Source organism: Leptolyngbya subtilissima AS-A7, from assembly GCF_039962255.1.
In the GTDB taxonomy this organism is placed as follows: Bacteria; Cyanobacteriota; Cyanobacteriia; order Phormidesmidales; family Phormidesmidaceae; genus Nodosilinea.
Genome location: NZ_JAMPKY010000015.1, coordinates 1 through 57,671, shown reverse-complemented (window position 1 = coordinate 57,671; position 57,671 = coordinate 1). Strand labels below are relative to the sequence as shown.

Genomic DNA, 57,671 nt, shown 5'->3' with positions numbered 1-57,671 from the left:
GATCGCAAATTCTGCTCTAGTGCCCGCCGCTGCTGGGCGATCGCTCCCTCATCTAGCCCACTGCGCTCGCTGTTTAACCGCTGGGCAGTCTGGTCTTGGATCTGAAGCTGAGTCAATTTCTCCTGGGCCAGCCGCAGCTGGGTCTCTATCTCAGACTGATCGAGCACCGCTAGAATATCGCCTGCCTTTACCCAGTCCCCCGGCTTCACCTCGATCGAGCGCAAGGGGCCAGCACCGGGCGATTGGGCCGTCACCACATCGCTGGGATAAACCAGCACCCCCTGCCCAGTGACAGTTAAGGGAATTTGACCCAGCACACTCCAGGCGGCCCCGGCACTGACCAACAGGCCAAGGGCTGTCAGCGCTAGCCAGCGCTTGGGGCTAACCACTTGCACCAGCTGATCGAGCTGTTCGGGAGAGGCGCTGCGCTCTAGCGCCTGAGGGCGAAATAGGTTGCTATGCTTTGCCGGTACCATGGTCAAACTCCGGGAGAAAGGCAGAAGAACGAAAAGTGAAGAACGAAGCAAGCGTAGGGTGAACACTGCCCACCAGCCCAAATCGTTCCTTGAGCAGTGGCGGGAGTGTTCATGGTTTTGGGGATAGCTGTCTCGGCTGTACAGTCAGCGCAGGCCCCTAACCAGAGGCGCAAATCCAAAATCTAAAACTGAGCCTGGGTTTGCAGCCGCTGCACCAGCCATTCGAAACGGGCCTCAGCCAGGGCCACCCGTTCTAGAAGCTGGCTATCGAGATCACTGTTGGGGGCCAAAGCGCCCAGTTTTTGCAGCATGAGCTGCTGTTTGCTGGCTAGCAGCAATGCCAGCAGTCGGTAGAGACGAGCGGCAAAGGGGCGATCGTAGAGCAGTTTGGCCAGCAGCCGCCAGCGAGGGATGGTCAGCAGGGTAGACTCTCGCAAGGTGATCGCCCCTACCGCCGCCGGGGCCGAATCCAATAGCAGGGTTTCACCCACTAAATCGCCCCGTGACAGCCGGGCAAATTCGGTCTCTGCTCTATCTGGATCTGGCATGAGGGCGGTCACTACTAGGTTGGGCGGCTGCTCAGCGGCATTTAGGCCCACCGCCCCTTCTAGCAACAAATGCAGTGCATCGACCGGATAGCCGCAGCGGAATAGAGGCGTACCGGGTTTTACAGATTCGACTTGCCCAACCGCCATCATCCAGTCCAGATCGCTGTCGGCCAGTTCGGCAAACACCGTCGCCGCTTCTTTAAGCTGAAGCTGGCCGAGCAGGGCCACGCTGTAGCCCATCTGCGCCGCCCACTGGGTAAGCTGTTGCCGTAGGGTCAGAGCTACAACTCGGTAGAACGGGGCGGCGAAGTCGGCATCGTCGGCCAGCTTTTGAGTGAGAGCGGCCAGAGGAAGCGCCAGAACGGTGGCATCGGTGAGGGCAAACAGAGTGGATTGGGAGAGGTAGGTCGTTACGGCAGGTAGTGCGCCAGTTAGATCCCCAGTGGATAATCGCAGGATTTCTTTAGGGACAGCTTTGCTACCCTCATCAGCTGATTGGGCCTCTAGCACCACCGATAGCTGACCGCTCACCACAATCCACAGATGGTTAAGAGGCTGGTTGGATGTGTGGAGGCGATCGCCTGCCTGGAGCGATCGCAGTGTACCGGCCTGTACCAGCCAATCCACATGTTGCTGGTTAAATTCTCGAAGGAGGGGCGTCGTCATGGCGAGATCCTCTTGTTAATACTTAAAGCGGCTACCGACCAAACAGCCGCGATAGCCCGGCAAACACAGCAAAAATTTGGTCTACCGACTCAAAGCCCAACCCAGCAAACTGAAAGGCTCCTGAGGATGTATTAGAGGTTTGAGCCAGCGTAGACCCTGGGCAACCACAGCCGCCCGACTGACCCAAAAGGCTTTCACTTTGATCGAATATGGAACCCGAAATAAAAATATCTAACCCGCCAGATACTTCGTCTAATTCTGTTAGTGACAGCTCAACGGGGGCGAGATCTAAATCATGCTCTTCCATGGCTTGCGAAATCCTGTCTCTAGATCAATAACTGGGTCAATCTTGGCCCACTCAAACTTAGGAAACATGCAGAGACATGGTGGAGCCATATCTCTGCATGGAAGCCCTGTAGACTAGTACGCCGAGTGGTTAGAGGGTTGATGTCTAAGGGGCACTCGTCGTTTGGACAGGGGCTTTTTTACAGCCCGAAGCTAATCACATCGGAATTACCAGAGGCGGTATCGAAGCCAGTGAGAGAGCTAATGCTGCCAGCACCGTTAGGGCCAGCAAAGCTCACCTGATCCATCTTGATACCCGACTGCTCGAAGAAGCTGCTCGCCCCTTTGAACAGGCTGCTGATATCGCCTAGGCCGCTGACACCCCCACTGCAATCGTCGAGTTCGCCTGCGGAAAGCTCAGTGATGGCCAGGTTAGCGGCCTCTTCAGCTTCGGCAATGATGTCGTTGGGCTTGATCATGTCAGACATGGAAGTTTCTCCTTTTGAGAAGTTGTTTTTTCCGAGTTAGGAAGGTAGGTTTATTTGCCTTCCTGTCCTTACCTATGTCTGACGAAGATGAACTTATTCACAACGTGAGCGGAGATTTTAAAGATTTTAGGTGTATCTTTAAGCCTGCTTGGCTGGCCTCGATCTACGCAATGATGGAGGCAATTCATTCATAAAATCGTAGAGGCATAGCATGCTATGCCCCTACGGGGATACAGATAAGAATTGGGGCTAAACCAACAGAATTTGAAGCGATAGTGGCAGTATCCAGCCTACGGAGTATTTGACTTAGTAATAGCCTTCTTCTGTGGGCTGTAAGGATATTGGAGTAGGGGCATTATTTTCACTAGCTTTGGGCTTTGCAGACTGCTGCAACTGTCGCGCCTGCTGGTGATAGCGCAGGGCAATTTCGTTTTGCCGTAAACCTTCGTGCAGGCTGGCGAGATCGGTTAAGATTTCGGCGGCCAATGCGCGATCGCACTTCTGGCAGAGCATCAAGGCAGCTTCAAAATGGGCGATCGCCAAATCAGCATGACCTGCACTTTCGGCCAATCGGGCAATGCGCCTGCGAATCATGATTTCGTAGCTGTTCCCTTCGAGCAAGCTCTGGTGCTGGCGATAGCCATCGAGGGCCGCCTCGTAGCAGGAGAGCGCGCACCAGTGCTCGCCTCGTACGGCATAGACTCGCCCCATGCAGCCCAGGGTAATGGCTTCACCCAGTTCGTCGCCCAGTTCGTGGCGCAGGGCGAGGGCTTTCTCTAAGGTTCTAAGCGCCAGGCGATAGCGGCGACGATAGTAATAGCCCATGCCTAGGGTGTGAAGGGCAGCAGCATAGCCTGCATTGTCTGCTGTAGTGTGCAGATTCTGCACGGCTTGGGCAGCGTAGTCGTAGGCCCAGCGGTACTGCTGGCGTTGGGCAAACACCACGCTGAGGTGGGTGAGGGTGTGGCCTAGGGAAACGGCATCTTCGGCGTGGCTAAAGGCGTTGAGCGATCGCAGATAGGCCCCGGCGGCGCTATCCCATTCGCCCAGTTGACAGTAGAGGTGGCCCAAGGCACTCTGGGTTTTGCCGGTTTCGAGCAGGGCAGGCACAGACCGCAGCCAGGAGAGGTGATAGCGCTGTTCGATAGTCTGTACCACCGGAAAAGTCTGCATCAAAATTACCGGGCGGTTCTGGGTCAGGTAAGCGATCGCAAAGCGGGGACTAGGCATAGGAGTGGGGTTGAACTCGTCTACCTTCTCTTATGTCTGGAGCGGCCAAACCTATGCAGTGGCGGCTAGTTGGCGATTCCGGTACGGATGCTCGTTCTGAGCCACGCAAATCACTCCGCCGAGCGATCATTTTTCTACTACCTGAATCAGGGTAGACAGGGCCGCGAGCTGGGTGGTGTCTACCCCGCGTACATCGTCGCGCAGTCTGTTGGAGCTTCGGGTGCTGCGATCGATGTCGCCCAGTAGGGTTTCTACCACATTGACAGGGTCATCGTTTTGTAAACCGATGGGGTTGCCGCTACGGGTGTTGTTGGCGACGGCAATTTGCTGAAGACCGCGCAGGGCATCACGCAAGGGGCTAGTGCTCACCAAGGTCAAAATTTCAGCATAACCAGAGCTGCTTAGGCACAGGTGAAAGGCTTCGCTGGGGTTGCTACAGTAGCTGCGGTTCGGGTCGCGCCCCGCCTCCTGACGGGGAACCTCTAGCTGCTGACCCGGTTCTAACAGCGATTCACTTTCAGGAGCATCCCAATCGGTAGGGTGCAGCACTGACATACTCCCCGAGCTGCCGATGGCTAGCACGGCTATGTAGAGGCTGCGAAATTCAGCATTGGTCACCGTCACCACAATTTCACTGCCCGATCGCAGCGTTTGACTAAAGCCATCTAGCCGTTGAGCCACCTCGTTGTCTTCGCTACCTCGACGGCTGGCGCTGCGACTGATGGCAACAGAGCTATTCACCGGCTGTACAGCTACATCGACATTGAGGTTAGAGGTGTCGCTGTTGAGCACCGATCGCAGCACCTGCCCAGCCAACAGCAACTTGAGCGTGGGGTTGAGCCGCTGAATGGCGACGGCCATGGGCTCATTAGGTTCACCAAAGCTAGCACGAATGGCCACTAACCCTGGAGTGAACAGGCCAATGCTGCCTAGCTGGCCTATATTCTGTACGGCTTCGGTGGTGGCGATCGCAAGCCCCTGCTCAGTCATACGCCCCAGCAAGTAGCGGGGGCTTTGGCTGCCATCCACTGCAACGGGCTGAATGCGGTTAAAAGCTGCCAGTTGCGATCGCGCCGTCTCCAGGTCTGCCCCCAAAGAATCATCTAGGCCCACTCGTAAGGTCAGATCGGTCGGCACTCCCCGCACCCGCTCCCGCAGCAGTTGCCCCGCTGCGATCTGGCCGCGAGCGCTGCCTGTCAGGTTGCCGTAGCCCTCTAGCCCTACCCGCCGGGTTTGCTCAACTTGGCCAATCTCATTGCCATTGCCATCCACGACCGAGAAAATAGCCCCGCTCTCAAAAGCCGCCAAACTTTGGGACGACACGCCCCCCAGCCAGAACTTGACCTCGCCACTGGCCTCAGTGCCCACAACCACGGCCTCTGCTGCCGGGCTCTGAGGAGAGCTAAAAAAGAGCGGTTCTTGACCAAAGTTGCGCCCTGGCTCCACCTCGTAGATGGGCGACTGCACAATGCGAGCGCTGTTGGCTACATCTCGCGTACTGCGGGCTAGGTCGACAAATACGCGATCGAGCGGCGGGCTGCCGGGCTGTTGCCATAGGTAGCGGGTCAGGGCATAGGTAAACGCCCCGGCGTGAAACTGCCCCTCGCCCTCGCCAAAGGAGGCATCTGCCGCCAGTTGGTTCGCCTGAGCCGACCCCAGCGCCACCCCTTTGGCAATGCCCCGGCTGCGTTGAGTTTTCAGCTTCACAGGCGACCAGCCCAGCCGCGTCAGCCAGCGCTCCTGCTCGGCCAGTTCCATGGGGCTGGGTTCCGCCTCGCCCAGGGCCACCCTCGACTCGACGGCCCTCAGGATCAGATCGCCTCGGGTGCCGCCGCCGGAGTGGCAGCTGTCGAGCATGACGGTCACCTGGTCAGTTTTGAGGTTGGCCATCAGCAAAAACAGGGTTTTGCCCATGATGTCGTTGACCTGATTGCCCCGCAGGTTTAACCGAGCATCGTAGGGCAGCAGGCTGCCGTTGTAACCTTCTAGCGCTGTGGGGATTGGGTCGGGGTCACGCACCAGTGAACCATGGCCCGAAAAGTGAAACACCACCACGTCCCCCAGTTGAGTCTGGTCGATCAGGTGCGACTCAAAGGCGTCTAGCAGGTTCTGGCGAGTGGCGACCTGGTTTTCTAGGGTGAGAATATTGGCTGGATCAAAGCCAAAGCGATGTACCAGCAGCTCTTTCTGCATCCGCACGTCAGTTAGGCAACCGCGTAGGGGGGTGACCCCGTCAGGGTATTGGTTAACGCCCACTAGCAGGGCCAGTTTGCGGCGGGTAGGTTGGGCTAGGGCGCGGGCGTAGCGATCGCCCTGATGCCAAACATCTACTTGGCTGAGGCCTACGGCGGCCAGAGCAGACCCGGCAACCTGCAAAAACCGACGCCGCTTAAAACTTGACATAGGGCATGGTCCTGAAAAGTTAAAACAACACAGATGGGCCGAACATGGCTGCCATAAACGGTTCTATTTGCTTCGATTAGAAAACGGAGTTATCGGCCTGATTTTCTATTAAACAATTGAGCCGATTGAGCAAAGTCGACAAATCTGAAAATTTCTTCGACTGCGTTAAAAGACTACATAATTAACCTTTTATAAAATGCTTTTTGCCTAACCGAATCTAGGATATTATTGACGGACTCTTCTCCTTGAGAGCCGCTTACTTGTTGATAAATCAGTAATCCTTGCTGATAGCAGCTCGTTGCCTGTTCATACTGACTCAATTCTTCATAGGCTTTACCCTGCCCAACCCATGCGTAGGCTATTTCACATTGGGGTATAAGAGCATTTAAGTCGCGGGCCTGCTGATAGTGCGACGCCGCTCTAGAGTAATCGCCGGTAACTAGAAAGATATCACCTAGATTTAACAATGCAAACGCAGCCTCCACAGGCAAGTGATCATTCGCAAAGGAAAAGGCCTGTTCGTACCATTCAATCGCCTGGCCGTATTCACAGCGATCGCGGTAGAGATTGGCTAGGTTAAAAAATGTCAATGTGATTTGCTGTTGCTGCCCAAAGAGCAGCCGATAAATGGATAATGCCTGTTGAAAACATTCATAGGCTAATTGAGGTTGATCAAGTGCTCCATGGGCTCGCCCCAAATTGTTCAGAATATTAGCTTCACTCTCGCGACGGGAAGCAAATTCACGAGCATCAGAATCGATAAACTGTCGGATAGCCTGTAACGCTTGCTCAAAGCAGTCAAGTGCTTTCTGAAATTCCTTCAATTTCCGATAGGTGACCCCTAAGTCATTAAGTGACGCGGCTTCGTTTTTGACATCCTTGAGCGTTAGAGCCAGCGATAAGGCTTTTTCTAGTGTTTCAATTTCCTGTGTAGTCTGACCTTCGTTTCGAAATAGCAAAATTGCTTGCCAATAGGATTTAGTAGCTGATTGAAGATCATGAGTTTGAACCTGGCTATCGCCTGTTCGCAGATATGTAACAGCTAGGGAAACCAGGGCATTATGTTGCTTCTGATTCATAAGATTACCAGCTTAATAGTGGCTAAAAATTATCTTCATCTAAGGCTTCGGTTTCAGCATTGCCGCCTTCTACCGGATGCAACGTGACTTCGAGGGCAGTCCAGTATTCGGTGTTGCCTTCGCGCTTGACTGCAAACTCTGTGGGGTTGCTAAAGGCAGATAGGGCCATATCGCGGCGAAATTGTTGCTGGTCAGCATCCCAGTCGATGCCGGTGGCGAAGCGCAAATCGCAGGTGCAGGTACCCACATCGTTTAGGGTGATGTCTTCATTAGCTCGCACGTATACAAACCGCAGGGTTTGGCCAGAATTGGCATCCACCAGCTTAAAAACCGCATCGAGAGCATTGCCGTTTTTAACGGTGAGCTGGCCGTAGCCGCTGCCTATGGGGGGCGTAATTTGGGTGCCCGTGGGTAGCGAGATCGGCAGCCGCAGACTGGGCAAAGACGCTGTCTCCGCCAGGGAGGTGGATAGGGGCGTAAACGCTGTGCTCGGAGGGCTGGAGGTTAACGACGACAGTACTGCAGCCAAACCACACAGCCCGGCCAGGGCCATCATCTGTAGCCGTCGAGTGGTGGGGCGAAGCGCGGTGGATGTAGAAGTCATGGGAGAAGTCCTCTGCGGTGTGGGGAAAAGAGGCCCTAGGGTCTCTCTGCAAGGTTCTATGGCTGAGACTTGGGAACTTATTCACCAGAACTGTAGATTTACTGCCTTGCCAAACGGGTACGCAAAGCTGACGTTGTCTTTGCAGAAAACTGAATAAGTTCACTTCAGCTAGCCATATATGCTGTTGTCGTCCCCGGTAGAGGGTTGCTCATGCGTCGTTCCGCAATGTGGTTTTGGTTAATTGCTGCTACTGCACTGGTTGCGGTGCAAAGGCCAGGTCTATCGGCAGAGGTGCAGCATTCACTTCCGGTTGAGGCTGAGGTTACTGTCGCTCAGCAGGATCGCAAAGCCGAGGCCGATGCGTTGCTCCAGCAGGGCATTCAGCAGCATGGGCAGAGCCAGTTTCGAGATGCGTTGCAGTCGTGGGAAGCGGCACTAGTCATCTATCAAGCAATCGAAGACCAGCAAGGGCAAGCCAAAGTACTAGGTAATTTAGGTAATGCCTACATCTCATTGAGCGACTATCGAAGGGCGATCACTTACTACGAGCAAGCCCTGCTGATCTTCCAAGCCATCGAAAATCGGCAGGGGCAAGCTAATGCGTTGAACAACCTGGGTATTGCCTACAAGTCATTGAGCGACTATCGAAGGGCGATCGCTTACTATGAGCAAGCCCTGCCGATCTTCCAAGCCATCGAAGACCGGCAGGGACAAGCCAATGTGCTTATGGGTTTGGGTGTTGCCTACAGATCATCAAGCGACTACCAAAAGGCGATTGCCTACTACGAGCGGGCCCTACCGCTATATCAAGCAATCGAAAACCGGCAGGGACAAGCCCGTACGCTAATGAATTGGGGTAATGCTTACTGGTCACTGAGTGACCACCAAGGGGCGATCGCCTACTACGAGCAAGCCTTGCCACTGTACCAAGCAATCGACGATCGCTCTGGTCAGAGCAACTTATTACGAAACTTTGGAGCATTGCTAGCCGCACAAAAGCAGCCCGAACTGGCGATCGCATTCTACAAAGCCTCCGTCAACCTCCGCGAAAGCATTCGGGCAGATCTTCAAGAGCTACCAGAAGACCTTCAAGCGTCGTACACCGAGTCCATTTCAGGAAGCTACCGAGAACTGGTGCGTCTGCTACTAGAGCAAGATCGCGTGCTGGAGGCCCAGCGGGTTTTGGAACTGTTGCGCGTGCAAGAAATTGACGAATACCTGCGCGCTCTGCGGGGCAACGCCCAAACCGCCCAGGGGCTTGACCTATGGGATGCAGAACAGCAGCTCTTGTCTATTTATATGGAGATGGTAGAAGCTGGGCAGGGCTTCGATGCCTTTCTCAATCGTCTTGAGGTGCAGAAGTTCACCCAGCAGCTTCAGCGCAACGCGCGCGGGCAAAACCTCAACCCCGAAACCCTGGCCCGCCTGCAAACCAACCTTCAGCAGCTCAACAATGCCGCGCTGCTATATCCGTTGATTCTGGAAGACCGCCTAGAGCTGGTGCTCGTCACCCCCGACGGGCTAGAGCGCCGGACCGTGCCCGTCGATCGCGTGCAGCTCAACCAGCTAATTGCCACCTTTCGCACCGACATTACCGGTCGCAGGCCCGAGGTAGAGCAGTCGGCGCAGCAGCTCTACGACCTGCTAATTCGCCCGCTAGAGCCCTATCTCACCGATACCCAAACTATTCTCTACGCCGCCGATGGACAGTTGCGCTACATTCCTTTGGCGGCGCTGCACGACGGCGAGCAGTGGCTAGTGCAGCGCTTTGGCGTGAATCTGATTACGGCGGCCTCGTTGACCGACTGGGGGCGATCGCAGACCACCGATCTTTCCGTGCTGGCCGGGGCCTTTTCTGAAGGCTACTACGAGGTCAACGTGGGCGACGAACTTATAACCTACAACGGCTTGCAGTACGCGGGCCTAGAAGTCGAGCGCATCGCCACCGATATTCCCACCACCAAAGCCTATTTCAACCAAGACTTTAGCCGCGCCGCCGTGGAGCCCGAGCTGGCAGAGCACTCGATTGTTCACTTCGCCACCCATGCCGAGTTTGTCACTGGGGCACCCCACGAGTCGTTTATTTTTTTGGCAACGGCGATCGCATTACCCTGCCCGACATCGCCCAGTGGTCGCTACCGGGGGTAGATCTGGTGGTGCTGAGCGCCTGCCAAACGGCCGTCAGCGGCGAACTGGGGCAGGGGGAAGAAATTCTCGGCTTTGGCTACCAGATTCAGCGCACGGAGGCGCGGGCGGCGATCGCCTCACTGTGGTCTGTCAATGACGGCAGCACCCAGGTATTGATGAATGCTCTGTACGCTGCTCTGCAAGCTGACTATAGCCCCACCGCAGCCCTGGGCCTGGCCCAGCAGGCCTTAATTGAGGGCGACTCATCAGTCTTGGGCGTTGATATTCGCGCCGAGATTGACCTGGTGACCGGCTCCTCAGCATCACCTCATTTAGAGAGCATCACGCTTAGCCACCCCTACTACTGGGCTCCATTTATTTTGATTGGGAACGGACTGTAGACAGAAACCTTGCTCACCAGTTAACCCTGCCATTGGCTAACCGCTCCAATTTGTACTAGACCTTTACAGCCTCAAAACAATGGGAGGTTTTAACCATGTCATCCCTAGCTGAAGCGATCGCCTGCATATCCCTCTATGGGATTCTGAACTGTCTTTTGTATAGATTGTCGTTGCCAATTTCCACCGTAACAGCCATTGAAGGACTTGCCCTTGCCGGAGGGTTCGCGGTTGCAGTAATTGGCAGACAAAGAATTGATATTGTCAATGCACATGGCGGCTTAACAACATCTGCTGGCTCAATAATTCTTATCGTCATAGCTGGGCCATTGGGTGCAGGTGTTTTTGCCTACCTATCCGATTTTGGGGTCGTAACAGTCTTGATCTCGGTGTTAGGCATTGCAGTTCTAAGCTGGTTTGCAGGCATTATCTCAATTCAGTGGGGAGATATTGCAATGATCATTGTGCCGATAGCCGCTTTGCCTGCACTGGTTGTCTTTGGTGTAGTTTACATTTCCACCGGTGACCCGGCACTAGCCATGGTGAGTGCAGTCCTAATTGGTGCCATGACGGCTGGGTTATTTTGTTGGTGGCTCTGTAGCAACGAGATTTGGTCTTTGCCTATTCCTAGAAAGCTTGCCCGACATATGGCTTGGGGAGGAGCCGGAGCCTGGGCCATATTTGGAGCCTGGATGCTTACGTTTGCCCAGTTATCACCTAATGGATTGCATAGTCGGCGGCTAGTAATTGTGGCGATGGTTTTGTCGCAAGCGACCGTGCTGGCGTTGTCAAACCTGCTGTCGAACAAATTCCGCCAGACAACACCTTCAGAAAATTTAGCGCTATTTATGCTGGTTGGTTCAATCCTTGGTGGCGGACTGGGCTATCTACTCCAGACGATTTAAGCTGATTGGCCTTGAATTCAGAAAAGCGAATAGGGTGCTAGATACCAGATGTAGCTATGGATAACTTCTACCCCACAGCCCCCTATTGAAGTGAGCAATATGCCCGATTTTTTAATTTTCTCAGCCCACTTCAACTATTTGGAGACTTAGATTATGCGATGCCCCCGCCCTAATCACTGGCTGCTGGCCCTGTGTACTCAGGTGCTGAAATACTTTTTACTGAGCGTGGCTGGCTGCACCGTGGCCTATATCGCTGCGATCGCCCTCAACTGGGGGTTGCTGGCCGAAGCTGCCGCATTCCTTTTGGCCTATTTGCTGCGGCAGGGATTTCTGCTGGTCATCTGTTTAGTCGCCATTACCATCATCAGCGAGTCGATCCAGGGGTAATCGGTTTTTACTCATTCATTTGTCCCCCCATTCGCCCCATACATTACAGCCGCAGACCAGCCCACCACCCCCCCGTTGAATAAGCTCCCTTGGCTCAGATATCCGTAAAGATAGCGCGTCGAATCTCCCATGATGCAGTGCAACACTAGTCGCGACTCAGCCTCTAAGACTATGGATAAAGTTTCTCGCTATTGGCACCTCATGCGCCTGTATAGTGCAGGTCACAGCCAAGCTGAACGGCTGCCCCACATACATAACTGGCTTTTGCAAACCTATGGGGCGCTGCTTAGCCAAGCAGAGGACGGTCTGCCAGAGTTACAGAAGGCGTTGCTTCAGCTTTGGTGGTCAGAGGCTAATCAAGCCGACCAAGCCCTGTTGAGCTTGCGCTGCTTCGTTAGCCACCACATTCGAGACGCCTGTGCGCATTTAGCGCGGCAATTTGGTGAGGCCTATGGTTTTACCACCGCCGATCTGCTGGTTAAGGTCTTAGACGACCATGGTCAGCCCCTGCCGTTGCGCCCCCCAGAGCCGCTCCCACCGGGCGATTCCTCCAGCGCTAGCAAGCCGCCCTACCGCCCCTTCACTGCCAAAATTTTAGACAGCTATGCCCCAGACCTGGTGGCTGAAGGACAGCCTAAAGACCCCTCCGATACTGCCTCTGAAAACACACTGGAAAAAAAGAAAAAAAAGGCTGCCTTGAGCACATGGTGCAGCCGACTCACCTGCAACCACCCAGGCCTCAATCAGCTGTTGATCAGCAAGGGGCTCTACCGCGTCAGCGATTGGGCCATTTTGAACGACACCAGCCCGGCCCAGATGCAGCGCATTTTGCGCACCTACCACCTGTGCAGCGAGTACGAAGTGGCGACGGCGACGACGCTGCTAGAGCAGTACCAGGCGGTATATCGGCGCGATCGCCTAAATGAGCGCGAGGAAGAAAACGAAAAAGAAGACAAGAAAGAAGGCGAAAATAAGAGATCTCGCCGCTGCCAGCCCCCCACCCCCGAGCAGCTAGCCAAAATCAACCCCAAAGTATCGGACGAAGCTCTGCTGACCCAGCTCAGCCAGTTGGCCAACCAGCTGCGCCAGTACCGCATTCACATCCGCGGTGGCACCCCGGCAGTAGGCCCGTCTGAGCCTATCGACTGGGAGCAGGTACCTGCGGCAAACCCGGTCCCCGACGAGCAGGATGAGTTTTTGCAGGGCTACCGTCAGGTGCTCGCAACCGAGCTGAAGAATGCGATCGCCCAGGTCATTCGCACCAACGTTGACCGCCTTAGCCAAAAGGACCCAACCAAAGCCAGAGCCTACATTCAGGGGCTACATCTGTTTCACTGCAAGGGCATGGCCATGGGCAAGCTGGCCACCCACCTGGGCCTCAACAGCCAGGTGCAGGTGAATCGCTTGCTGGAGCTCAAACGCCTGCGCGCCGATGTGCGTCACCGGCTGATCGCCCAGATTTATCCGCAGGTGCGCCGCCAAGCCCTCGATTATATTTCTGCCGATCGGCTACATGCTATTGACCAGACTCTAGAGCAGCTACTAGCTGAAGATGTCGGCCAAATTATCGAAGCTGCCGCTGCCGAAAGCCAAAGCCCCAAACGCGGTATTCCCAAGAGCCTATTTGCCCGCCAGCTCTGCCGCACCATCCATCAATTTATGCCCAATTCGGAGTAAGACCATGCGTTTCCCTACCTTCCGTTCACCCACCACCCTAAACCCTATGAGCGATGCCCTTGACTCAATCAATTTTGAGTTTGACCCGCTGCGGTCAACTACCGTTACCCTACCGAGCGAGGCTGTGACTTGGGCAGTACAGATCGCGCAGCAGGTGCCCGATTCTAACCAACGATGGTCTACCTTCTTGCGGGCTATGGCGCTGCGAGGGCTCCAGCAGTGGTTGGAGTCTGGGGCTGTCGAGCTCGCTCTAAATTACGACCGTTACCAGCCACCTGACCTAGAGATTGCGGGCCGGGTGGGCAACTATCGCCTGTGTCTAGTGGCCCAGGGCAGCCTTAGCGAGGAGATAATCACGATTCCCACCGCCACCTTGGACGATATCAGCGAATTTGCCCACCTCTATATCCTGGCGGAGGTACAGGAAGAGGTGGATCAGGTGACCATTTTGGCTGGACTGCGGCGCGATCGCCTGCTCGCCCAACGCCAAACCCTCGGCCTTACCCCTCAGACCGACGGCACCTACCGCATCCCCATCCACTGCTTCGACACCACTCCAGAAGAGCTGCTGCTCTATCTCACCTGTCTTAACCCGGCCCAGATCAGTGGACCACAAGTCAGCGGCACAGAGATTGCTACCGCCCCCCTTGGCACCGTGCCCCAAACCAGCCCTCAGCCCACACAAACCCGTGACTCGATCAATGTCGGTCGCTGGCTACTTAACCAACTCGACGCCGTATCCGACAGCCTGGCCTGGACACTGATGCCGCCGCTGGCCCCTGCTACCGCATTGCGATCCATGAGAACTCCTGTGGAGCAACTCGAAGATATTCTGCGGGACTTGCGGCCCACAGGCGTTACTATTCCGCCTAATGCGCGTGGTGCCTACACCGACCTGAAAACCATGGGGCTGCCCTTCCGTCTCTATGCCTTGACCTGGACGTTAGTTGAGCCTCATCCCCCAGAATGGACGCTGTTTTTGTTCTTAGGCCCTGCCCCCGGCGAGCAGCTGTCCCCTGGTACCCGTTTGATTGTGCGTGACGCCACCGCCGTGCTGGCCGAGCAAACCCTGGCTCAGGGCAATGAAAGCGGCTTTCTCTACGCCCAGGCGATCGGCACCTGGGATGAGGCGTTTACCGCCACCGTTGAGCTGCCTAACGGCAACACTCTCAACTGGCCTCCGTTTGTGTTTCAACCGGAAGGTTAAAGTTTCACCTTGCAGGTGGAGAGTTTGTCAGATTCACGCCTACTTCATTAATCAAGTCACAAAGAGTCAAACTTTGGTGGGCAGTGCCCACCCCACGCCTCTACCCTCTTCCCTCTCCCCTCCCATGTCCTACCGTCTCACCGTGCATAAAATCGACCAGAGCTGCTTGTTCGAGCTGGCCTGGGGACAGGGGCAGCGGCTGACTGCCAGTCTGGCGTTTCCGGCTCAGCTCTTGGATCTGTACGAGAGCTGGCGGCGGGCCTATCTGGGCTACTACAAACAGTCGCTGCGGGGGCGACCTGGGGCCGTGGGTCAGGTCGCCGTTCTGGATGTCGATTGGCACAGCCAGCTAGTGCAGGCCGAGGCGCGGTTGCTGTCGGAGTTTCACACCTGGCTCAAGCACGGCGACCTATTTGACCTGCGGGAAGAGTTGCGGCGGGCGGCCCAGAGTAAGGGCAAAGGCCAGGCGCTGTTTTTGACCTGCACGCCGCTGGAGCTGGCTCGACTACCCTGGGAAACCTGGGAGTTTGGCCCTCAGATGCAAATTGTGCGATCGCCCGCCACCATTCGCTCTGCTACGGGCGATCGCAATGAGTTTCGCCGAGGCAAAGCCCGAGTGCTGGCTATTTTAGGAGATGAAACCGGGCTGAATTTTGCCGCAGAACGCAGCGCCCTCAATGCCCAAAAGCCTTTGATGGACATTCACTACGTGGGTTGGCAGCCGGGCGAAAATGCCGTCGACCTAAAGCAGCGCATCTGCCAAACCATTGCCGACTCCCAGGGCTGGGACGTGCTGTTTTTCGCCGGACACAGTAACGAGGAGGCGCTGCTGGATGGGCAAGTTTTCATTGCTCCCAACACCGCCATTTCGATTAAGGAGCTTAGCCCTTATCTACAACAGGCCGAGCAGCGGGGGCTGCAATGTGCCTTATTCAACTCGTGTAGCGGCTTGGATATTGCCCAGGGGCTAGTCAATCTTGGCCTCAACCAAGTAGTGATTATGCGTGAGCCCATTCACAATGAGGTGGCCCAGGCGTTTCTGGTGCAGCTGGTGCAGCGCTTGGCCCGCTACGAAAATGTGCAGGGAGCGGTGAAAGGAACCTGTGAGTTTCTCAAGCTGACCAAGCACCTCACTTACCCCTCGGCCTACCTGTTGCCCTCGCTGTTTTATCATCCCCAGGCGGTGCCCTACCAGCTTCAGCCGGCGGGGTGGCGAGCGATTCGGCGACGATGGCGACCTACGCAACGGGAGGCGATCGCCCTCGGAGCGTTAGCCTTGCTTAGCTTGCTGCCCCTACCTCAGCAGTGGCTGCTTGATCAGCGGGTGGCCATGCAAGCTAGATATCGAGACATCACCGGCCAGGTGACCGATGGTGCTACCCCGCCCGTAGTGCTGGTGCAGGTAGATCAGGCTACCTTTGTGCAGCAAGGCATCAGCGACTTTAAGCCCATCGATCGCGCTCTGCTGGCTAATATCATTACCCGCTTAAACGAACTCAATGCCCCAGTCATAGGCATCGACTACCTGCTCGACCTGGCCCAGGCCGATTACGATGCCACCCTCAACCAGGCACTGGGGGCAGCTATGGCCAACCAGGTTTGGCCCGTTTTTATCACAACCCAAAACCCTGGCGGTGATTGGGCTGAGCTGTACTTCCAGGTGGCTGACCCCTACCGGGTGCTGCACGGCGATGCTTGGGTGCCCCAGTGGCACATTCTGCCGTTGCGAGCTTCGCCTGACTATCGCGCCCCCTTTAGCTACCAGCTAGCTTTGGCCCACCGGTTGAGTCAGCAATGGTCGGAGACCCGCACTGAAGGGCGATCGCGCCCCAACCTTCCCCAGCCCGGACTCCCTGGCCCCCCGCTCGAGGCTCAGGTGCAAGCCTACCTGAGAGAGCACAACGATGTCACCCCATCCTCCTGGGTCAAACTGCACCCCATTACGCACATGTCCTATCGGTTTAGGCAGCGCTGGTTGCAACCCCTGCTTGATTTTTCGATTCCCCCTGAGCAGGTCTACAGGTCAGTTTCCGCCGCCGCGCTGCTGGCCGACCCAGAGGGTGAGGTGACACAACTCGATGGTGTTCGCCTAGAGGAATCCGTGGTGATTGTGGCGGCGGGGGGCTACTACGCTGCCGGGGTTGCCGCCGACGGCGATGACAACCTGCCGATGCCCCCGGCCCTTGGCTATTGGTTTGGGCAGCAGGGCGACAATCGCATCGACCTGACCGGCGGCGAAGCCCATGCCTACATGACCCACCACTTTTTGACTGACCGGCTGGTGGTGCCCATCCCCGACCTGTGGCTGATTTTGGTCGCAACCCTGGGGGGCAAGGCCCTGGTTCTGTATCTCAGCGATCGCCCTAAACTAGGGCGGGCCAGGCTAGGAACTGCTCTAGGAACAGCCACGGTAGGCTATGGCTGGCTGAGTCTACAGCTGTACATTGGTGGGGCGGTGCTGTTGCCCTGGCTGCTGCCGTCGCTGATGGTTTGGAGTTACGCACTACCGCATTTTAAGGAGGCTAACCATGAGCAACAATAACTGGATATTGGCCGGGTTAATGACGGCGGCAATGGCGAGCAACCTGGGTCTGCCGATTGCGATCGCCCAGCCTGCCCCCGAGCCATCCCTGGCGTTTGAGCAGGTGCTTGACTTCTTTCGCGGCGAGGTTCGAGACCGCCGCCGGGGCCAGATCAGCGGTTCTAGGCCGGTGAGGGGTGGCGAACCTCCCTGTCTAATTAACCCTGGCGATAGCGAAACTCTCTGGCACCAGGAGCCGTTGTTTTTGCTGCGAGGAGACATATCTCAAATTGAGGTACAGCCCCCAGGTGATTCCGCTGCACAGCTCTGGGATGCCGAGCCAACTGCAACCGATTCAGGCCTGTTAACCGCCGCCTACGACGGCGAACCACTGCGGCTGGGCAGCCCCTACCACCTGCTGATCTACGAAAACCAGCCGATTTTTGGGTCAGTGTTAACAGTGCAAATTCCCTTTCAGATCATGGCCGCCGGGGAGGAGCGCGATCGCATTGCCGCCGAGCTTGAACAGATCACCGCTGAGCTAGCTACTGAGGAAGCCGATGCTGAGGCGATCGCCCAGGCCAAAGCCGACTACTTTATCGAAAATGAGCTACCCGCCGACGCCCTGCAAGCTCTTTTCACCGTTGCAGCTCCCTCCGAGGAACTGATCACTGCCCGCGAAGCCCTGGCCGCTGACATTTGCAGTGAGGAGTTACAGCCTTAGCACGAGCATCCTTATCATCTGTTTAAACCGCTAGTGTAGGTGGCCTCACCAGTAGCGATAAAGTCTGCTTACAGAGGTTATGCCGCTGTCACGTTGCTCGATCGTTAAGAGTGAGCCTGACTCAGCTTAGGCCTGTGGTAGGGTTGCCATGAACTATGCTCTAAACCGCATCTATGGCTATTTTTCCTGCTTTGAGCAAAGCCTTGCTGACAAGGTCACTCCCGCTGACTGCGACTTTGGTTTTGCTCTCCACGGCAGGAGCAACGCCTTTAGCCCAGGCGCAAGTTACGCCCGATGCCACCTTGGGTAATGAGTCTTCTACCGTGACCCCTGATGTACTGGTGCGCGGCAGCGAAGCCGACTTGATTGAAGGTGGTGCCCTGCGCGGCAGCAACCTGTTCCACAGTTTTCTAGAGTTTAATGTCGATGCCGGGCAGCGGCTTTACTTCGTCAACCCAGCGGGGGTCGAGTCAATTCTCAGTCGCATTACCGGGGACAACCCCTCGGCAATTTTTGGCACCCTAGGGGTTGATGGCGCGGCAGATTTGTTTTTGATCAACCCCAACGGTCTGGTGTTTGGCGAAACCGCCACCCTCGATATTCAAGGCTCGTTCTACGCCAGCACCGCCGAGGCGATTCCGGTTGGCGATGGAGTGTACAGCGCTACCGCCCCTGAGCAGAGCAGCCTGCTAACGGTAAACCCCAGCGCCCTATTTAGTAACTATCTAAGCGAGTCATCCGGCAACATCGAAAGCCAAGCCTCGCTGGCCGTAGGCGAAAACCTCACCCTGGCTGCCAACCGACTGAACTTGCAGCGACAGGTAGCAGCAGGGGGCGATTTGACGCTGTTGGGCAACACCGTGGAGATTCGCGATGCGGTAAATGTCCCCTTTATAGGGTTCGCCAGAGGCGACCTGCTAGTGCAGGGCAACGAGCAGGTGGATATTGTGGCCCTCAGCCACCCAGACAGCGGGCTGTACAGCTATGGCGATATGGTGCTGCGGTCTGCAAACCCCGTCGGCGGCGACGCCCACTACTGGAGCGGTGGCAACTTTCGCGTCGAGAATCTAGAAGGCAGTGGCGGCGGCCTGTTTAGCCCCATCGACCCCATTATCCGCTCATTAGGGGATGTGTTTATTGAAGGTTACTCAGGCAGTTCGCTTCATATTTTAGCCATGGGAGCAGTTAGGGTTGGCACCGCCGAAATCACGGCTCCAGATCCAGGGGCTTTAGAAATTGATTCTTTGCAAGAGACAGTTACGCTCTCAGATGGCACAGTAGTTCCAGTTGATGGCGGTGCCCAACCTACATTGGACGTGCGCGCCGGAGTTCGACAAGAAGCGCTGGGAACGCTACCTATAGAACAGTTAACTGGTTTCAATCCTAATATCGATGCTTTTTTTGGCAGTGGGTTTACTATGGATACTCCTTCAAGTGCAGACATTACCATTGGCGATGTTCTGATCGCTGCGCCCAGTGGTTTGGTCCTGTTAACTAACCAATATCAACCTAACCCTAACCTTATTGGGGGCAACATTACGGTCACAGGTGATGGGTTTTATGGCCGTGGCATTGATGCCAGCAGACTTAACGATCAGGGTAGTGCAGTTTATCTCGATGCCCGTGGCGATGTCTCTGTAATCAGCAGTTTTATTAACACGATTTCCATGGGAAATGTGGGAGACGTAGTAATTAATGCTGCTGGAACTGTTCGTCTTGACGGTATTGATGGCAGCAGAACAACGGGAATTTTTACCGATCTGGCTATAGGAGAAGAAGGCTCTGGCGGCAATGTTTTCATTAATGCAGCTAATCTTGAGGTGCTGAATGGGGCACGAATTGATGCGCGAGTCTTTGGTAGTGGACAAGGAGGTAATGTTTTTCTAAATATTCGCAACACAGCACGATTCGTTGGATTGAACCCCATCAATGGCTTTGCTAGTGGTGCAGCTAGCAGTATTGAATTCAGTGGGAAAGGTCAAGGCGGCAACGTACAAATTAGCGCCCGCAACCTTGAAGTCCTTGATGGGGCACAATTGAATGCCGGTACTTTTGGTGCCGGAAATGCAGGTAGTATAATCCTAGACATTAAGGAGCTAGCACGACTTGTCGGATTTAATTCCATTAATGGCCTTCCTAGCGGCATATTTAACAGTATTGAAATTAATGCTGAAGGCCAAGGTGGAAACATAGAAATTAGCGCTCAGAACCTTGAAGTCCTTAATGGAGCACAATTGGTTGCCGGTACTTTTGGAATTGGAAATTCAGGTAGTTTAATCCTAGAGATTGAGGAGCTAGTACGGTTTGTTGGATTCAATTTTATCAATAGCCTTCCTAGTGGCGCCTTCAGTAATATTGCACTCGGTGGTGAAGGTCAAGGGGGAGATATACGGATTAGCGCCCAGAACCTTGAAGTTCTTGGTGGAGCACAGTTAGTTTCCGGCGTTTTTGGGCGAGGAAAGTCTGGCAGCATAATTTTAGAGATTGAAGATTTAGCTCGTTTTGTTGGTTTTAACGCCTCTAACGATCTTTTTTCTAGTGGCGCATTCAGTAATATTGCACTTGGTGGTGAAGGCCAAGGGGGAGATATACGGATTAGCGCCCGCAAACTCGAAGTCCTTGATGGGGCACAGTTGAATGCTGCTACATTTGGAATTGGAAATGCAGGAAGCGTAATTTTAGAAATCGGAGAATTAGCTCGTTTCGTTGGCTTTAACTCCTCCAACGGAAGTTTAAGTGGCGCTTTTAGCAATATATTGCTTAATGGTAAAGGCCAAGGAGGAAATGTACGGATTAGCGCTCAAAATCTTGATATTCTTGATGGGGCAAGATTAGTTACCAACTCCTCAGGGTGGGGGAATGCGGGTAGCGTAATTTTAGAAATTGAAAACTTGGCTCGTTTTGTTGGCTTTAACCCTTTAACTGGCGGTTCTAGTGGTGCTTTTAGCAATCTTGGATTTAATGGGATAGGTAAGGGAGGTAATGTACAGATTAGTGCCCGCAACCTCGAAGTCCTTAGCGGGGCGCAGTTAAGTGCCGGTACTTTTGGATTGGGGGATGCAGGTAGCGTAATTCTAGAAATTGAAGATTTGGCTAGTTTTGTTGGTTTTAATCCTATCACGGGCTTTTCTAGTGGCGCTTTTAGCAACGTTCAACCTAACGGACAAGGCATGGGAGGCAACATTCAGATTGCTGTAAGAAACTTAGAAGTCATTCAACGTGCAGCCTTGGCTGCAAATAGCCTTGGAATTGGCGATGCAGGGAATATTGTTTTAGATATTGCAGGCAGCCTGTTTGCGGACGATGCAGACATTGTGACTAATACAGAGTCAGGATCTGGAGGGCAGGTAACGATCCAATCGGGACGCATTATTCTCCGAAACAATTCGGATATTCAAACTTTTGTGGATCGAGGCGAAGGAGGTGGTGGCAATATTACGATCGCATCCAATTTTCTCATCGCTCTCGAAGACAGCGATATTCTGGCATTTTCTGCTGATGGTCGGGGAGGAGCTATTGACCTCAGTCGCACCACATTCTTTGGGCAAAACCCCAGCATTTCTGTAAGTAACTTAAGCCGAAGTGAGCTGCCAGATTTAGATGGCAACGATCGCGTCGATATCAACGCCACGGGCGGCATCGAGTCGGGCCAAATTTTTGTGGGCGACGCCACCTTCGTTGAAAATAGCCTAACGGCCCTGACCGATGCCATTGTTGACACCAGCGCCCTCACTGCCGGGAGTTGCATTGCCCGCAGCCAAAACAGCCTGGGCGCCTTCGTGGTCACTGGGGGCGATGGGTTGCCTTCCACCCCTGGCGATGGGGGCATCTCGGCCTACCCTACCGGCACAGTTCGCGCCCTGGATGAACCTACCGCCACCCGCCTGCAAGAACCCGATGGCGTTTACCAACTTCCCGACGGTCGCCTGGTGCTGGGTCGGGCCTGCGACTAAGGCACTACTCTTGCTCGGCTAGGTATCTAAGGCGATCGCTAAATAGAGAGATGCCGTCGTTGGGGTCCAATGCCTCCTGCTCGGCCAGCCCTGCCAGCAGGTCGCGGCGGTAAGCAACGGCCTCTGGGGAAACTGGAGCCTCAGACAGCAGAGCGATCGCATCGTACCAAAGCCCCGCTACGATCGCCTGCTCGGCGCGATCGACCAGATTGCCCTGCCCCATCGCAGCCCCACTCGTTACGGCCACCACCTGTAGGTCGGCCTCATCTAGCGCCACCTGGGAAGGTCGTCCTGGGTTGCACTGCAAAATCACCTTCCAGCGGTAGGTGCTGCCCACCGCTAGCGCGGGTTCGTCATCAGGCAGAGTAAACAACCTGTACCCCGACTGGCTTTCCCCCAGATTGAAGGTTTTGACCGGCGTTAACTCGTCACCCTCGGCAGCCGCGTACCGATAAAGCTGAAGCTGCATTTGGTAAGGGGTTTCGTCGGGTACATACCAGACCAACGTGGGGCGAGTCTTCGCCGTTGCGCCAATGTGCGACTGGGGGCCCAGCGCCGTGAGGTTGATGGGAGCACTGCCATCGCAGCCGCCTCGGGTCCCGCCTCCCACCGTGCGGCGTGGTGCTCGAGACGTGGGCGGCGGCTCATAACCACGGCGATTTGAGCTTTGGGCAATCAGAGGTGAGGAATTTAAGGTCACCTCATTGCCCCAGCTGGGGTTGCCCACCGACAGAAAAATGCCGGTCAGGCTGCCGAGGACCAAAAGTGCCGCCGCGATCGCTGGTTTGTGCATCCCTAGTTACCGTTCTGTAGGTGTGCTCCTAAGATTAAATGAGCGGCCCAGCGAATCAGCAAAATTTTACGCCAGTTCATCGACGCTTAACGGTCAGCGGCCTTGCCGGTTTCGGCAAAGGGAGATTGCCCTGAGTAATTTGACTCCTGTTACCTCATCGATTCAGCATCCTGAACCCCAGACGGCGCTGGGCTCCCAAGGGCCACCGTAGCTCGCAACAGGTGCCGGCGCTGCTAAACTCGCGCTTAAACTGCCCTTTCAATCGCTGGGCCAGCTGTTTAGCCTGCCGGGTGCCCCAGCCCGTGCCCGTCGGCGAGGTGTCAAGGGAGTATGGTCCCTGGCCGTTATCGATCACCTGAATTAGATTTTCGGCGTCGGTAGCCTGGCAGACTACGGTGAGGCGGGTCACGTTTACCCCGTGTTTGCCCACGTTGAGCAGCGCCTCTTCTAAAAACTGACAGAGACCCTGCCGCTCGTCGGCCGAGAGGCCGAGGGTGCTGAGAGGTTCAAAGGTGACAACCTTGAGCTTGAGCGATCGCAGCCCCGGAAAGTCTTGCTCACCCCGCGCCAGAGTCGCTGTGTAGGTGTTCCAAAGCTGTTCGTGCAGGGGAATGGCCTCGCTTTCCGGCAGCGCGGCGGCGGGCAGACTCTCGCGAATATCGCGCAGCTCCTGATTGAGGCGCTCTAGCCTGGGCCGGGCATCGGCCCAGGAGGCGGGTTCAGCCTCCCGCAGCAGCAGGGCCAGGGTTTGCAGGGGGCCATTGTGAATGGCGCTGTAGGTTTGGTCGATAATTTGCTGGCGCTCTGCAATGCGCGATCGCAGGGTTTGGTCGTACAGATAAAACCCCGGCAGCACCAGCCCATTGACGCTAAACACTACCAGCGTCGGCACCAGTGGAATCCACCAACCCCCCAGCCACAGCAGGCCAAAGCTTACCCCCACCAAACCCAGACCAATCAAGCCCAGGATCAGTAGATACCAGGAGGGCGACCTGACCCACCCGATCAGCACCGTGCCGACCCCACCCCACAGCACAATCCACAAATACTCCAGGCCATCGGGCCAGGTGCGCAGCAGGGGGCGATCATCTATCACCGCACTCACCAACTGACTCGTGGCGTGGGCCTGCATCACCACCCCATACACCAGCCCCGGACTGTCCGACGCCACCACCGCCGAGTTGAGAAAGTCCTTTGCGCTTGACGAGGTAATGCCCACCAGCACAATGGCATTCTCGATCCAGGCGGGATCTACGGCGTTGTCGAGTACCTGCTGCAACGTTACCTGCCGAAAGGGCTGAGGGCCGCTGCGACCGTTGAGCAATACCTGGTGCCCACCCGTATCGGCTTCCACGTAGCCACCGCTATGGGGAGAAAGTTGAGTAAATTCTGTATCCCCATAGCGCATAGCCCAGGGGTTGCGCAGGCCATTCTCCAAGGTTAACCCCTCTGCCTGCAAATAGGTCTCCGCTAGCCGTAGCGCCAGGGAAAACCGAAACTCCCCCACCGCGTTGGGTGACCCCAGCAGGGCGCGGCGCACAAACCCATCGTCATCCTGGGGAAAATCCACAAACCCCACCTGCTCGGGGGGCAGGTGGGTTGGCCCTGCCACCGGTGGGTTGCTCAAAATATTCTCAATGCCAATTACGTAGGGCTGGGTCGCTAGGGTTGCAACCAGGGTTTCATGGCCCGGCTCCACCGCCATGTCGCGGTAAATATCGACGCCCACCGCACGCGGCTGGTGAATGGATAGAGTTTGCAGCAGCTCGGCCAGCACCCCGTCGGGCACGGGGTAGGTGCCCAACCGTTGAATATCGGCCTCATCAATGCCAACAATCAGCACCCGCTCATCGGTGGGTTCAGCCGGTCGCCAGCGCAGCAGCGTGTCTAGCATTTTTAACTCCAGGCCCTGAAACAGCCCCAGCAGCCGAGCACCCACCACCAACCCCAGCACCACCACACCGGGCACCACCTGCCGCCACGGCATTTTCTCTGCTGGGTAACGGCGCTGCCAACTGTGCCGAAGTTCGTCAAAGGGTTTCATAGGGCTAAGGGATTAAGTGACGGTCAGGACGGGGAAATCACCGCTAAGCCAAGCCTATAAAACCTTAGCGCTAGAACGTTGCAGAGTTACGTTAACCCGCTTGCTGAAACCTGCGCAACATCAGTTTGAGTGGAGGCAACGTCATCTCGCTCACTTGTCTATTGCAAAGTTTGCAAGTTCAACCTTGTTATTCAAAACCCATAACTCACGCCATTCGCTGATCTCAAAGTTTGACCGTCGCAAAACTGAGACAGGTGCTAAAGTTTGGGTGCTTTTTCTCGGCCTCTGGTTATGCCCTACTCTACCCTACCTGTTGGCAGCATGTTGGTGTTAGGGGCGATCGCCACCCTCGCCGCCGCTCCCCCCACCCTGGCGCAGCTGGTGCCCGACGCCAGCCTAGGGGCCGAAAGCTCAACGGTGACTCCCAATGCCCCCGTGCAGGGCAATCTCGTCGAGCTGATTGGCGGCGGCGCGGTGCAGGGCGGCAACCTGTTCCACAGTTTTTTTGAGTTCAATGTGGATGCCGGGCAGCGGGTCTACTTTGCCAACCCCGCCGGGGTTGAGGCCATCTTTAGCCGCGTCACCGGGGGCAACTCGTCGAACATCTTTGGCACCCTGGGAGTCGATGGCACAGCGGACCTGTTTTTAATGAACCCCAACGGGCTAGTGTTTGGTCCAGGTGCCCGGCTGGATGTGCAGGGGGCGTTTACGGCGACAACGGCTAGCGCCATTCAGTTTGGCGAACAGGGCAGTTTTAGCGTCGCTGATCCAAACCCGTTGCCAATTCTCACCGTGGACCCCTCAGCCCTCTGGTTCAATCAGCTGAGCAAGGGAGCCATAATCAGCCAGGGAATCCTAGGGGTTGAGGCTGGACAAAGCTTGATATTAGCAGGGGGCGAAATCGTCTTAGACAACAGCTTTTTATTCGCAGACATTTTTACAGGTGGACGTGTTGAACTAGGCGCTGTTGCTGGAGAGGGGGCTGTTGACTTAACCAAAGTAGGCGACCAATTCAGTTTGATTTTCCCAGAAAATCTAGAACGCTCTGATATGCTAATTAGTAATAGTTCAAATCTACAAGTTGCCGCTAATGGTGGCGGAAATATTGCCCTAACGGGGCGCAATATTACTATCTCTGACAGTCGGCTAATTGCGGGTATTGCCCCTGGGTTGGGCACAAGCCAAAGTCAAAGCGGCAACGTACAAATAAGAGCAACTGAGGCTTTACGTATTGAAGACAATAGCTTAGTTAACAATGTTATTTTTGCGGGCGCGACAGGAAATCTTGGCAACATTGATATTGAAGCCGGGACGCTCACTGCTCAGCGATCGCAAATTAGCAATAGCGCCATCGGTTCTGGCAATGCCGGTAATATCAACATTCAGGTTGCGGAAAACATTGTTTTAGATGATGCCAATGTGTTTAGCCTTGGGGGCGAAGACGTAGCCGCCAATGGGGGGGATATCACGATTGATACGACCAATCTTTCACTGATTAATGGTGCTCAGATTAGTGCCAGCACATTTGGCATCGGAGTGCCTGGCAATGTGATGATTAATGCTCGCGATCGCGTTAGCCTAGATGGTTTTCCCAGCGCCATTTTTAGCTCAGTTTTTGGCAGTTCTCAATTCCCAGGAGGTGACATTCAAATCACAGCCAGGGAGCTATCTCTGACAAACAGTGCCAAACTGGATACGAGCGTCAACGGTCAGGGCAGCGGCGGCAATGTCGTCATTGATGTTCAAGATGGCCTAATTATTGACGGCATTATTCAAGGCAGGCCCGGCAGTGCCATTTTTAGTACTATTGAGGAAGAAGGTACGGGCACAGCAGGTGATGTTAGAGTCACTGCTGGTTTTGTAGCATTGACCAACAGCGGTACTATTCAATCCCTAACACGCGGTCAGGGCAACGCTGGCAATATCTCTATCCAAGCTCGTGATTTCGTTTTATTGGATGGCTTTGGCATCCGGGGCACTACAACTGTTCCAGGAACTGGCGAACCTAATTTTCTCATAATTCCAAGTTCGATTCAAAGTATCGTTACTGACGATGAAAATGCTTCAGGCAATGGTGGAGATATTTATGTTCAAGCTGGCAACTACATTTCGCTAAGCAACACCGCAAGAATTGAAAGTAGTATTGATTCGGAAACGGCGATCGGCAATGCTGGCACCATCACGTTGGAATCCGGTTCAATTCTTATAGATAGGGGTCGGATTAACACGACGACTTTTGCTCAGGGGAATGCGGGAGAAATTACGATTAATGCTCGCGATCGCATTGCAGCAAATAATAGCTCTCGCATACAGTCCTCTACGTTTGGTGCTGGCAACGCTGGCAGTATTGCAGTTTTGGCAATTGGCGAGGTTTCATTTGATGATGACTCAACCATCTTTAGCACGGTAGAACGCAGTGGCAGGGGTTCTGCTGGCAATGTTTTCGTAGATTCAGCCTCGCTGTCGGTCACCAGAGGCTCTCAGTTCCTTGCCTATACTCTGGGTACAGGAAACGCTGGAGACATCTTGATTTCTGTGGCAGATTCAGCAGTATTCAATGGGAAAAGCCCTGGTAATTTTTCGAGTGGAATTTTTGCATTTGCAGGAGAAGGAAGTGTCGGGGACGGAGGCGATATTCAAATTACGGCTCGATCACTTTCTCTCTCAGAAGGTCAGCTAACAGCTGTGACATCAGGAAACGGAAACGGAGGAAATATTTTACTCAATATTCAGGAAGAAACAGCTTTAGATAACGAAACGCTTGTTTCAACAGCAGTGTACACCGATGCCAGGGGGGATGCGGGCAACATTCAGGTAAATACCGGAACGCTAACCGCTACCAATTTTGGGGCGTTTGAGTCGGATACTGATGGGTTTGGAAATGCAGGTAATATTACGCTGAACGTTCGCGGCGATGCCCAATTCTCCGGTGCGATCATCGCTGACAATCGCATTCGCTCAAGCGGAGCCAGCAGTTCTGTTAACAGAAACGGAGTCGGTGATGCTGGAACGATTCGATTGACGGCTAATTCAGTGTCGTTGACCGATTTAGCCGCTCTACAAACCAGCACTTTTGGCCAGGGAGACGGCGGCGATATTGTAGTGGAAGCCGCAGGTCGTGTCTTTCTAGATGACGCCCGGCTGGTTGCCATTGTGGGCGACGGAACGGGTCGATCTCGCATAGGCAATGGGGATGGCGGCACCATTCGCATTCAGGCCCAAGATTTATCTTTAGTAAATGGCGCACAGCTTCAGACCAGCACCTTTGGCAACGGCGATGCTGGGAATGTTGAAATTGATGCCGCAAATACAGTGTCTCTGGAGGGCGAAGTTCTCTTTCAGGATGATGATTTTTTTCGTAGTGCATTCTTCAGCACTGTGGGCATTACTGGCATTGGCGAAGGTGGCGATATCGCGGTGCGAACAGGGACTTTATCGGTAGCTGAGGGAGCCGTTATTAGTGCAACAACTCTAGGGCGAGGACCAGCAGGCAATATTCAGGTGGAGGCGCGCGATCGCATCACAGTCGATGGCTATAGTACGCGATCGGGCTTCCCCAGCAGTCTCCAATCCTCTACCGAATTTCCCCTCAGTGGGGCAGGCGGCAACATTGATCTCTCGGCCAGTCAGGTACAGGTGCTCAACGGTGGTCAAGTCTTAGCCAACAGCGAAGGCCGAAGTTCGGCGGGCACCGTGCGGGTTAATGCCACCGATAGTATTTTGGTGTCTGGCAGCAACCCAACCTTTGCGGCCCAAGCCGCTAACAGACCCAGCATCGCCCGCCTTTTTATTCCCCAAAGCACCATTTCGGTGCGCTCTACTGCAACGGGCGCGGCGGGCAACTTGATCATTGGCGATCTGGGCAACACTCCGCGCCTGGTGCTCGACGGCGGCCAGCTAATCGCCGAGTCGGCAGCGGTCGATGGCGGCAACATTGTCATCGATCTAAGTCAGGTGCTGCTGTTGCGCAATGGTGGCCTCATTTCGACTACAGCGGGCACCGCTCAGGCCGGGGGCAACGGCGGCAACATCACCGTTCGTACGCCCTTCATCGTCGCCATTCCCAGCGAAAATAGCGACATTCGCGCCGATGCCTTTGCTGGGGCGGGGGGCAATGTGTCTGTCACCGCACGGGGCATTTTTGGCATTGAGCCGAGGCGCGATCGTAGCCCTCTTAGCGACATCACCGCCACCTCAGAACTGGGGGTAAGCGGAGTGATCGCTGTAGATACACTCGACACCAGCTTTATCGAAGGCAGCCTGACCCCGCTCGAAGATGCCCTGGTAGACACAGCGGCATTGACCAGCGGCAGCTGCATTGCCCTCACGGAGCCTGGGCTGGGGGCGTTTACCGTCACGGGCGGCGGCGGGCTACCGCTCAGCCCTGGAGATGGAGCCATGTCGGCCTACCCCACCGGCACCGTGCGCGCGGTAGAAGAACCCACTGCGTCCGCTATTCAAGAGCCGGATGGGGTATATCAACTGCCCGATGGTCGTCTGGTGCTCAGCCGTCGCTGTGCCGATCGCTCGGCCCCCAGCAGTTAGAGACTGAGGCCGCAACGTGGATGCCAAACTGGCCGGTTTCTACATTGACTCCCCCACCAACATGCTGGATAGTTGGGCAGCCAGGGCGATCGCCGCTCACCCAGAGCCTGCCTCGGGTCACCGTTGATTTCTTGACAAGAGACGCTATTGCTGTGATGCATCTATTTCGTGCTGGGCTGGTTGCCCTGATAGTGGTAATGGCCCTTGATCTGGGGGCTCAGGCCCAAACGCCGCCCGGTTTACCGCTGCCCGAGCCGACTGAGCCCACCCGGCCTGCCCCACTAAATCCACCCTTGCCAGAGCCAATTCCGCCCGAGGAACCGCTGCTGCGACCCGAGCCCACCCCTGAGGAGACCAGTCCTCCGGCGGGTGAACTTGTGTTTACCGTCAACCGCATTGAGGTGGTAGGCAACACTGTTTTAGAGGATGAGATCGCCGCCCTAGTGGAGCCCTTGGAGGGGAATGCCCTATCGCTGGCCGATTTACTCGGGTTGCGCACCGCCATTACCGAGCTGTACCAGCGCCAGGGCTACGTTACCTCCGGGGCCTTTTTGCCCACCAATCAAGACCTGGGCAGCGGGGTAGTGCAGATTCAGGTGATCGAAGGCGGGGTTGAGACTATTCAGGTGAATGGGTTGGGCCGACTGCGAGAGGGCTATGTGCGCGATCGCATTGCCCTGGCCACCCAGTCACCCCTGCAAATTGCCCAGATCGAAGACGCCCTGCGCCTGCTGCAAATCGACCCTCTGCTGGAGCGCGTCGATGCCGAACTCACCGCTGGCAGCCGTCCGGGGCAAAACATTCTAATTCTCGACGTGGTGGAGGCCGACCCGTTGTCGGCTGCAATCACCCTCGACAACTCCCAGTCATCGAGCATTGGCTCGTGGCAAGCCGAAGCCCAGGTGCAGCACCGCAACGTGCTAGGACTGGGGGATGCGGCCAGCCTGCGCTATGGCCACACCCAGGGGCTAAACCTCTACGAGCTGCGCTACGGCCTGCCCCTCAACGCCCGCGACGGCACTCTGCAACTGCGTTACGAAAACGCCAGCAGCCGTATCGTCACGCCCCAGTTTGTCGATGCAGGCATTCGCAGCAACAGCCAAACGTTGGCACTGAGCGTGCGCCAACCCCTGAGCCGCTCCATCAGCCAGGAGTTTGCCCTGGGCTTGGCCTTTGACCTGCGCGAAAGCCGCAGCTTTATTCTCAACGACATTCCCTTTTCCTTTTCTGTGGGGCCAGAGAACGGGGTGGCGAAGGTAAGCGCCTTGCGGTTTTCCCAGGACTGGCTGACACGGGATATCCGGCGGGTGGTGGCGGCGCGATCGCAGTTTAGCCTCGGCCTCGGCCTGTTTGATGCCACCATCAACGACACCGGCACCGATGGCCGTTTTTTTGCCTGGCTGGGCCAGTTTCAGTGGGTCGAACGGGTTTCGCCCAACCTGCTGCTGGTCAGCCGCGTCAACGCTCAGCTCACCCCCAACTCGCTGCTGCCCCTAGAGCGCTTTAGCGTCGGTGGGCAAGACACCGTACGTGGCTACGCTCAAAACCAGATCGTCACCGACAACGCCGTAGTCGGCTCGGTCGAGCTACGCATTCCCCTCTCGGCCACCTCCAACCAGCTCTTGCTAATTCCCTTTGTTGACGCGGGCACCGGCTGGAATACGCAGACCGAAAGCCCCACCCCCTCAGTGCTGCTCGGTACCGGACTGGGTGTGCAGTGGCAACCCAGTCCCGCCGCCAACCTGGGCTTCACCTACGGTATTCCCTTGATTGGCGTACCGAACCGGGGCGGCTCTTGGCAAGAAAATGGGTTTTACTTCACGTTTACCTATCAGCCGCTTTAGAATCGGTCGTCAACAAAAGAGAACACTTTTACCCACATTGCAGAAAAGTGCAAGGTCTCTGGCTGCAAATGCGGTTTAATTCTGGTTGAGTCGCCCTAGAGTGTGAAGCAGCTAGGGAATCTATCTTGGCTGGCACAGCGAGGGAGAGCTTGTTTGACAAAGCTTGTTAAGCCCGTTATTGACTCGGCTTGGCTATTGCGTTGGTGGTACCGGCACCAGGCCCAGTGGCTAAACCGCGAAGCCGATGCTATTCGCAACGGTCTGCTGCAAGACCTGTTTGCGGTACGGCGTCAGCTGGAGCTGCTGCCTGGCGATGGTGGCCTGGCTGCGGTAGAGCACCTGTACCAGTCGCTTGAAACCTTGGGCAACCGGCTCAGCTCTCCCTACTTGCACGACTCGCTGACTTTGGCGATTCAGCAGACCCTGTTAGATTGGCCGCCGCAGGTAGCCACCAGAGCAGAGTTACCTACCCAATGGCCTACTGAACCAGTCGAGCACACTATGCTGCTGCTGTCAGTTCTAAAGCATCTGGGGCAAGCCCTGGCGGCCCAGCCCAGCCTGCCTCAGGGCTGCGTTGTAAGTCTCGCAGAATACTCCGACGGCAAACGGTTGACGGTCTCTGTTAACTACGAAATCGCCGTTCCTCTTGCCCTACTAGATCTAAATCAATCAGAAACTTGGATGGCTTACCTCACCACCTTTGGCCTGTTCAGCCATGGCCAGGCCAGCTCTACCCACGAGACCGCCACCCTACGCTGGATCTTCGACTGGTAGCGGGTCACCGCGATCGCCCATCTAATTTGTTGCTGCATTCCCCAAACCCTATGACTACTTCTCAACGCCAACAGCTACTGGTCGTCGATGACCACGACGCCGTGCTCAGCGGCACCGTGAGCGCCCTGCAAAAAGACTACCCTGACGCCGATATTCGCACCGTGCGCACTGCCCAGGAGGCTGCGGCCAGCGTGGCGACGGTGCTGCCCGCTCTGCTGATAGTCGATCTGTCCATTCCAGAAAAAGCTGGGGCACCCTCGCTGCCCGAGACGGGGATTGGCTTGCTGCGATTGCTCATGCAGCAGTATCCCGAACTCAACATCGTGGTGCAGAGCGCCCACGTCAAATCGCTGGTGCGGCTCAAACCGGCGATCGACGCTCACCAAGGGGGCTTTACCATTGTCGACAAAAGCTTGCCCCTGCACGAAATGCTGACCAAGGCGAGCTGGGCTATGCAGGGGCTAATTTATACCCCCAAAGATATGCGAAGCGGCCTGGAGGTTAAGCCCGAGTGGCTGCACGTGTTGCAGCTCGCCTTTAAAGAAGGGCTGCAAGACAAGGCCATTGCCGATCACATGAATGTCTCAGAGCGCACCGTCCGCCACTACTGGAGCAAGGTGCAAGATGCTCTGGGGGTCTATCCCGACCCCGGCAAAAATATTCGTATTCAAACCGAAATTCGCGCCCGCGAGGAAGGGCTAATCGACTGAGCGATCGCACGTTCTCCCCCACCTCTAATCGTTTGCAAGAGTAGGTGATTTCTATCGGCGACTCCACTGTGGGGCCGCTTTTTTATTGCTGTATTTTTCGGCAACTTACTTGACGGGTTCAAACCATTTTGTTGGCATTTATACTCCCTGACTGGAAAGATTAAAGACTCTAATCTAAGAACTATAGAGAGCCAAGCCGTTCAATAAACTGCTGAAAAGGCTTCTCTTAATTGTCATTTTATGACCGCATTGAGCCCTGGCAGAGTTACGAAACTCAACCACAAGGCGGCTTAATCATTTCATTCTTATTCTTTGGAGAAACCTATGGCTATCATCAACGGCAGTGTTTTTGGTGATGTTGTGACTGGCACCATTGGCAATGATTCGATTGCATCATTTGAGGGTAACGATTACATCTACGGCAGCTTTGGCAATGACTTAATCAAGGGTGGCTCTGGCATTGATACCGTCGACTACAGCATGCTTGGCCAGCCCATAACCCTAGAAGCCGGTGGATTTGTCGGCAAGGGAACCGCCGGAGTAGACAAAATTGTGTCTGTCGACAACGTCATTGGCGCGATCGGACAATTTAATACTATTGATGCGTCTTCGGGCAACAGCGGCATCGTATCGATTAATGTTGATCTTTCTATCAATAGTTTAGTGGTCAATGATATTCCCGGCATTGGCACTATTGGGCTAGGAGTTCAAAATTTCATTGATGTTGTTGGCACAACCCAGAATGATTTTATTGCTGGTGATTTCCAAAACAATATTCTTAACGGCAACAGCGGCAATGACTTTTTATTCGGCAACTCCGGCAACGATTGGATGATTGGCGGCAAGGGCAGCGACATCGTCCTGGGGGGCAGCGGCAGCGATACGCTGAGTGGGGGTTCTGGCAACGATTTCCTCAATGGCTTCGGTTTTACCTTCGGCGAGTTTGATGTGCTTGAGGGTGGTTCGGGGGCCGATGTATTCGCCCTCGGCGATGCCAACAGCCTCTACTACCTCGACAACGGTTATGCCACTATTACCGACTTCAACTATTTAGAGGGCGACAAAATTCAGGTTACGGGTAGCGCCAGCAATTACGGCATTGCGTTCCAGGATCTTTCTGGAGGGCTAGCTACCGATACTCTGATCTTCTTTGGCGGCGACCTGATTGGCGTTGTGCAAGATACGACAAATGTGGTGCCTACGTTTGATTTCATCGCCGCCTAGGGCTAAGCGATCGCGCTAACTTTCGCTGATGCTTTCCCCTCTAGCAATGCGGTCGTCCGCGTTGCTAGAGTTTTTAGAATTTTAGCCGCCGCACCAGCGACTCATCCGGAGCAATAGCTGAGTTAGGTGCCCTTCCCCAAGTCCCTCTGGTACCCTAGGGCTTAGCTGTTGGCCCGGCAGAACCCGGCTCAACGCGCTGTCTTGCTAGCCAACAGGGATGTGATCTCGATGCCAAGCTTTCTGCGTCGTCGCCTGCGTAGCCTGTTGGGTCTACTTTTTCTGGGGGGGCTAACGCTAGCGCTTTGGGGTGGTCAGGGGTGGGGATTGTTAGGGCTAGCGAACGATTCGATCTCGACTCAGGCTGGCACTCCAGAGCGGCTTGTGCAAACAGGGGTTTCCTTTTACCAAGCTGGCGACTACCAGAGCGCCATCGATCGCTGGCAACGGGCGCTACAGAGCTATAGCCCTGGCGCTGAGCCATCGCAGCGGGTGCTGGTCTACGAAAATTTGGCCAGAGCCCATCAACAGGTGGGTCAACCCGCAGAGGCACTAGACGCTTGGGCGGCAGCGGCAACTCTTTATCGCGAGTTGGGCGACTCGCTGCACCTGGGGCGTACCTTAACCGAGCAGGCCCAGGTGCATTTGAGTCTGGGGCAACACCGACGGGCGATCGCCCTGCTCTGCCTGCCCCAAACCGAGGCTTCCATAGATTCCTGCACCCCCGGTTCGGCCCTCGCCCTAGCCACCGCCAGCGACGACGCCCTTGGGGAAGTAGCGGCCCTTGGCAGTCTGGGCGAAGCCTATCGCCTCCAAGGCGACTATCCAGAGGCTGAGGCCGTTTTACAGCGTGGGCTGAAGCTCGCTCAGGGGTCGGGGTATGGTCAGTTTGAAGGGCCATTACTCAACAGCCTGGGCAGCATTTTTCAGCGGCGATCGCGCCTTGACTACCGCCGAGCCGAGGCGGCCAGCCAGCTGGGGCTAACCGGCATTGCCAACACCTTTAGCAGCCAGGCCCAGGCGCAAGCGCAGCAGGCCCGACAGCTTTTAGAACGAGCGCTTGCAGAGGCTCAGCAGCAGGCCAGCCTAGCCGCAGAGTGGCAAACCCGACTCAACCTGCTGCCCCTCTATCGCCAGCAAGACGACCCAACAGCTGTGAATGCGACCCGCCAGCGGCTGGGCGAGTTAGTGGCTCAGCTGCCCGCCAGTCGAACCCTGGCCTACGGGGCGATTGCCGTGGGGCGGTCATATCAGCCGGTGGGCACCACCTTTCGCTGTGCCCCAGCTGATGGCGAGGCCCAGGCTCAGGTCTGGCTAGACCGGGGCGCGGCGATCGCTACCCAAATCAGCGACCACCGCGCCCAATCCTTTGCCTTAGGAGAGCTAGGACACCTGCGCGAGTGCCAGGGTCAGCTAGATGCCGCCGTGGCCCTGACCCAGCAAGCCCAGGTAGCCGCCACTCAAGGTTTAGCAGCCGCCGATAGCCTTTACCTGTGGCAGTGGCAAGCGGGCCGCATCGCTCGCCTCCAGGGCAACCCTAAGGCAGCGATCGCCGCTTATACCCAAGCTGTCACCACCCTAGAGAGCATTCGTACCGAAATTTTGGTGGCCGATCGCGACGTGCAGTTTGACTTTCGAGATACCGTCGAACCCCTCTACCGCGAGCTGATTGAACTCCAACTGACAGGAGTGGCCAGTCTTCAGGCAGCGGCCAAGCAAACCCTGCCTTCATCCGCCTCTGCCCTAGAATCCGCCCTGGTCACCGCCGATGCCCTGCGGCTAGCCGAGTTGCAAAATTACTTTGGCAACGACTGCATTCTCAACCCCATCGCCCAGGCCCGAGTCGATCTGCTGGCTCAAAGCACTAATACCGCCGTTATTAGCTCGGTCGTACTGCCCCAGCGCACGGCCTTAATCGTTAACCTGCCCAATCAACCTCCACAGCTCGTCTGGATTGACAACAGCTCCCAGCTGCGAGACACCGTTATACAGTTTCGTCTGGGGTTAGAGGCCTTCTACACCGAACCCTACGACACCACCGTGGCCGAACAGCTCTACGGTCAGCTGATCAAGCCATTAGAACCGGCTCTAACGGCAGGCAACATTACGACCCTGGTATTTATTCACGACGGTTTTTTGCGCAGCGTGCCCATGGCAGCGCTCTACAATGGTGACCAGTTTTTAATCGAGAAATACGCCATAGCCACCACCCCCGCCCTCACCCTGACCACCGCTGCACCCTCGCGTCCTGAGAATTTGCAGGCTCTGGTGTTGGGCAGCAGCCAGGCGGTGGTTGCGGCGGGACGTCGGTTTCCGCCTATTCCAGCGGTGCCGACGGAGGTGGCCTCAGTCTTGTCAGCACTGCCGGGCAGTCAGGCGCTGCTCGATGAGGCCTTTAGCCAAGCCCAGCTGAAGCAGGCACTGCAAGAAACCCCCTTTTCCATTCTGCACTTTGCCACCCACGGGCAGTTTAGCCCCGACCCTGCGGAAAATTTCATCATCACCGGGCAGGGGGAAACCGTCACCTTTGGTCAGCTAGAGGCGTTCATTCAAGCGGGGAACCCCGGCAACCCACAGATTGATCTGGTCATGCTCACGGCCTGCGACACCGCCGCCGGGGATGATCGCGCTACCTTGGGTCTGGCCGGAGTAGCGATTCGGGCTGGGGCTAGAAGTGCGATCGCCTCCCTTTGGCAGGCCGACGATGCTATCACAGCTCAAATCAGCCAAGATTTTTATCGGTTTTTGAGAGAGCCCCATCTCAACAAAGCCCAAGCGCTCCAGCAAGCTCAAATTCAAGCTATTCGGCGGGGCCCTAGTGTTACCCCCGGTAAGTGGGCACCGCTAATCTTAGTGGGCAACTGGCTTTGAACCCAAAGGTTGTTGGCCTATAGAGTGGCAACTATGGAAACAAGGAGTTAATGCAGAAACTCTCATTCTGTAAATTCAACGTATCTCCCCATCTACGTCGACAGGGTAAGAAAAGACGATTTGCAGCCGTCCTTTGGTGTTTTTGGACTGGACTGAGCCTTTTTTAACCTGAGTTCGGATTAAGCCGATGGAGGAAGGGCGAAGTCAAGGTTAAGGGAAGGCTTTTTGGGCTGACGACAGTAGGCAATCAGCCCACAGATGACATTAACCGTGAAGTTGACGGAGGACATCGCTCCAAAGACAGCAAAAGCCCCGCCAGAGAAGGGACTTAGACCCCAGACAGGGCCATTGATTAGTTGCTTCACATGGCAACATATCAGAACAAATTATCAATGCCCGAAGGCTACAATGATGCCAGGAGGCGGGCTTGAACCGCCGACACGAGGATTTTCAGTCCTCTGCTCTACCAACTGAGCTATCCCGGCTAGGGGCGCAAACTTCAGCGCTCAATTAAGATAGCAAGCTGATGTCACCCCTGACAAGGCTATTGGGAAAAAATCCTGCCCTTCTCTACTGAACCTCTCGCAGGCGGGCCACCTTAAGGTAAAAATTACCGGCACCTTGCCCAGCGTAGGCGCTTACCCGGACCGTGTAGGTGCCTGACTCACCAATGCGGGCGAACAGTAAAGAATTAGTGGTGCCGTCCGGGCCGTCATCGTTTTCGCCCACGGTGACACCGTCTTTGTTCATCAAAATGACCAAGGTGTCAAACTCTTCAGAGGTGACATCGACTGCTACTTGGTCCCCCGCCTCTAGATTGACCGTATAGTCGCGGGCAAACCCACCGGTACCGGTAGGGATGTCGCTATTGCTCAGGGCATCGTTAACTTCTCGCGATGCCGGTAGCGAAATAGGAGAATAAACAGTTGTCTGCGCCTTGGCTGGCAGCGAAGTCAGCGCCAAGGTAGTCAATGCCAAAGGAAGCAGCAGGTTGCGCTGTAGCCGAAGGTGAAATTGCATAGATTGTGAAAGATTAATAGAGACAAATTTGCCCAAAGGCACGAGATCGTGCTCATTATGGCCTAAATTTTGGGGTTGCTTCGAGAACTAAAAGAGTCTACATATAGTCGGCCTTCAGGCGCTGAGGGTGTCTCACCGTCAAACACTCTGTAGATCTTACGGGTTTAAGGCTTGGCAAGCTGGAGTTTTGGTTGCGTCGTTTCTCAGTTTCGTTGCTACACTCACAGACGACCAATGCCCTAGGTATGCCGCCCTTGTCCATGCTAGAGCGCCCTCGCCATCGTTCAGTGTCATCAAAGCTCCATCCCAAGCGCAAGCGGCGGCGATCCCGCAGACCTCGGTTGATGATGATGGCCCTGATCAGCAGCACCCTGTTGCTGGTTGCTTTTCGTGGTGCCAGCGAATACTGGCGTCAGCCTCTCGAATTTAGCCAGCGTCCGGTGGGGCAAATTGTCAACCGGGCTGAAGTTGCCACCGGCATTCGCCAAATTCAAACTGCCAACGGGCGGCCTACCCTGAATCCACTACCGCTGGCCGAAGAGGTTTGGACCTGCGAGGTTGTCGTGATTGGCGGCACTCTAGGCGGAGTTGCCGCTGCATCCCAAGCGATGAAAACCGGCGTTACTACCTGCCTGATTGAGCTAACCCCGTGGCTAGGAGGGCAGATCAGCTCCCAGGGAGTATCGGCGATCGACGAGTCGCGGGCCATGCGGTGGCGACGCAACTTTTCCCCTAGTTGGGAGGCGTTTAAGGATCTGATTAAGCGGCAGCCCGTATACCTACCGCCCTGGACAGGGCTGCCTGCTCAGCTACCGGTAGAGCGAACCAATAGCTGCTGGGTAGGTGAACTGTGCTTCACTCCCCGGGCCGGAGCCACAGCGGCAGAAATGTGGATGCGAGATGCCGCTCAAAATGCCCCCGAGAGCCGTTGGGCCACCTCTACCGCCTTTAAGGGTGCAGCCTTTGATGCCTCTGGCCGCTACGTGACGGCGGTATATGGAGTGCGGCGCGTTCCTCTCGATCCGGGCTATGTGCCGACGGGGCGGCTCTCCCAGGAGCTAGGGCGGTGGTACGCCTGGTCAGATGATGAGGCCTACAACAAAATTCCCATTCGCCTACAGCCGCCGCCGAACCGCTCCATGATCGTGATCGACGCGACGGATACTGGCGAGCTAGTGGGCTGGGCCAACCTGCCCCACCGCCTAGGCTCGGATGGTCAGGGCTTTACCGGCGAAGTCAACGCGCCGCCGCAGGATAATCCCGACTGTACCCAGGCTTACACCTATCCCTTTGTGTTGGCTACCCTCGACGACAGAAATGAGAGCCTCAAGGAGCTGCAAAAACTAGAGCCTGCTCTATCCAAGGCCGATCACCGCAAAGAATTTAGTCTGGAAGGGTTTCCATTCTTCGACTTTGGCAGTGTGTTTAACTATCGTCGCATTGTCAGCCAGCGGGCGGGAGACTCAAACGTCAACCGCACCCAGCCCGGCGAAATTACTTTAATTAACTGGAATAAGGGCAACGACTGGCACTTTATGGACCCGCCTTTGGTGTTTACCGAAGAGGATATTCGCTTGTCGGGGCAGCGCCAAGACTGGCTCGGCGGACTCTCGACCGAATCACTTAACTACGGTGAAGTTCACGCGCTCCAGTTTGCCGAGTGGCTGCTCGAAAATGAGAGCACTAACAAGCTGTCGCTGACGTTTCTGCGGGGGGGTGATTCACCCCTGGGCACTCAGTCTGGCCTCAGCATGGTGCCCTACATTCGCGAGGGCCGCCGCATTTTGGGCCGCCCAGCCTACGGTCAAGACAGCTTTATGGCGGTGGAGGCCGACCTGCGAGAAGACATGACTGGGGGGCGCGATTTTAGGGCCACAGCAGTGGCTCTAGCCCACTACGATATTGATATCCACGGCTGCCGCTACCGATCCTGGCGACCTTCCTATGAGGCAGCGGGGGCCAGCATCAAAGAATTTGTGGTGAGACCGCTGCAAGTTCCCTTAGAGGCACTGGTGCCCCAGGGGGTCGACAATGTGCTGATTGGCGGTAAGAGTGTGGCCGCCAGCCACATCGTCAATGGCGTGACGCGGGTGCACTACGGCGAGTGGAGCATTGGTGGGGCAGCGGGGGCGACGGCTGGCTGGCTGCTGCGCTACGCTAAGCCCAGCGATCTGACCCCGGCCCAGGTGGTGGTGACCGGGCAAATGCCTGCTCTGCAACAGTTTTTGATCGAGCAGGGGCTGAAATTTACCTGGTAATTAGCCAAATTCTGCCGTCCATGAGCTGGCAGAACCGTAGCTCAGTGAACACAGTATTCTAGAGGGTGCTGAGCAATGGGTGAGAGAATATCAATGGCAGAGTGGATGGGCCAAATGCTACGGCGAATTGGGCCGCGAGGAGCGATCGCCCTCCTCTTAGTGCTGGCGCTAACCAGCTGTGCCATACCCCAAATCAAGGCCGAAGACCGACTGTTTTTGCCTCTCACCGTTGAACTGCTAGATGTATATACCCTGCCGCCCCAGGAGTTCGAAGGCACCACGGTGGGTGGGCTGTCGGCCCTGGCCTACGATCGCCCCCGCGATCGGCTCTACGTTCTCTCCGATGACCGGGGTCGGTTTGGCCCCACCCGCTTTTATACCTTCGCCATTACCCTAAAGCGCAGCGGCCCGCCCAAGTTTGACACCGTCTCCCTCGAAGCCTTTACCCCCCTGCTCGATGCCGAGGGCAACTCCTATCCTCAAGGCAGCCTCGACCCCGAAGGCATTGCCCTATCGCCCCGTGACACCCTGTTCATTGCCAGCGAGGGGGATGTGCAGCAGAGCGTGCCACCCTTCATCGCCGAGTTTGACCGCGAGACGGGCCAGGCGATCGCTACCCTACTACTGCCCAAGCGATACCTGCCAGATGACCCCGACAGCCCCAGCCAGGGAGTGCAAAACAACCTCAGCTTAGAGGCCCTCACCGTCACCGGATCGCCCAGTGGGGCCGGCATGACTGAGCCCTTTCGTCTCTTCGCTGCCACTGAGTCAGCGCTGGTGCAAGACTACAACAACGACCCCAGCCAGCCCCTCAATAGCCGCTTTTTGCACTACCTGATTGGCGACGACCAGAATACCCTGATCGCCGAGCATCGTTATCCGCTCGATTTAGAACCCTCTGGCGCAGTGGTAAATGGCCTTACCGATTTGCTGGCAATCGACCCAGCTGGGCACTTTCTTGCCTTAGAGCGGGCTGCGGGCCTGCGCGGGCTGCAGGTGAAGCTGTACCAACTGGCCACTGGCGGCGCCACCGATACGTCGACCATACCCAGCCTAAGCGGGGATGTATCGGGCAGTTCGCCCATTCGCAAGCAGCTGGTGCTCGATTTTGCCGAAACTCCCCTGGCGGTGGATAACCTAGAAGGTATGACCCTAGGTCCGCGCCTGCCCGACGGTAGCCAGAGCCTGCTGATGGTCAGCGACAACAATTTTGAGGGCGATCGCGCCACCCAGCTGCTGCTGCTGCGTTTGCAGATGTAGCTTCTATCATGCAAAAACAGGTAGGCCAATAACTTAGGCCCACCTGCTTAAAGAATATTGCGATACTGCTTCCGGCGACAGTTATAGAGACGTTGCTATAACGCTGACGGGTTGAGCAATCGCATCCACCATGGCCACATTTATAGCTTTGAAAGATTAGCTAACAGCGCTGCCGATCGCCCCTTTTAGAGCCGCAATACCCTGCTCGACACTGGCCCACAGGCCCATATCAGGCTCTTGACCGGCTATTTCACGGGTGCCAACAAAGTAAAGAACACCTTTGAGAACCTCTTGGTGGGCCCGATTTTCAAAGTTAACTTTGTTGAGCGGCTCCATGGCATCTTGAAGGTCATCGCTCAAGGTTTGCCCCACTTTGTGCAGCACCAAACCATTCATTGTCTGCTGGTGCTTCAACAACTCAAGCTGAAAAAACTTGTCGTATAGAGATAGTTCTGAGCCATCCGTCATTTTGGTGACAGCCTCGGCATGCTTTTGGGTGATATCGCGCGGCTCTGCTGCGGAACCTAGCTTAGTTATGGCCTCGTCAATGTTGCTGAGGTTGGCGCGATCGCTTTTTAGCATCCCTTCGAGACGCTCACGAATGGTGTGATCATCGGTGGCCGCCATCAGCTTTTGCTCGATGTCAATCAAGACATTTTGAAAAAGCTTTAGGTCAGCAAGCTTGGTTGACATGGTTGTCGTATCAGTCATCAGATGTATCTCCTAATCAGAAATTTGGTAGTGTGTCATCACTCGTAATCTTCATGATTCCGTGAGAACTCAAGAGCACCCTCCCTCGTTGGAAAGGTTCAAGTCGAAAGCCTTTTCTACCATTTACATCGGTTGAGCAGAAATTAATCCGCTAGCGCTCCCTAGCCCGTCTGCCTCCCTGCGGTGTTCCGCCCTACGCCCCACACCATCCATCCAACAGCAGACCAGGGCTGCCCCACCCAATTGCTACCATAGAGACAGCGTTCAAGCAGGAAGGCGAGGGCAATGTGTGGACGGTTCAGTCTCAACAAAACTGGTGATGACCTAGCTGACAACTTTTTGCTGCGGTCCACTCCCCCTGTGATGCCGCGTTACAACATTGCCCCCACTCAACCCTTAGCCACGGTGGTAGCTACCGCCGAAGAACCAGAGCCCCATTTCGACTTTCTGCAATGGGGACTGATTCCTAGCTGGGCCAAAGATCCCGCCATTGGCAGCCGCATGATCAACGCCCGCGCCGAAACTGTGGTTGAAAAGCCATCTTTTCGCGCTGCCTTCAAGCGCCGTCGCTGCCTGATCTTGGCCGATGGCTTTTATGAGTGGGAGACAATTTCTGGTCGCAAAACCAAGCAGCCCCACTACATATTTTTGAAAGAGCATGCGCCCTTTGCCTTTGCCGGTCTATGGGAACACTGGAGCGACCCGACCAGCGGCGGCGAATTGCAAACCTGCACCATTCTCACCACCGCCGCCAACGAGCTGATGGAGCCAATTCATAACCGCATGCCGGTGATTTTGGCCCCCGAAGACTACGCTGCTTGGCTCGACCCCGACTATTACCAGCCCCAAGCGCTCCAGGAGATGCTGCGCCCCTACGACAATGGGGCAATGGATCGCTACCCGGTTTCGACGGTGGTCAATAAGCCCCAAAATGATTCCCCAGACTGCCTTGAGCCCCTTGACACTGCAACGGATGAACTCGTGAAGGCTTAGGATTGTCGGGGCTAAATCCTGAAGGCTATCGCACTAGGCGAGGATATAGACGGCCGCAAAAGGCGATCAGCACCGCAGCTACGCATATCAAAATTGAGACACTCAGCCCCAGGCTGTAGCTGCCCGCCGGTTCTACCAGCATTAGGTTGCGCAAGGCATCGACCATATAGGTCAAAGGGTTGAGTCGCGACACCACCTGCAGCCAGGCGGGCATGATCGATATCGGATAGATTGCGTTGCTGGCAAAGAACAGCGGCATCATCATCAGTTGCCCCACGCCCATCACGCGCTCGTGGGTCTGTGCCCAGCAGGCCACAATCAGCGAAAAGGTCGAGAACAGCGCCGCGCCCAGCATTACCACCAAGGCTACGCCCAGCACCGCCACCGGGTTCCAGTTGATGGCTACACCCATTAGAGCTGCCACAATATAGATGATTAGCAGCTGCGACAGGCACCGCACCCCGGCCCCGATCGCCTTTCCTAACACCAGCGCCGACTTCGGCGCGGGGCTGACCATCAATTTGTGTAAGATGCCGAGGTCTTTTTCCCAAATCACCAGCAGCCCGGTGAAGATCGACATAAACAGAACGCTTTGGGCCAAAATGCCCGGCGTCATAAAGTCGATGTAGCTGAGGTTGCCAGTGGGGATGCCGCGCACTTGGGTAAACACCTGGCCAAAAATAGTCAGCCACAGCACCGGCTGCACCGCTCGGGTAAACAGCTGAATCGGGTCGTGGCGCAGCTTGCGCACTTCCAGCTCGGCGGCAACCAAGGCCTTGGCGATAAAGTCTTCAATGGGGGCAGTAACTCGCTCTTGGTTAGCCCAACCGTTTGGCGGTGCGTCGTGTAGTTGACGTGTCACGATAGCTTCCTTCGTTGGTAGTGGTCAGGGGGTTGCGGGTGTAGTGGATGAAGACATCATCCATGGTGGCTTCGGGGTGGGGCACAGTGGCTTTGAGCGCGGCGGGAGTGCCCATAGCCACCTGCTGGCCGTTGTAGAGCATGGCGATGCGATCGCACAGCACATCCGCCTCTTCCATAAAGTGGGTGGTGAGAAACACCGTGGTTTGGTAGTCGCGCCGCAGCTGCAAGATTAGATCCCACATGGTTTTGCGGGCCACCGGGTCAAGCCCTACGGTCGGTTCATCGAGAAATAAAACCGGGGGTCGGTGGAGGGTAGCCTGGGCCATCTCCAGCCGCCGAATCATGCCACCGGAGTAGGTGTTGACCAGGCGATTCGCCACCGTATCGAGTCCGACATAGTTCAGGGCGGCGTGGATGCGATCGAGCCGCTGTCGCCGAGGCACGCCGTAGAGCTTGGCCAAAATCAGCAGGTTTTCGTAGCCGGTCAAGGTGCTATCCACCGACAGCGCCTGAGGTACGTAGCCAATCCGTCGCTGCACCCCGGCAGCCTGGCGGCCAATATCAAACCCGGCGATCGCGGCCCGTCCACTGCTAGCAGGCAGCAGAGTAGTGAGCATCTTAATCAGCGTGCTTTTGCCTGCTCCGTTTGGACCCAGTAGGCCAAAAATTTCTCCCGGTTCTACGGTAAGGCTAAACCCATCGACGGCTGTTTTAGGTGCTGTTTTGGGGCCGAAGCGCTTGGTCAGTTCTTGAATTTCAATCATTGCCATAGATCATTAAATGGTACGGAGTAGGGCGTAGAAGAGTGGGAAGGTTGGTTGCAATTCAAAATCCAAAACTTAAAACTCAAAATTTCCCCTCCTAGCCTTGCTCTTCAGGCTCCTCAAAGATGCTGCTTAAGATTTCCAGTCCCGCCCTCACCTGCTGAAGCTGCGATTCAGAGAGACTCTTTAGGCGGTGGGCTACCGTCTGCAACGTTGCGTCGTAAACTCGCTCCATTTCTGCTGCGCCTTCGGCAGTTAGGGTGAGAATTATGCGCCGCCGCTCAACCGGATCGCTAACTCTATTGACCAGCCCCCGCTGCACCAGGCGCTCTACCATGGCCGACATGGTGGGCCGGGTGACATCTAAATAGTCAGCCACCTCTGATAGGGAAGCCTGCGATCGCCGCCGCAAAAAGTACAGCACCCGCAGCTGCGACAGAGATAGCTGGGGCTTGCCGTGGCGACGAATGCCCGCCCGCAAAAACCGCGTCACCGCCGGCACCGCCGTCATTATGTTTGCCGCGCACTGAGCTGAGGTAGGAGCTTGGGTAACCACAGGCAAATGGGCTCTCGAGCAATAGTTAGCTTAACTAACAGTTAGTTTAACTTAGTATATTCAAATTGTGGGGCAGTTGTAGCTCAGCTAGACCTACCGATTGAGGAAGCCTCAAAACCTCAGGAATGGCCTCAATCTGTCTTCTCAAAAAAACTTTCGGGTTCCTCGATCTTTGGTTCAGTGGTTTACAGATCCTCCAAACCTGGTAGATTGTCTTGGTATCGGCAAAGAGATTGAAGCATTGATATGAAAGTCCTTGTAATTGGCGGCGACGGCTATTGCGGGTGGGCAACGGCCCTATACCTCTCCAATCGTGGCTACGAAGTCGGGATTCTTGATAGCTTGGTGCGTCGCCACTGGGATGCTCAGCTTCAGATCGAGACGCTGACCCCCATTGCCCCCATCCAAAGCCGTCTACAGCGCTGGAAAGACCTTACCGGTAAGCACATCGACCTCTACGTCGGTGACATCAACAACTACTCCTTCCTAGAGGAGACAATGCTTGAGTTTGAGCCCGGCGCAGTAGTTCACTTCGGTGAACAGCGATCGGCACCCTTCTCAATGATTGACCGGGAGCACGCGGTGCTGACCCAGGCCAACAACGTGCTGGGCAACCTCAACCTGCTCTACGTGCTGCGCGACCACTTCCCCGAGTGCCACCTGGTCAAGCTGGGCACCATGGGCGAGTACGGCACTCCCAACATTGACATCGAAGAGGGCTACATCACCATTGAGCACAATGGTCGCAAAGATACCCTCCCCTACCCCAAGCAGCCGGGTTCGTTCTACCACCTCAGCAAGGTGCACGACTCCCACAATATCCACTTCGCCTGTAAGGTGTGGGGCCTGCGCGCCACCGACCTCAACCAGGGCGTGGTCTACGGCGTGCTCACCGAAGAGACCGGCATGGATGAGTTGCTGATCAACCGCCTCGACTACGACGGCATCTTTGGCACCGCCCTCAACCGCTTCTGTATTCAAGCCGCTGTGGGTCACCCCCTGACGGTGTACGGCAAGGGCGGTCAAACCCGCGCCTTCCTCGATATTCGCGATACCGTGCGTTGCGTGGAAATTGCGATCGCCAACCCCGGCGACCCTGGCTTGTTCCGCGTCTTCAACCAGTTCACCGAAATGTTTAGCGTCGGCGACCTGGCCATGATGGTGAAAAAAGCTGGCACCACCCTGGGTCTCGATGTCGATATCCAATACATGGATAACCCTCGGGTTGAGGCTGAAGACCATTACTTCAATGCCAAAAACACCAACCTGCTAGAGCTGGGTCTCCAGCCTCACCTGCTGTCTGACTCGCTGCTCGACAGCCTGCTCAACTTCGCCGTCAAGTACAAAGACCGCGTTGATAAGAACCAGATTCTGCCCAAGGTTCAGTGGCGGCGCGATTAGTAAGTAAATAGGCCAAAATCACGCTGTGATTTTGGCCTATTTACGCATTCATTCTTCTATTTTCAATCATCTTCACTTAGCCCCCTCGATTGTTATGCGGATTGCTCTCTTCACCGAGACCTTTTTGCCGAAAGTAGACGGCATTGTGACCCGTCTCAAGCACACCGTTGATCATTTGCAGCGCCAGGGCAACCAGGTTTTAGTGTTTTCCCCAGAGGGAGGCTTAACCGAGTATCGAGGAGCAAAAATTCATGGCGTATCGGGCTTTCCGCTGCCACTCTACCCAGAGCTAAAGCTGGCTTTGCCGCGCCCGTCTATTGGTGAGGCGCTAGAAAGCTTTCAGCCTGACTTAGTCCATGTTGTGAACCCGGCAGTCCTCGGATTGGCGGGCATTTACTACAGCAAAACCTTAGATCTGCCGCTGGTGGCGTCGTACCACACTCACTTACCCAAATATCTAGAGCACTATGGCCTCGGCATGCTCGAAGGGCTGATGTGGGAGCTGATCAAAGCCATGCACAACCAGGCCCAGATCAACCTGGTCACCTCCACCGCCATGAAGTCTGAGTTGTCAGAGCATGGGGTGGAAAATATTGAAGTGTGGCAGCGTGGGGTTGATACCGAGCTGTTTCGTCCTGAACTAGCCAGTGCCGAGATGCGCGATCGCCTCTCGGGTGGCCATCCCGAAGCTCCCCTCCTGCTCTACATCGGCCGCCTCTCCGCTGAAAAAGAAATCGATCGCATCAAGCCCGTGCTTCAGGCTATCCCTGGTGCCCGCCTCGCTCTAGTGGGCGACGGACCCTACCGCACCGAGCTAGAGGCCCACTTTGCCGATACCCCCACCAATTTTGTAGGTTATCTAGGTGGAGAAGATCTGGCTTCTGCCTACGCATCGGCCGATGCTTTCGTATTCCCCTCCCGCACCGAGACCTTGGGCTTAGTCTTGCTAGAGGCGATGGCGGCAGGCTGTCCAGTGGTAGCGGCCAACTCCGGCGGCATTCCCGACATTGTGACCGACGGCGTCAATGGTTTTCTCTTCGACCCGCTCGATGAATCAGGAGCCATCGTTGCCACTCGCCGCCTGATCGAGGCCAAAGACGAGCGGGAGCTGATGCGTCGCAATGCTGTCACCGAGGCAGAACAGTGGGGCTGGGCAGCCGCAACCCGTCAGCTTCAGCAGTTCTACCGTCAGGTGCTGGCGCAGCGATCGCTGCCAATGGCCGCTTAAGGCGTTTTACCTTGATTTCCTCCAGATAATCGGGTCAGAATGAAGCTATAACAACGGCGAACCTCTGCACCTATGACCGCTACCACCCCGCAATTTAGCTCGCCCTCCCCAGCCGATTACCCTCAGCCTGCTCCTCAACCGATGGATCTGGCGGTGGATGTGGCAGTTGTTGGCGGCGGTATCGTTGGGCTTACCTTAGCGGCAGCTCTGGCTCCCAGCGGCATGCAGATCGCTGTGATTGAAGCTCAAACAGCGGTAGCGGCAGCTTCGCGGCAGCGGGCCTACGCCTTCTCGCTAACCTCAGCAGACATTTTTAAGGGGCTAGGCCTGTGGCCTCAGATTGGGCCGCACATCTGCCACTTTGACCAAGTGCAGCTCTCCGATGGCAACTACGGCAAGGTCGTGCGGTTTTTGCCCAGCGACTTGGGTACCGATGCAGTCTACTACGGGGCCGAGCACGGCGTACTGATGGCGGCACTTCAGGGAGCGATCGCAGCCTTCCCCAACATTCATTACCTCTGCTTAGCCACCCTAGGGACAACCCACAACCACAGGGAATGCACCGTAGCGGAAGTGAGTACACCGGAGGGCAACGTCACGGTGCGATCGCCCCTCTTCGTTGCTGCTGACGGCAAGGGCTCTTCCCTACGCCAGCGGGCCGGCATCGGCAGCGTTGGCTGGCGCTACCGCCAGTCCTGTGTGACTACTGTGCTAGAACCCGAGCACTCCCACCAAAACACCGCCTACGAGCGCTTTTGGCCCAGCGGTCCCTTTGCCATTTTGCCCCTACCTGGCCAGCGCTGCCAGGTCGTGTGGACAGCCCCCCACGCCGAGGCCGAGGCTGTTTTGCACATGCCCGAAGCCGAGTTTATGGCTGAGTTAGAGCAGCGCTATGGTAGCCAGATGGGGCGGCTCAAGCGACTGACTGCGCCAGCGATGTTCCCAGTGCAGCTGATGCAGTGCGATCGCTACGTTCTACCCCGCCTAGCCTTGGTGGGAGACGCCGCCCACAGTTGCCACCCCGTAGGCGGGCAAGGGCTAAATATGGGCATTCGCGATGCTGCGGCCTTAGCAGAAGTTCTAACGGCTGCCCATCAGCAGGGCCAAGACCTAGGCAGCCTCACTGTGCTGCGCCGCTACGAACGCTGGCGACGGTTAGAGAACTGGGTGATTCTCAGTTTCACCGATGGATTGACCCGCATTTTCTCAAACCGGCTTCTGCCCATAGTAGTGCTACGACGCAGCGGGCTTTGGGTACTCAGCCACGTTTCTCCCCTCAAACGCCTGGCCCTACGGCTGATGACCGGTCGCTTGGGACGAGTCCCCCGGCTGGCACAGCTGGGTCGGCAGGGGTATGATTCTGCCTTGTAAGACGACATGTAAGCAATCAATTGCGTCAGCAAAGTTTCCCTCAATTAAGGGAATCTAGAGGCTCAAAGTCCTCTAAGTTGGGGAGATTTGGATTGCAAACAACTTCGGGCATCCACCGTGGACCAGCCATTTGCGCAATAGCCTAATCTACTTTTCGTCTCCTTCAGCAGATTCCATCAGCATTGCAGCCCTTTAGCTTTAAAGGGTTGCAATGCTAATAGATTTCTCTATCTAACGAGGTATGAAACGGAGCACGAGACAATGCAATGCCCGTCTACCTAGTATTGATACTGAGCTTCTGAGCGGGTGTAATCCCGCAGGGGAATGGCGCGGTTAAGGGCCATATTTTTAGCAAACTTGAACAGACTGTCGTAGTTGCGCTGTCTACAAACCAGTCGCCCATCCCCAGAGTATTGATTGCCATCATCTCGAAGTTCAATGGCAAAATCCGACACGTACACCGAAAAAACTCGGGTTGCAGCGTTCATAATGGATAACGATCTTTCGCAAGAATTATGGGTGGAACAACGATTTCTCACACATTAATTCAAACCAAAGGCAAAGCCCAGATCTATCTGGCATAAACCCTACCGATGGTCAGAATTCAGGCTGAATGAGACCCAGTCGAACTAACAAAAGGCTTTGATATTGGCGGGATCTACGTAGTAGCAAGCGGAGCTGTCTAAACAGATACGCGCCCATCCCGCAGCACTGACGTCGACCAGTTCATAGGTCGTATCTTGTACAAAAAAGCCCCGATGATCGCGAGTTCCAGGAAGTACGGAAAAGCAGTAACTTTTGTCGTCTAGGGTGTTCATGATGGTTTCTTATAGTGAGGATTGAAATTTGAGCAGGAACTTTTTCCTACTTTTTAAGTCTAGTTGAAGCAAATGTAAGGCAAGTCTTTTTCTTGCGAATTAATTTTAATCTTTACCCTGGATTGCGCGATTGTTACTTCAGCTACGTTTAGGGCAATTTCTTCATCAATAAACGTAACGATCGCAGCTTTGAGCGCTAGGCTACAGCGCGACAGTGCGTTCGGCCACCCGTAGCTTAGCTGAGCGGGCACGGGGGTTTTGGCTCACTTCAGTTTCGGTGGCGATCACAGGCTTTTTAGTGATTACTTTGAGATCGGGAGAGTCTTTTAGAGTGTGCTTAACCAGGCGATCTTCCAAACTGTGGAAACTAATAATTACTAGCCGTCCACCGGGGGCAAGCCAGGTGGGAGCAACTTTCAACAGGGTTTCTAATACTTTTAGCTCCTGGTTGACCGCGATTCGCAACGCCTGAAAGGTGCGAGTGGCCGGATGAATCCGGCCATAGCGATAGCTGCGCGGCACGCAGTAGGAGATAGCCTCAGCCAAATCCGTGGTGGTCTGCCAAGGGCGCTGGTCGACAATCTTGCGGGCAATCCGACGAGAAAGCCGTTCTTCGCCGTAGGTATAGATCAAATTAGCTAGCTCGGTTTCATCCCAGTGGTTGACGATGTCGGCAGCGGTGAGGTCTTGGCGCGGATCCATACGCATGTCGAGGGGGGCGGTTTGACGAAAGCTAAAGCCGCGATCGCCCACATCGAGCTGCACCGAACTCACCCCCAGGTCAGCTAAAATGCCGTCGAAGAGATTTCCGGCGGGGTCAAAGTTGGCAAAGTTGCCGTGCCACAGCGAAACTCTGTCGCCAAACTCGGCCAAATTGGCCTGGGTAGCCACGATCGCGGCCGCATCCTGATCCACAGCCACCACCCTCACAGTTGGATCAGCTTCAAGCATCAGCCGACTGTGGCCACCGCCGCCGGCAGTCGCGTCTAGATACCGCCCACCAGGCTGAATGTTCAGACCTTCGAGCACCGCCTCAGGCAGCACCGGCACGTGATAAAACTCTGGCTCTGCCATCAGCAATCTCAATCCCTGCTTCGTATGCCAACTGCGGCGATACCCATTAAGATACTCAAAGATACAGCAGAACTAGATTTGACGATTGGGTAGCCCCTATGTCGATTATTGAAACTAAGACCGAACCCATGGTGCTCAACATGGGGCCCCACCATCCCTCCATGCACGGGGTGCTGCGGTTGATTGTCACCCTCGACGGCGAAGACGTACTCGACTGCGAGCCGGTGATTGGCTACCTGCACCGAGGCATGGAGAAAATTGCTGAAAGCCGCACCAACCTCATGTTTGTGCCCTATGTCAGCCGGTGGGATTATGCGGCGGGCATGTTTAACGAAGCGATTACCGTTAACGCCCCGGAGAAACTGGCCAACATTGAGGTGCCTAAGCGGGCCAGCTACATTCGCGTCATCATGCTGGAGCTCAACCGCATTGCCAACCACCTGCTGTGGCTTGGCCCCTTCCTCGCCGACGTTGGCGCTCAGACACCCTTCTTCTACATCTTCCGCGAGCGCGAAATGATCTATGACTTGTGGGAAGCCGCTACCGGCTACCGCATGGTCAACAACAACTACTTCCGCATCGGTGGCGTGGCCGCTGACCTGCCCTACGGCTGGCTCGACAAGTGCCTAGACTTTTGCGACTACTTTTTGCCCAAGGTCGATGAGTACGAAAAGCTAATCACCAACAACCCCATCTTTCGCCGTCGGATTGAGGGCATTGGCACCATTACCCGCGATGAAGCGATTGCCTGGGGGCTCTCAGGCCCCATGCTGCGGGGCTCTGGCGTCAAGTGGGATCTTCGCAAGGTCGATCACTACGAATGCTATGACGACTTTGATTGGGATGTGCAGTACGAAACCGCTGGCGACTGCATGGCCCGCTACCAGGTCCGCATTCGCGAAATGAGAGAATCCGTTAAAATCCTGCGGCAGGCCTGTGCTCAAATTCCTGGCGGCGCCTTCGAGAACCTTGAGGCCAAGCGCATGGCCGAAGGCCCGAAATCCGAGTGGAACAATTTTGACTACCAATTTATTGGCAAAAAGATTGCCCCCACCTTCAAGATTCCGGCTGGGGAACACTATGTGCGCTTAGAGAGCGGCAAGGGCGAACTGGGCGTCTTTATCATGGGCAACGACAACATTTTCCCCTGGCGCTTTAAGGTGCGGGCTGCTGACTTCAACAACCTGCAAATTCTGCCCCACCTGTTGAAAGGGGTGAAGGTGGCCGACATTATGGCCATTCTAGGCAGTATCGACATCATTATGGGGTCGGTAGATCGATAGGGGCCGCACCCCGGCTCAGGTTTCTGGGCCGATGAGCTACCATTGCAATGGCTTAATTGCACTGTCTCCAGGGCGGTGCAGGGCGCTTGCCCTGTTCCCTGCACTAGGTGCATCTAGCCCCTGTTCCTGAATTATGTCGCTACCTGTGACCTCACTGCCCTCTAGCTCCTCTCCTACACTTGCCCGGCAGCGCCGGATTCAGAAGGCAAAGCAGCGGCGAGCGCTATTTATCGCCCTGCTGCTGCTGGGTGCAGGATTTGTGGGCGTGCGATCGCTGCCCCATCCCTCGCTGCGGCAAATTCAAGAGACCGTATGGGTCAGCCATCCTGAACCGTTGGCTATGACCGGGGGTGACCCCTACGTTCGCGCCCTGATGCGCACAATTTCTGCCGCTGAGTCAAACACCAACCAACCCTATAACGTTCTTTACGGCGGCAACACCGTGCAGCAGCTCAACCACCATCCCAACATCTGTGTTGAGATTGTGGCTGGGCCAAATCAGGGGCACTGCACTACCGCTGCCGGGCGCTACCAGTTTTTAACCGGCACCTGGCAAGAAAAAGCCCGCCAGTACCATCCCAAGTCCTCCAGCTGGTTTAGCTCCTGGGGCGACTACAGCTTTGACCCCGAATCGCAGGATTTGGTGGTCTACCATTGGCTCAGAGATACCTCCGCCTGGGATTTGGATATTCCTAACGCCCTGCGGGACGGTCGCCTAGATGAAGTGCTGCGCCGTCTCTCTGGCACCTGGACCAGCCTTGGCTATGGTATCGAGTCAAACAGCATGACCGCCCGACTGCCTCGCGTCTACGAAAATTTGCTTCAGGAAGAGCTGGCGCGATCGCCCTCTGGACAGCTGCCCTAGTAATTACCAATAAAAACCGCTGCCCCCCCGGTATAGGTATATCGAGGAGGCAGGGTGACTCAACTTCAACTTTGCCAAAGAGAACTACAGCACGAGGGCTCATCATTTCGCAAAGAGCCAGCCAATTTTGCGAATTTTCTGTTCAAGCCCTCACCTCATACCAATATCGATCGCAGCGCAGTCAGCTCAATTTGGGAGCATGGTATGGAGCGAGCACATAGCCCTCTAATTGTGCCTTACTTGCAGTCCACCCAGCGGTAGCCGCTGTCTCGTTACCAGCAGATGCACCATTCGCCCTACGGGTTAACGCAGGCATCGCACCTTTTAGAATCGGAAGGCCGTAGGGCCGCGAGGGATGCACCATTCGCCCTACGGGTTAACGCAGGCATCGCTGTGGCACCAATGCAGTGCAGGACAACCCCATCAGCATCAAAGCCTTGGCAACTCGGCCTGATACACCAACTCCCAAGCCCAGCACTAGCACCAGCGGGGCAATGTTCTTCTGTCGAGATCACCTATGGGGAATGGTTAGCCGCCCACATCACTGGCCAAAAGGAGGGTAGTCACGTTAATGTGCAGCCCCAGCCATCCGCCTCAGTCCACATCGGTAGCTATGGCTTGGTAGGCAAGGCGATCGCCGTCATGGCAAGGTTATTAGGCTGGACTGTGCAAAGTGGTATCACGTTCAATCTCTACTTCCGGCCATCAGAGAGGGGTGTTTGGGAATTTTGTATCTATTCAGAAATAGACAATGACCGCCCCCTTCCGTCTTATCTACAGCGGCTCCAACCGCAAACACCACCTGTGCGACCTGGGCAGCCTCAGCGCTGTAAACCCTTAGAGTAATAGGCTATTGGCGGCAGATGCCGCACAAAGGGCTGTGGATTGTTGCTGGAGCAACTGCATACCTGCATAAACTGTGGGCCACCGCAGACCGAGACGTGGAACACAAGCGCAAACCACCCTGCCTCTACTGGCTACCCTATGACCACTTCGTGAAGCACCGGGGGCTGATGAGTTACGGTCTGCTGATTGGCACAGTCTCCTATGGCCTAGTGGGGGTGTTGGGGAGAATCTTGGATGCGGCTCTAGACTATCCGATTTGTGCCCATGAGGCGTTGCTAGGAACTGAGAAGTTGCTCTAGGGTGCTTACCGGGGTTTGCATCACCCAGCTTTGACATAGCGTTGCTGGAGCAACGCCACTAATTTTTCGGGGTCAAAGTCTGGATGCTCCAGTAGTTTGTCGACCACCGCCTCAAAGTCTGAGGGTGTAGTTTTTCGTGAAACTCAAGGTAGCGTAGCAATGTGCCCGCTACCCCTTCCTTCGACTTGGCTGGGACGTTGGGCAGTTCATCAACCAGGGCCGCAATGGTCAAGGTGATGTAGTGGTTGATGCTGAGGCCGTCAATCTCAACATGGGCACTGTTGGCGATTGCAACACCTACCACTGCATGCCTGATGGCCGCCAACCCTTTGCCCATACCCTTGATCAGGCGCTTGACCGTTGCTTCTCCCACGCCAAACCGGAGGGCAATTTCTCGCTGGATTGGGTGGTTGTCCGCCAAGCTTTTTGAATTTGCTTGCGGGTCAACTCTGGCAAGGCTCTGGGCATAATAGCCACCACAAGCTAAGGGTTCCAGTAGAGCGGGTACCCACTCTACTGGGCTCAATCTTATTTGAGCCAAGTCTGACAGTCGTACCCACTAGCAAAATCTGGGAACCAGCCGCGCCAGGTCAGCAGCTTGTCGGGTAATATAGCTGCTGCCTTTCGCCCCATGCCGGGCTGCGAATAAACAGCCTCTCTTAACCCCGCAAACAAATTAGACCGGGCGTTGTCGACCAAGCCACCTCGCCAGATCTCTCCTCACCCCATCGAGAGCACCCCATACCAGGGCACTGTAGGCTAGCAGCGGCAATCGCCATAGTTCGATGCACTCTGAACTGAGCTTTATGGCGACAGCTGACCCTCGAAGCTTGTTTTGGAATCATCGGTCTTTACCGGTGCTGGTGCTAAGCAAAATCCTCTGTGCCAGTAGCGCTGAAAATTGAACTTAATTTGGCATGTGCTGGCTTGTGACAGTTGTCTCAAAGCCTATTTCGCTGTTCTATCTGTAGGTGCATCCAAACCTCTTGATTGACTTGGATGCTTTGTGTGAAAAGGGTTTCCGCAGGAGAGCAGCTGCGGCATAGTTGCAGCGCTGGGCAGCTATCCAGATACTACAAAGCAACTGAATAGACCCGAATCGCAGCTTTACTACTTTAGGGCCTTATACCGTGGGCAATGAGAAACACCTCTGGCTACACTTGGCCAGCTTCACACCTGGGATCTACAGCAGCAGTAAGCAATTCACTACCACTAGCAATACAGGTCACAGCACAGATGCTCACCTCGACTACCGGGGAAGAGACTTGGCCAGCAGGAATGGGTCTGGCCCTATGCTGACGTGCTACGTCTAAAGCTCAACCCCAAGACTGCGATCGCACAGTCTAACCTCACCATCAACGTACTCGGCATGGTGGAGCTGATTAAAGAATTTGAGGGATTCCAGCCGTATTGGGACTTTCAGCAATGGAGCTGAGGGATTGGTACTCGCGCCCTGGCCAGCACGGCTGCATCGGCCAGGCCACTGCAGCGTGAGCTACTGGCTTACCTAGAGCGAAATTACTTACCCGTCCGCACCCTTGGGCTTAGCTAAGCCTAGTCTGCTGCTCTAGCCAGCTGCTATAACGTCTAAGGCTTGCTGGAAACCTGCCCAATCGCTTAACCCATTGTAGAGCCATTCAATTTCCTGACTATCGCCGTCGACGACAATCGTTTGCCCATCAGATGACAAATTCAAACTGAGCCGATAGCGAGTCCGTGTCTCCGCGCCAGCAGAAATGCCCACAAGTGTGTCTTGAAAAATTACAGTCGGCCCCAGACCATTTAGCAGGTTAAGAGTAACGATAACTACTCCAGCTTTTTTTGAAATGTAATGTTAGCACTAGTATTAGGTAAAATTTTAGCACTTGCGAAGCGCTTAACTAGCTCTTCGCCCTCAACTGGAATTAGAAGTCTAGGTTCTAGCGTATGAAAAGTTATCTTAGAACCTACTACTAAACCTAAGGCCATAAATAATAATGTAAAGCAAAACTTATTGAAAGGTACTGCAAAAAACCGGCATTGAGACTACTCCTAGATAAGCTAGCAATAGCATTACGGCTAGCATCAGATAAATCCATAAGCCCTGGTTTATATCCAATGGTGGATAGAGATATTGAACTTTTTCGAAGGTATGTTTAGTTGAAGAGTGGTTTGAGTTGCCTCTACAGAAATAAAGGATGATGATGGACGTTTTGTTGTTCTTGAGTAGTTTTTTGTCTGGCCAATGCCGTTTTTTTGGCCTTGGTGAGGCTTTAGAAGATGTAGCCTTGCGTCTCTTGCTGATTCCGGTCTTTTGGCTAGGCTTGGGCTTGTTAGCCATTCGATCCAACTAGTGGAAAACTCGCTTAGGGTTGTCCAATGCTTAAATTCAACGTGTAAATCGTTCTGAGGTAGATCGGCAGAATGTTGACCTGTCGCCAAATAGATTAAGGTCATCCCAACACCATACAAGTCGGATGTGGGTAAAAACCGTCCACCAAATTGTTTAGGTGGCATGTAACCATAGGTGCCGACCACGGTTACCGTATCACCATGGGCGGCTGTTTGTACCGAGCTAAAATCAGTCAGATAAACTTCACCAAGGCTATTGCCGCTGTGGTTTTTTACAACACATTACTCGGTTTAATATCACGATGAATGACAGGCGGCTGAAGGTAATAAAGGTATTCTAGAATATCTAGTAAAGCTTTGGCGATTGCTGTTAATTCTGCTTCGATAAACCTGCATCCGTCTTGTACTAATTGTTGAAGTGAGCGAGCTTCGATGTAACTTTGTACCAGCGCAAAACCCTTGCCGAACTCAGTTTCTACCTCAAAATAAGCAAGGTATTGGGGTAACGCTGGACGATCAAGAGCTTTAAGGGTTTCTGCCTTGCGCTCAAATAACTTTAAATCTTCCCAGGTAAAATCTGGACTAAACAGTAAGAGTTTAATGACAACAGGCAATTGGTTCTTTAAATCGAGCGCCAAAAACGTCTGCCGTCCGGGTTTGCGACCCAGCAGGGCTTGAATTTGATAGCGATCGTGCAAGATTTGGTTTACAAACGGACTGCCAGCACTACCATCGAACTCGGCCACTGGTAAACCTTTTTGAGCTGAACATTACGGATGCCTATGGCATCTTTGCATCAAAGGTACCCAACGTTATGGGGGCTCACCCCCGAGATCAGCAATCAATGTGCACGGTTGGTCGCGAACGCTGTCGTCTGCTACAACTCTGCCATTCTGTCGCGTCTACTCACCAAGTACGAGGTCAGTGGGAATGCAAAAGCGGCAGGGCGGGTTGAGTAGTTGCCTGCGCTTGCAGCTAGCCGTTTTTATGCCAAGTAGGTTTGAATAGTTTGGAGTTGGAAGAGTTCTAGAATCTGGCAAACGCCATTACTTTTACAGCTGTATCTGTAGATAAAATAGCACTGGCAAGATACCCAAAATCGAGCGTATAAACCGCTAAGCAGCATTAGCCTCTAGGACAGGAGCGTCGACCTGCTTGAGATATTTCTCAAACCATTTTACGGCAGTTGTACTGGCCATCTCGAAGCCCTTGCCCTGGAAACCGTCGAAGTGCCCACCCTTCAAAATTG

The 57,671-nt window shown here is 55.3% G+C and carries 43 protein-coding genes, 1 tRNA gene and 3 pseudogenes (1 of these 47 running past the window's edge); 25 read left to right on the top strand and 22 right to left on the bottom strand.

The genetic code is table 11. From position 1 onward, the window contains the following. The 8 genes from NC979_RS24895 to NC979_RS24860 form a co-directional block, all read right to left on the bottom strand. A protein-coding gene (locus tag NC979_RS24895) for an NHLP bacteriocin system secretion protein (protein WP_190521518.1) crosses the window boundary here: on the bottom strand, positions 1 to 476 show its start. The gene continues 994 nt to the left of window position 1, outside the view; only the first 476 of its 1,470 coding nucleotides appear in the window; it begins with the start codon at positions 474 to 476; its stop codon lies beyond the left edge, outside the window. Between the two features lie 182 nt (positions 477 to 658). Next, positions 659 to 1,690 (bottom strand): cyclic nucleotide-binding domain-containing protein, encoded by a 1,032-nt coding sequence (locus tag NC979_RS24890; protein WP_190521516.1) that lies wholly within the window; start codon positions 1,688 to 1,690, stop codon positions 659 to 661. Between the two features lie 31 nt (positions 1,691 to 1,721). Beyond that, on the bottom strand, positions 1,722 to 1,997 hold the full coding sequence (locus NC979_RS24885; RefSeq protein ID WP_190521514.1) for a hypothetical protein: 276 nt from the start codon (positions 1,995 to 1,997) through the stop codon (positions 1,722 to 1,724). A 178-nt stretch (positions 1,998 to 2,175) separates the two neighbouring features. Next, on the bottom strand, positions 2,176 to 2,463 hold the full coding sequence (locus tag NC979_RS24880; protein WP_190521512.1) for a hypothetical protein: 288 nt from the start codon (positions 2,461 to 2,463) through the stop codon (positions 2,176 to 2,178). A gap of 306 nt (positions 2,464 to 2,769) precedes the next feature. Beyond that, a complete protein-coding gene (locus NC979_RS24875; RefSeq protein WP_190521510.1) occupies positions 2,770 to 3,693 on the bottom strand; it encodes a tetratricopeptide repeat protein in 924 nt (307 codons plus the stop codon). A gap of 126 nt (positions 3,694 to 3,819) precedes the next feature. Then, the gene (locus NC979_RS24870) at positions 3,820 to 6,096 is read right to left on the bottom strand and encodes a caspase family protein (RefSeq protein ID WP_190521508.1); all 2,277 of its coding nucleotides are present in this window, start codon (positions 6,094 to 6,096) and stop codon (positions 3,820 to 3,822) included. A 173-nt stretch (positions 6,097 to 6,269) separates the two neighbouring features. Then, positions 6,270 to 7,175 carry a tetratricopeptide repeat protein gene (locus tag NC979_RS24865; RefSeq protein WP_190521506.1) on the bottom strand — a complete coding sequence of 302 codons (906 nt, stop codon included), beginning with the start codon at positions 7,173 to 7,175 and terminating at the stop codon, positions 6,270 to 6,272. A 22-nt stretch (positions 7,176 to 7,197) separates the two neighbouring features. Further along, the gene (locus NC979_RS24860) at positions 7,198 to 7,779 is read right to left on the bottom strand and encodes a hypothetical protein (protein ID WP_190521503.1); all 582 of its coding nucleotides are present in this window, start codon (positions 7,777 to 7,779) and stop codon (positions 7,198 to 7,200) included. Positions 7,780 to 7,989: 210 nt separating this feature from the next. Here NC979_RS24860 and NC979_RS24855 point away from each other — a divergent pair. The 8 genes and pseudogenes from NC979_RS24855 (at position 7,990) to NC979_RS24820 (ending at position 21,678) form a co-directional block, all read left to right on the top strand. After that, a pseudogene (locus NC979_RS24855) lies at positions 7,990 to 10,307 on the top strand (CHAT domain-containing protein). A 95-nt stretch (positions 10,308 to 10,402) separates the two neighbouring features. Then, on the top strand, positions 10,403 to 11,209 hold the full coding sequence (locus NC979_RS24850) for a hypothetical protein (protein ID WP_190521499.1): 807 nt from the start codon (positions 10,403 to 10,405) through the stop codon (positions 11,207 to 11,209). 153 nt (positions 11,210 to 11,362) lie between these two features. Next, positions 11,363 to 11,596: a hypothetical protein gene (locus NC979_RS24845; protein WP_190521498.1), complete on the top strand. Its 234-nt coding sequence runs from the start codon at positions 11,363 to 11,365 to the stop codon at positions 11,594 to 11,596. Between the two features lie 171 nt (positions 11,597 to 11,767). Then, positions 11,768 to 13,273 carry a hypothetical protein gene (locus NC979_RS24840; RefSeq protein ID WP_190521496.1) on the top strand — a complete coding sequence of 502 codons (1,506 nt, stop codon included), beginning with the start codon at positions 11,768 to 11,770 and terminating at the stop codon, positions 13,271 to 13,273. A gap of 46 nt (positions 13,274 to 13,319) precedes the next feature. Beyond that, positions 13,320 to 14,480, top strand: a complete 1,161-nt coding sequence (locus NC979_RS24835) for a DUF1822 family protein (protein ID WP_190521494.1) — start codon at positions 13,320 to 13,322, stop codon at positions 14,478 to 14,480. Positions 14,481 to 14,604: 124 nt separating this feature from the next. Next, positions 14,605 to 17,022, top strand: a complete 2,418-nt coding sequence (locus tag NC979_RS24830; RefSeq protein ID WP_190521492.1) for a CHASE2 domain-containing protein — start codon at positions 14,605 to 14,607, stop codon at positions 17,020 to 17,022. Continuing rightward, positions 17,009 to 17,725, top strand: a complete 717-nt coding sequence (locus NC979_RS24825) for a hypothetical protein (protein ID WP_190521489.1) — start codon at positions 17,009 to 17,011, stop codon at positions 17,723 to 17,725. Before NC979_RS24830 ends, NC979_RS24825 begins: the two co-directional genes overlap by 14 nt. A 173-nt stretch (positions 17,726 to 17,898) precedes the next feature. After that, the gene (locus NC979_RS24820; protein ID WP_190521488.1) at positions 17,899 to 21,678 is read left to right on the top strand and encodes a two-partner secretion domain-containing protein; all 3,780 of its coding nucleotides are present in this window, start codon (positions 17,899 to 17,901) and stop codon (positions 21,676 to 21,678) included. Positions 21,679 to 21,682: 4 nt separating this feature from the next. Here NC979_RS24820 and NC979_RS24815 read toward each other — a convergent pair whose 3' ends face one another. Continuing rightward, positions 21,683 to 22,471 (bottom strand): DUF928 domain-containing protein, encoded by a 789-nt coding sequence (locus NC979_RS24815; protein WP_190521486.1) that lies wholly within the window; start codon positions 22,469 to 22,471, stop codon positions 21,683 to 21,685. A 154-nt stretch (positions 22,472 to 22,625) separates the two neighbouring features. After that, a complete protein-coding gene (locus tag NC979_RS24810; protein WP_190521484.1) occupies positions 22,626 to 24,515 on the bottom strand; it encodes a sensor histidine kinase in 1,890 nt (629 codons plus the stop codon). 291 nt (positions 24,516 to 24,806) lie between these two features. Here NC979_RS24810 and NC979_RS24805 point away from each other — a divergent pair, with 291 nt between their 5' ends. The 6 genes from NC979_RS24805 to NC979_RS24780 all read left to right on the top strand — a co-directional run bounded on the left by NC979_RS24805 (position 24,807) and on the right by NC979_RS24780 (position 36,480). Next, entirely contained in the window at positions 24,807 to 29,060 is a 4,254-nt protein-coding gene (locus NC979_RS24805) for a two-partner secretion domain-containing protein (RefSeq protein WP_190521482.1), read from the top strand. A gap of 155 nt (positions 29,061 to 29,215) precedes the next feature. Further along, positions 29,216 to 30,904, top strand: coding sequence for a ShlB/FhaC/HecB family hemolysin secretion/activation protein (locus tag NC979_RS24800; protein ID WP_190521480.1), 1,689 nt, complete (start codon positions 29,216 to 29,218; stop codon positions 30,902 to 30,904). Between the two features lie 153 nt (positions 30,905 to 31,057). Beyond that, a complete protein-coding gene (locus tag NC979_RS24795; RefSeq protein WP_190521478.1) occupies positions 31,058 to 31,678 on the top strand; it encodes a hypothetical protein in 621 nt (206 codons plus the stop codon). Between the two features lie 50 nt (positions 31,679 to 31,728). Next, positions 31,729 to 32,388 carry a response regulator transcription factor gene (locus tag NC979_RS24790; RefSeq protein ID WP_190521476.1) on the top strand — a complete coding sequence of 220 codons (660 nt, stop codon included), beginning with the start codon at positions 31,729 to 31,731 and terminating at the stop codon, positions 32,386 to 32,388. 324 nt (positions 32,389 to 32,712) lie between these two features. Continuing rightward, a complete protein-coding gene (locus tag NC979_RS24785) occupies positions 32,713 to 33,612 on the top strand; it encodes a calcium-binding protein (RefSeq protein WP_190521474.1) in 900 nt (299 codons plus the stop codon). 228 nt (positions 33,613 to 33,840) lie between these two features. Then, a complete protein-coding gene (locus tag NC979_RS24780; protein ID WP_190521472.1) occupies positions 33,841 to 36,480 on the top strand; it encodes a CHAT domain-containing protein in 2,640 nt (879 codons plus the stop codon). A 179-nt stretch (positions 36,481 to 36,659) separates the two neighbouring features. Here NC979_RS24780 and NC979_RS24775 read toward each other — a convergent pair. The 3 genes and pseudogenes from NC979_RS24775 to NC979_RS24765 form a co-directional block, all read right to left on the bottom strand. Beyond that, positions 36,660 to 36,767: pseudogene (locus NC979_RS24775) on the bottom strand (IS982 family transposase); the annotation flags it as partial. Between the two features lie 125 nt (positions 36,768 to 36,892). Next, a tRNA-Phe gene (locus tag NC979_RS24770) sits at positions 36,893 to 36,965 on the bottom strand. Positions 36,966 to 37,050: 85 nt separating this feature from the next. After that, complete coding sequence (locus NC979_RS24765; RefSeq protein WP_190521470.1) at positions 37,051 to 37,500, bottom strand: PPC domain-containing protein; 450 nt, start codon at positions 37,498 to 37,500, stop codon at positions 37,051 to 37,053. 245 nt (positions 37,501 to 37,745) lie between these two features. Here NC979_RS24765 and NC979_RS24760 point away from each other — a divergent pair, with 245 nt between their 5' ends. Both NC979_RS24760 and NC979_RS24755 read left to right on the top strand, forming a co-directional pair. Continuing rightward, on the top strand, positions 37,746 to 39,758 hold the full coding sequence (locus tag NC979_RS24760) for an FAD-dependent oxidoreductase (RefSeq protein WP_242024112.1): 2,013 nt from the start codon (positions 37,746 to 37,748) through the stop codon (positions 39,756 to 39,758). A 93-nt stretch (positions 39,759 to 39,851) separates the two neighbouring features. After that, positions 39,852 to 41,018, top strand: coding sequence for an esterase-like activity of phytase family protein (locus NC979_RS24755; RefSeq protein ID WP_242024111.1), 1,167 nt, complete (start codon positions 39,852 to 39,854; stop codon positions 41,016 to 41,018). Between the two features lie 156 nt (positions 41,019 to 41,174). On the opposite strand, the gene NC979_RS24750 is transcribed toward NC979_RS24755, so the two are convergent. Continuing rightward, positions 41,175 to 41,729 (bottom strand): hemerythrin HHE cation-binding protein, encoded by a 555-nt coding sequence (locus tag NC979_RS24750; protein WP_190521468.1) that lies wholly within the window; start codon positions 41,727 to 41,729, stop codon positions 41,175 to 41,177. 285 nt (positions 41,730 to 42,014) lie between these two features. On the opposite strand from NC979_RS24750, the gene NC979_RS24745 reads away from it, so the two are divergent. Continuing rightward, entirely contained in the window at positions 42,015 to 42,722 is a 708-nt protein-coding gene (locus NC979_RS24745) for an SOS response-associated peptidase (protein ID WP_190521466.1), read from the top strand. A 25-nt stretch (positions 42,723 to 42,747) separates the two neighbouring features. Here the strand turns inward: NC979_RS24745 and NC979_RS24740 are convergent, their stop codons facing one another. The 3 genes from NC979_RS24740 to NC979_RS24730 all read right to left on the bottom strand — a co-directional run bounded on the left by NC979_RS24740 (position 42,748) and on the right by NC979_RS24730 (position 44,906). Further along, on the bottom strand, positions 42,748 to 43,584 hold the full coding sequence (locus tag NC979_RS24740) for an ABC transporter permease (RefSeq protein ID WP_190521464.1): 837 nt from the start codon (positions 43,582 to 43,584) through the stop codon (positions 42,748 to 42,750). Beyond that, positions 43,541 to 44,356, bottom strand: coding sequence for an ABC transporter ATP-binding protein (locus tag NC979_RS24735; RefSeq protein WP_190521463.1), 816 nt, complete (start codon positions 44,354 to 44,356; stop codon positions 43,541 to 43,543). The genes NC979_RS24740 and NC979_RS24735 overlap by 44 nt, the downstream gene beginning before the upstream one ends. A gap of 91 nt (positions 44,357 to 44,447) precedes the next feature. Next, a complete protein-coding gene (locus tag NC979_RS24730; RefSeq protein ID WP_190521462.1) occupies positions 44,448 to 44,906 on the bottom strand; it encodes a MarR family transcriptional regulator in 459 nt (152 codons plus the stop codon). Between the two features lie 246 nt (positions 44,907 to 45,152). On the opposite strand from NC979_RS24730, the gene NC979_RS24725 reads away from it, so the two are divergent. From NC979_RS24725 to NC979_RS24715, 3 genes are all read left to right on the top strand, one after another. Beyond that, entirely contained in the window at positions 45,153 to 46,307 is a 1,155-nt protein-coding gene (locus NC979_RS24725) for an NAD-dependent epimerase/dehydratase family protein (protein ID WP_190521461.1), read from the top strand. Positions 46,308 to 46,401: 94 nt separating this feature from the next. Continuing rightward, positions 46,402 to 47,535: a glycosyltransferase family 4 protein gene (locus tag NC979_RS24720; protein WP_190521460.1), complete on the top strand. Its 1,134-nt coding sequence runs from the start codon at positions 46,402 to 46,404 to the stop codon at positions 47,533 to 47,535. 72 nt (positions 47,536 to 47,607) lie between these two features. Further along, positions 47,608 to 48,906: an FAD-dependent hydroxylase gene (locus tag NC979_RS24715; protein ID WP_190521459.1), complete on the top strand. Its 1,299-nt coding sequence runs from the start codon at positions 47,608 to 47,610 to the stop codon at positions 48,904 to 48,906. Between the two features lie 278 nt (positions 48,907 to 49,184). On the opposite strand, the gene NC979_RS24710 is transcribed toward NC979_RS24715, so the two are convergent. Both NC979_RS24710 and rsmH read right to left on the bottom strand, forming a co-directional pair. After that, entirely contained in the window at positions 49,185 to 49,394 is a 210-nt protein-coding gene (locus NC979_RS24710; RefSeq protein WP_190521458.1) for a hypothetical protein, read from the bottom strand. A gap of 531 nt (positions 49,395 to 49,925) precedes the next feature. Next, on the bottom strand, positions 49,926 to 50,798 hold the full coding sequence (gene rsmH, locus NC979_RS24705; RefSeq protein WP_190521455.1) for a 16S rRNA (cytosine(1402)-N(4))-methyltransferase RsmH: 873 nt from the start codon (positions 50,796 to 50,798) through the stop codon (positions 49,926 to 49,928). Positions 50,799 to 50,896: 98 nt separating this feature from the next. On the opposite strand from rsmH, the gene NC979_RS24700 reads away from it, so the two are divergent. From NC979_RS24700 to NC979_RS24690, 3 genes are all read left to right on the top strand, one after another. After that, positions 50,897 to 52,081: an NAD(P)H-quinone oxidoreductase subunit H gene (locus tag NC979_RS24700; RefSeq protein ID WP_190521452.1), complete on the top strand. Its 1,185-nt coding sequence runs from the start codon at positions 50,897 to 50,899 to the stop codon at positions 52,079 to 52,081. A gap of 133 nt (positions 52,082 to 52,214) precedes the next feature. Further along, positions 52,215 to 52,946 carry a glycoside hydrolase family 24 protein gene (locus tag NC979_RS24695; RefSeq protein ID WP_199308945.1) on the top strand — a complete coding sequence of 244 codons (732 nt, stop codon included), beginning with the start codon at positions 52,215 to 52,217 and terminating at the stop codon, positions 52,944 to 52,946. An 863-nt stretch (positions 52,947 to 53,809) separates the two neighbouring features. Then, positions 53,810 to 54,091 carry a DUF2227 family putative metal-binding protein gene (locus tag NC979_RS24690; RefSeq protein ID WP_190521451.1) on the top strand — a complete coding sequence of 94 codons (282 nt, stop codon included), beginning with the start codon at positions 53,810 to 53,812 and terminating at the stop codon, positions 54,089 to 54,091. Between the two features lie 58 nt (positions 54,092 to 54,149). On the opposite strand, the gene NC979_RS24685 is transcribed toward NC979_RS24690, so the two are convergent. After that, a complete protein-coding gene (locus NC979_RS24685) occupies positions 54,150 to 54,512 on the bottom strand; it encodes a hypothetical protein (RefSeq protein ID WP_190521449.1) in 363 nt (120 codons plus the stop codon). Between the two features lie 879 nt (positions 54,513 to 55,391). Between NC979_RS24685 and NC979_RS24680 the strand changes: the two genes are divergently transcribed. After that, a complete protein-coding gene (locus NC979_RS24680; protein WP_255524850.1) occupies positions 55,392 to 55,526 on the top strand; it encodes a hypothetical protein in 135 nt (44 codons plus the stop codon). Positions 55,527 to 56,179: 653 nt separating this feature from the next. Here NC979_RS24680 and NC979_RS25480 read toward each other — a convergent pair. Together NC979_RS25480 and NC979_RS24675 are read right to left on the bottom strand one after the other, a co-directional pair. Continuing rightward, positions 56,180 to 56,608, bottom strand: a complete 429-nt coding sequence (locus NC979_RS25480; protein ID WP_199308944.1) for a hypothetical protein — start codon at positions 56,606 to 56,608, stop codon at positions 56,180 to 56,182. Positions 56,609 to 56,694: 86 nt separating this feature from the next. Next, on the bottom strand, positions 56,695 to 57,168 hold the full coding sequence (locus tag NC979_RS24675) for a protein kinase domain-containing protein (RefSeq protein ID WP_199308943.1): 474 nt from the start codon (positions 57,166 to 57,168) through the stop codon (positions 56,695 to 56,697). Between the two features lie 84 nt (positions 57,169 to 57,252). On the opposite strand from NC979_RS24675, the pseudogene NC979_RS25475 reads away from it, so the two are divergent. Continuing rightward, a pseudogene (locus NC979_RS25475) lies at positions 57,253 to 57,375 on the top strand (Tn3 family transposase); the annotation flags it as partial. Between the last annotated feature and the right edge of the window lie 296 nt (positions 57,376 to 57,671).

Excerpts from the sequence above, each read along its gene's own strand:
- NC979_RS24890 (WP_190521516.1), bottom strand. The coding sequence starts at position 1,690 with ATGACGACGCCCCTCCTTCGAGAATTTAACCAGCAACATGTGGATTGG.
- NC979_RS24885 (WP_190521514.1), bottom strand. The coding sequence starts at position 1,997 with ATGGAAGAGCATGATTTAGATCTCGCCCCCGTTGAGCTGTCACTAACA.
- NC979_RS24880 (WP_190521512.1), bottom strand. The coding sequence starts at position 2,463 with ATGTCTGACATGATCAAGCCCAACGACATCATTGCCGAAGCTGAAGAG.
- NC979_RS24875 (WP_190521510.1), bottom strand. The coding sequence starts at position 3,693 with ATGCCTAGTCCCCGCTTTGCGATCGCTTACCTGACCCAGAACCGCCCG.
- NC979_RS24870 (WP_190521508.1), bottom strand. The coding sequence starts at position 6,096 with ATGTCAAGTTTTAAGCGGCGTCGGTTTTTGCAGGTTGCCGGGTCTGCT.
- NC979_RS24865 (WP_190521506.1), bottom strand. The coding sequence starts at position 7,175 with ATGAATCAGAAGCAACATAATGCCCTGGTTTCCCTAGCTGTTACATAT.
- NC979_RS24860 (WP_190521503.1), bottom strand. The coding sequence starts at position 7,779 with ATGACTTCTACATCCACCGCGCTTCGCCCCACCACTCGACGGCTACAG.
- NC979_RS24850 (WP_190521499.1), top strand. The coding sequence starts at position 10,403 with ATGTCATCCCTAGCTGAAGCGATCGCCTGCATATCCCTCTATGGGATT.
- NC979_RS24845 (WP_190521498.1), top strand. The coding sequence starts at position 11,363 with ATGCGATGCCCCCGCCCTAATCACTGGCTGCTGGCCCTGTGTACTCAG.
- NC979_RS24840 (WP_190521496.1), top strand. The coding sequence starts at position 11,768 with ATGGATAAAGTTTCTCGCTATTGGCACCTCATGCGCCTGTATAGTGCA.
- NC979_RS24835 (WP_190521494.1), top strand. The coding sequence starts at position 13,320 with ATGAGCGATGCCCTTGACTCAATCAATTTTGAGTTTGACCCGCTGCGG.
- NC979_RS24830 (WP_190521492.1), top strand. The coding sequence starts at position 14,605 with ATGTCCTACCGTCTCACCGTGCATAAAATCGACCAGAGCTGCTTGTTC.
- NC979_RS24825 (WP_190521489.1), top strand. The coding sequence starts at position 17,009 with ATGAGCAACAATAACTGGATATTGGCCGGGTTAATGACGGCGGCAATG.
- NC979_RS24820 (WP_190521488.1), top strand. The coding sequence starts at position 17,899 with ATGGCTATTTTTCCTGCTTTGAGCAAAGCCTTGCTGACAAGGTCACTC.
- NC979_RS24815 (WP_190521486.1), bottom strand. The coding sequence starts at position 22,471 with ATGCACAAACCAGCGATCGCGGCGGCACTTTTGGTCCTCGGCAGCCTG.
- NC979_RS24810 (WP_190521484.1), bottom strand. The coding sequence starts at position 24,515 with ATGAAACCCTTTGACGAACTTCGGCACAGTTGGCAGCGCCGTTACCCA.
- NC979_RS24805 (WP_190521482.1), top strand. The coding sequence starts at position 24,807 with ATGCCCTACTCTACCCTACCTGTTGGCAGCATGTTGGTGTTAGGGGCG.
- NC979_RS24800 (WP_190521480.1), top strand. The coding sequence starts at position 29,216 with ATGCATCTATTTCGTGCTGGGCTGGTTGCCCTGATAGTGGTAATGGCC.
- NC979_RS24790 (WP_190521476.1), top strand. The coding sequence starts at position 31,729 with ATGACTACTTCTCAACGCCAACAGCTACTGGTCGTCGATGACCACGAC.
- NC979_RS24785 (WP_190521474.1), top strand. The coding sequence starts at position 32,713 with ATGGCTATCATCAACGGCAGTGTTTTTGGTGATGTTGTGACTGGCACC.
- NC979_RS24780 (WP_190521472.1), top strand. The coding sequence starts at position 33,841 with ATGCCAAGCTTTCTGCGTCGTCGCCTGCGTAGCCTGTTGGGTCTACTT.
- NC979_RS24765 (WP_190521470.1), bottom strand. The coding sequence starts at position 37,500 with ATGCAATTTCACCTTCGGCTACAGCGCAACCTGCTGCTTCCTTTGGCA.
- NC979_RS24760 (WP_242024112.1), top strand. The coding sequence starts at position 37,746 with ATGCCGCCCTTGTCCATGCTAGAGCGCCCTCGCCATCGTTCAGTGTCA.
- NC979_RS24755 (WP_242024111.1), top strand. The coding sequence starts at position 39,852 with ATGGCAGAGTGGATGGGCCAAATGCTACGGCGAATTGGGCCGCGAGGA.
- NC979_RS24750 (WP_190521468.1), bottom strand. The coding sequence starts at position 41,729 with ATGACTGATACGACAACCATGTCAACCAAGCTTGCTGACCTAAAGCTT.
- NC979_RS24745 (WP_190521466.1), top strand. The coding sequence starts at position 42,015 with ATGTGTGGACGGTTCAGTCTCAACAAAACTGGTGATGACCTAGCTGAC.
- NC979_RS24735 (WP_190521463.1), bottom strand. The coding sequence starts at position 44,356 with ATGGCAATGATTGAAATTCAAGAACTGACCAAGCGCTTCGGCCCCAAA.
- NC979_RS24725 (WP_190521461.1), top strand. The coding sequence starts at position 45,153 with ATGAAAGTCCTTGTAATTGGCGGCGACGGCTATTGCGGGTGGGCAACG.
- NC979_RS24720 (WP_190521460.1), top strand. The coding sequence starts at position 46,402 with ATGCGGATTGCTCTCTTCACCGAGACCTTTTTGCCGAAAGTAGACGGC.
- NC979_RS24715 (WP_190521459.1), top strand. The coding sequence starts at position 47,608 with ATGACCGCTACCACCCCGCAATTTAGCTCGCCCTCCCCAGCCGATTAC.
- NC979_RS24710 (WP_190521458.1), bottom strand. The coding sequence starts at position 49,394 with ATGAACGCTGCAACCCGAGTTTTTTCGGTGTACGTGTCGGATTTTGCC.
- rsmH (WP_190521455.1), bottom strand. The coding sequence starts at position 50,798 with ATGGCAGAGCCAGAGTTTTATCACGTGCCGGTGCTGCCTGAGGCGGTG.
- NC979_RS24700 (WP_190521452.1), top strand. The coding sequence starts at position 50,897 with ATGTCGATTATTGAAACTAAGACCGAACCCATGGTGCTCAACATGGGG.
- NC979_RS24695 (WP_199308945.1), top strand. The coding sequence starts at position 52,215 with ATGTCGCTACCTGTGACCTCACTGCCCTCTAGCTCCTCTCCTACACTT.
- NC979_RS24690 (WP_190521451.1), top strand. The coding sequence starts at position 53,810 with ATGCCGCACAAAGGGCTGTGGATTGTTGCTGGAGCAACTGCATACCTG.